Origin of the sequence: Silvibacterium dinghuense (assembly GCF_004123295.1) — a bacterium.
GTDB classification, from domain to species: domain Bacteria; phylum Acidobacteriota; class Terriglobia; order Terriglobales; family Acidobacteriaceae; genus Silvibacterium; species Silvibacterium dinghuense.
Map to the genome: position 1 here is coordinate 1 of NZ_SDMK01000006.1, position 57,671 is coordinate 57,671.

Here is a 57,671-nt window from a genome sequence, read left to right on the forward strand (position 1 = left end):
CAGGGACTGCTTCCTCCGCTTCCGTTAGGTTCTACGTAGCCGAAGTTCGCGGCCCCATCGGTGACTGTGGTGTCTGGTCCGCAGACTTGCATGCGATTCAGGACATTGAAGAACTCCATGCGCAACTCCATGTTGATCTTGGTGCCTGCATAGAATTTCTTAGCCAGAGCAAGATTTTCGTTGGAGCTGAAGGGGTCGCGCAGTTGTTCGACGTTACGCGGCGAATTGCCGGGAGCAAAACCGGGATCAGAGAAAGCTGTCGTAGTAAAGACTGGCTTACCCTTGTAATAGTTCTTGTAGTTCACATGCAGCGCTACGGAGGAGTTAAAATTTGCACGGTTGAAGCCGTTCAGCATTGGATCAGCACTTCCGCTATAGACCGTCATCGGGTTGCCGGTGCCGTATTGGAAGGCGCCGCTGATCTGCCAGCCTCCCCACAGGTTCTTGCCGAGGTAGCCTCCCGAGTGCAGCCACGGTTTACTTGGGCCGAAAGGCAGTTCATAGACTGTCGCCAGGTTGATCATGTGAGTTTGGTCCGAGGTTGCCACCGTCCATTCCGATTTCTGGTTGAACTTGTTCAGCGATCCGTAGTTTGCATAGGCAAAGCCGCTATCGGTATTCGACATACTGCGTGAGAGCGTGTAGTTGAATAGGACTGAGAGGCCGTCCTTGAAGCGCTTGAGTAATTGCGTCTGCATTCCGTTGTACTCTGAAGCCCCGTTCATATCGAAGGGATTACAGATGCCTCCGCAGGATTCTGAAGGGTTGTATTGTGGATATGGCAGCAGTGCCTGTGCGATGCCGGCATTGGCGCCATAGTCCTGCATGAAGTTGCAATAGGGAGCATAGTAGCCCGCAGTCGAGGTGCCGCCCGGGCACACTTGCATGCCGGCAGTTCTCAAATCGGCCTGTGCCACGGCAGTAGTCCATGCGTAGTTCGGTGAGGCTGGAGACATGACGCAGTTCGCATCATTCACTCCCGCGCTAGGGCAGAACTGGGCAAGATACTTCGGGTAAGTCTGGTTAATCGGGTTCACCATCGACCCCAGGTGGAGGCCGTGGTTGCCCACATAGGCGATCGACATCATCATGTCGTAGGGCAGCTCACGCTGCACGCCGATGTTCCAATATTCGCCATACGGATACTCACCAGGGTTCTTTGTGAACTGGTGCAGAGCGCCCGTTCCATTGAATTCGGTCGGCGAAAAAGGCGTTGCGCCAGGCATAGGGAGGGGGTTGGCATCCCAACTGCCCACGCCGGGGATATTTGAGCCGTTCGAGTTGGTAGTGTGGATACCATCGAGCAGCGTGCCGTATTGCAGGCTCAGCTTGTTATTGCCGAAATCGTATGGACCGCCGTTCAGATGGTTGATCGAAAAGCCTGCTGAGATCACCGTCTTCGGGTTCAAGCTGTAGGCCATGCCAAAGCGCGGGTCCACATGCTTAAAGGAGATCGGGGCCCGGTTATAGCCGGAGACGCCGAACTTGTTGGCTGCACCCATCAGCTGAGAACCGCTTGCTGTTACAGCATCAGCATTCGAGACGGTTGGGTCGAAGTAGACGACGTTATTGCGTTCTTCGATGAAAGGAACCATCACGTCCCAGCGCAGGCCGGCGTTTATTGTCAAGCGCGGTGTGACCTTAAAGTCGTCCTGGATATATGAGCCTACATAGAAGTTACGCAGCCGGTTTTCCGAAGTTAGGCGACGGTAGTCGGAGTCGGCATCGCCGAGCAGGAAGCTGGCAAATGCATTACCCGTGGTAGCGATGTTATTCGGGTCGGCGGTGGTGCGATTGCTGAAGACGAATTGACCGCCGCAGGTTGGGCACTCGTCGTCATCCTGCGAAGCACGACGTAACTCCCAGCCAATGTTGAGGGTGTGGCGTCCCGCCGTCAGAAGCCAGTTGTTATCGAAGCTAAGACCCAGCTTTCGGTTTACAGCGATGGTGCTTCCGGCTGTGCTGTTGCCCCAGTTTGTCGGAGCGTAGGGTAGTCCATTCTGGTTAAACTCGATTGTCGGCAGTACAGTGCTATCGACTACTGAGGACAGGTTTACACCCATGAACTTGTTAAAGCCATTGTTGATTTCGCCCATACCTCCGAAGCCCGCAGTCATGACGAGATTCGGAGTGAAAACCTTCGAGTAGGTGATGAAAAGACCGGTGCCCAGGCGTGGTTCTGTGGTCTGGCCGCCAAGCGCATTATTGAAGTGCGCGTTATTGCTGCAGCAGAAGGTGTAGTTGTACTTATCGCGCCAAAAGCTCAGATGCAGCTTCTGCGTGTCGTTGAGATTGTGGTCGATCGAAAATCCCCAGTTCGATTGGCGTGTCGGTAGCGATCCCACCGACGAGCTGACGTTATTGGAGAGCCCGGGCACGCTCGGCGCCGGTATCAGCGAAAGCAGGCTGGTTGACGCGGCGCTAAAGCAGGCTTTCGGAATCACGTTGCCAGGCCATTGCTGCCCTGGCGCCGGCGCCGTACATCCGCTCGGCGCTACGAATCCTTGAGGCACGTAGATCGGCTCCGGCGTGGAAAGCCCGAGCAGCGAGCTAAAGTCGCCACCAACCTCAGCCGTGGATGGGACGGTCATCGTGCCCGTGTCTTCCTGGTTCAGGCGAAACCAATCGGCACTGAAGTGGAAGAAGGTCTTCTTGTGTCCGTCATAGAGCCTGGGAAGGAACACTGGACCGCCCAGTGAGAAGCCATAGTTATCTTCGTTGAGCGTTGGTGTCGGTTTCTTCACGCCTTCAGCATTGAATCCGGGATTCGCACCTGGAGCGTTGAAGATAGTATTGCGGAGCACCTCGAAGCCGTCGCCGTGCAGGGTATCTGTACCGGAAGCGAACTGGTACGACGCAACGCCCTGTCCCAATCCATATTGCGCGCTGAAGCTGCTGGTCAGCACACGAATCTCGTTCACCATCTCAAAAGGCGGGTTGATGTTTGATTGGTAACCTTGGGTTTCGGACTGCACGGCAACTACTCCGTTGAACATCACCGTGTCTTCATAGTCGGTACCGCCATCGATGCGGTGGCTCCACTCGCCGCCGACGACACCCGGCGCGAGAAACAGGTAATCGTCGATCTGGCGATCGTGGGGTCCTTCATTCCCCGGGCCACCGCCGATCAGAATCGGAATCTCCTGGGTGATCTTACTTTCGAGCGTCGTCGCTAACTGAGGCTGCGTCGTGTCCATGGCAATCGCCGGCGGCATTACCTCGACGGTAGATGTAACCGAGCCCGGAATAAGATGCGCATCAGCACGAGTGGCTTGGCTGTTATCGACATGCACCGGTGCGATGACGCGCTTTTCGAAGCCGTTCTTTTCCACGGTGACGGCATAAATGCCGGGGCCGAGGTCGGCAACGATATAAGAACCGGCACTGTTGCTTACTGTGTGGGCAATCACATGAGTGGCTTCATTTTCCACCGTCACCTGGGCACCCGGAACTACAGCTCCCGAAGGATCGATCACCGTGCCCGTCACGCTGCCTATGGTCTGCGCTCCCGCAGGAATGGCAAGAAAAAATAGAAAACAGAATGCCAGCAATGCGTGGCAGCCTTTGGGAATAAACCACCTTGATGGTTCGCGTCGGTTGAGCTTCAAGGGAAGCATGGATTTACCTTTCGGTGCGTTGTGTACCTGTTTGTTTGAGGTCATAGCCGCAGCTCTTCCGTGCCAGGAATGCCGCCGCAAGTAGCCCGATGTCCTGAAATATCTCGCTAGCTGGTGTGGTCGGCCGCCCGCCATGGATAGGTCACATAGGAAGTGAACACTTCACCCCCGCGTACCTGGCACAGGGTGTAGCCCTCGGAGCTGCCATCCTCCATCTTGCCCTTCCACCATTCGCCGCAAACAGCTCCGCCAATGATGTAGTCTGTCCCGGCATAATGCGACCGTTCCCAGACGTGGAGATGGCCCTGCAGCACCAGCTTCACGTTGTGACCAGCCAGCAGTCGATGCACTTCATAGGCATTGGAGACGATTGGACCTGGTCCGTCCTCCGAGGACAGCGATCCGAGCACGCTGGCGATGGGCACATGCGTCACCACGATCACAGGTGTGGTGGCAGGCGTGGTGGCGAGATCATCCTTGAGCCAACCCAACTGTGCGCCATCGAAATGTGGATGGAAGATCTTGTAGTACTCGATACCGATTGAGTCGAGCACAATGAAGTGCCAGCCCTTGTAATCGAACGAGTAGTACCGCTTGCCGAAATTGTCCTCGTACAGCTTCTTGCCGTACTCCAGATCTCCGGGTTCGACCGGGCTCCGTTGATTGATGCCCACCACGTCATGATTGCCGACCACGTGGTAAACCTTGCCGTTCAGCTCCGATTCGGTCTGCTTATAAAGCTTGAAGAGCCTGTGAGCGCGGTCCAGGCCCTGCTCACAGACATCGAAGACCTGGTCTCCACCTGCGATGCAGAACTCTGGGTGAGCTTCGTTAATCTGGTGGAAACACTTGGCGCAGCCTTGAGCTGCGCCAAGCTCAGGCTGCAGGTGAGTATCAGTGAAATAGACGAAATCGAAATCGCGCGTCGTATCTGTTTTGGGCAGGATGTCCTGTTGCAGATAGGGAACACCAATGAGCTTGCCCGCTGGTGCCAATGAGAGTGCGAATGCGCTCTGCAGAAAATTACGTCGAAGCATGGAGGGGCCTCTGAGTGTTACAGGGTCGTGAAAGGGAGCGTCAGCACACAGTTTGCGAGTGCTGTCATCCGGCTCTTCACGATGCCGACTGTAAAGTTGGTGCTCCTCCCTGCGCATAAAGGAGCTCTAAAAAACCTCCAAATAAAATCCAAATGTTTGTTTGTGGACGCGAAAGTGCTTTGCTGTGAGCGAGCGTGACAGGTGCTGTCTTCTTGTTAACAACGCTTTCACCGGGAATTCTTATGCTCACAGAAAGGCCACTTCGGGCTTCGGGTAGTTGCAATGTCGAATCAGACCGTAGAGGCTCGATCGCCTGAGGCGACGAAAAGAGAAATCTACTTTTTCGGAGGACATCGCCTTGAGGTGAAAGAGCGGCGGCTGTGGCAGGGAGATGTACCTGTTCCGCTCTCACCGAAGGCTTTTGACCTGCTTGTAGTCATGCTCCAGTCTGCCGGCAGACTGCTGGAGAAGGACTATCTGATTCGGACGGTATGGCCGGATAGTTATGTGCAGGATGCCAATCTAAGTGTGCATATTGCCAGCATACGCAAGGCGCTTGGTAGCACCTCTGCTACCGCCCAGTTCATAGAGACCATTCCTAAGGTTGGTTACCGGTTTGTTGCTCCGGTGTCGAGTGCATGCGATGCTCACAGGGCGCTTGCGCCAGCGCCTGCATCGTCAGAGCATGCCGTGGCGGAGTACCCCAGACTTCCACAGTTATGGATGGCAGTCCAGTCTCATGGACATTGGACCTCGACCGCACTTGTCCTCATTGCAATGCTGGCTCTTGCCTGTCTGGTTATGCTGCATTGGGCTAAGCGGGAAAAGAAGGTGGCCGAAACGAATACCACCACAAGGCCGTTGATCGGTCCTCCTGGCCTCTTTCTTCAGCCCGCGTTTTCTCCTGACGGACAGCAACTGGCCTACACCTGGCGCTCCAACCGGGATTCTCATCAGAGTGTTTATGTGCAGCGTGTCTCCAGTGGTGATCGTCGCCTGTTGGCCGATACTGGCCAGGATGATTATTCGCCTGCATGGTCACCGCGCGGCTCAGAGATAGCCTTCCTTCACTCGCTTGGGGATAATCTACCGCTCCAAATCCTCGCAGTGGATGCGAAGAACCCCGCCCTGCGCCGAATCATCGGTACGATCTGCGGAGCCAATGATGCTTTCCGCTATCCTCCAGCATTATCGTGGTCGCCAGATGCTGCTATGCTCGTTACCACTGACTGCGACAATGCTGCCGGCGGTCCATCGCTTGCACGGATCTCTGTAGCTACCGGAAAAAAGCAGGAACTTACTCACGCGCCTCCACGCACCGTCGATGACCAGGCTGAGTTCTCTCCCGATGGCCGATGGATAGCCTTTCGGCGCTCGCAAGGCGACTCTTCCGATGCTATCTATCTGATTGCTTCAACTGGTGGGCAGGAGCGCCGGCTTACCTCGGATTCCAATCCCATTGACGGCCTTGCATGGTCGCCCGATGGGACTCGTATTTTTTTCTCATCCGGTCGCGCCACCAGCCTCGGCAGTATTTGGAGCCTTCCTGTTGGCGGCGGTTCGCCCACTGCTGTGACTACTCCTCTCACTCACACCTCTTCGCCCGCAGTCTCTCCAGTCGGTCGTCTCATGGCTTATGTCGATTCGCCCAACAACGCTTCAGTCTGGCGCCTCAGCCTGAATGCGCAGCATGATCTCGAGCCTTTTATTAGTTCAACTTTTTTTGACGCCAGTGCGGTGTATTCGCCAGACGGCAAGCGTATCGCTTTTCGCAGCGATCGTTCTGGTGCCAACGAGTTATGGGTATGCAATAGCGATGGCAGTCAACCGCAGGAAATCACGCACTTCGATGGACCGATGACAGGTTCGCCGCGCTGGTCACCGGACGGCCGCTCCATAGCCTTCGATTCCCGCGCGCGAGGTCGCTCGGATATCTTCGTAATCAGTGTAAGTGGCGGTCAGCCTACTCGCCTCACAGATTCAAGTGCCACGGGTTCTGACAACGTGGTGCCCGCCTGGTCTCACGATGGAAGAACTCTCTACTTCAGCTCAAATCGCTCTGGCGCATGGCAGGTCTGGCGTCACAACCTGAGAAGCGGAGCTGAGTCCCAGATAACGATGCATGGCGGCTTCGACGCAATGGAGACGGGAGATGGGTGCGCGCTCATTTACGTCGGAGATATGAACCAGAATATCTTGCATCGTCTTTCCTTATCGTCCGCAGGAAGGGATGTAGAGATCGCTTCACTGGGGCCTGGCTTATGGCATCCCTGGACGATTACCCGGGATTATCTTTATTACGTGAAGCGTGCTCCTTTTTCGAACGGAACCACACTCGTTCGCATGGAACTAGGCTCGCATAAATCGCAGATCATCGATGTTCTCCCACAGGCTATTAATGACAGCATTTCTGTGTCGCCGGATGAGCATCAGCTCCTCTTTGCCCGTCGCTCCACTACAAACAGCAGCATTATGATTCTCGACGGCTGGAATTGATCCAAGCACTTTTGCAAGCGAGCTGCGCCAAGATGAGATTGTTGGTACTGTTACTCGCGCGCATTTCGCCAATCGCAGCACGTTATCCTTAGCCCGCGTAAAGGTACAGGCTAGCCGCAAATTTCAGGCTCTGCGGGGTCATGCAGGAAGCAGATAATGCTGAATAAGCCAATCATCAGCATGATGATAAAAAGCGATGCCGCGCGCCAGCCTGCGAAGCTGTGTAGGATGCCGGCCAGATAGCTCACGAGGAAGATCCCGAGGTTGCTCATCATCCAGTAAATCCCGATGGCGAAGCTCATGTGCTCCTCGGATACGGATTGATCCAGCACATAGAACGTCATGGCCAGGGTGGGAAACTGGAAGAAGCCGATGAGGCTTCCCGCGATATATCCGTGCAATGGGCTATCCGCAAAGAGACAGGGATAGATCAGGCATGTGGCGGGGAGAATGCAGGCGAAGAATGCGCTGCGCATGCCGAGGAGCCGGTCAAGTATGGGCGGCAGCAGCAGAGAACCTGCGATCCCGGCAAAGATAGTCAGACTGCTGGCCAACCCTGCCGCCTGTGCAGGGAAGCCGCGCCCCTGCCAGAGAGCCGCGATCCACGTGAGGATGGCGTTGAAGCAGCCTTGCCCGAGGAAGCCTCCGACGCAGAGAAGCACCAGGTTGCGGTTGCGCAGAAGGTGAATGGTCGAAGATGGGCGAGGCGTGGCGATCTGTACAGTTGGAGATGCGCCGGAGACAGAGAAGGAAAAGAGTATGCAGAGGAGAATCGCCGTGACTGCGAGCATGGGCATCGTTCCGCGATAGCCCACGTTCTGCATGAGCCACGGCGCGGCGAAGAAGGAAAGGCCGATTCCTGCGAAGAGAAAGACGGTGCACAGATCGGTGAGCCGCTTCCTGTCCTCTTCGGCGCAGTGCGCAGCTAGAAAGCTGGACATGGGTGCGAGGACGAACGGAATGCTGAGGCCGATGCTGAACTGGCAGGTGATCAGCAGCGCGAAGTTGTCGTGAAAGACGCGCAGCAGCGAGAAAAATGCAATGGATGTGAGCCCGGATCGAATGCTGCGAGCAAAACCGATGCGGTCGGCAATCGCGCCTGCGGCTCCGGAGATGAGCGCGCTGGACAATGGGAAGATGAGAACCGTCCAGGCTGCGGTATTCAGCGTGACATGGTATCGCTGCGCGAGAACAGGTAGCAGCGGTGCGAAGAAATAACTGAGGAACTGCGTAAGCGCAATCGCCAACAGATAGCCTGCCATCGCCGGTCCGCGGCCTGTCGAGCGAAATGTCCTGGCTGCAGGCATATCTTTCACTGCGGATGGATGGAGACGCTCTCAGTGTAGCTGCTGCCATGCAAAATACGATGAATCAAGCGTCAGGGCTTTTTCTGCGTGCAGGCACGGCCTGTTTTTTCGCAGAGACTTCCATATCCTTATCGAACAACGCCGTGACGTGTGCGACGAGCATCTTCTGCAGCTCCTCGATGACAGCATCGCCTTCCGCGGGCTTCAGAGACACGGCGAGATTTGCGATGCTGCCGATGGTGTCGACGCAGACGAGGAAGCAGGGGAGCGCACGCTGCCTCTGCCGCGGAGTCAGAAACGGCTTGGAAGCGTGATAAAGAATCTCGGCGGTGCGGCGGCTGTCGGCGATGCTGAGCTCGGTCAGGGATTTGTTGTAGAGCGATCCCGTCCACAGGTTGATCAGCGAGGGGGAGCTGCGGAGAAATTTGTAGTAATCGTTCACAATGCTGCCGATTAAGGCGATCAGCTCCCGTGTGCTCTTCACCTGCGCCACACGTGCGGAGAGATCTGTTTCGATCAGCGTGGAGTAGCGTTCCACGATGGTGCGGATGATGGCTTCGCGATTAGGAAAATACATGTAGAGCGAGCCGATAGGCACTTCAGCCTGCTCGGCGATCTCGCGCATCTTGAGCGCGCCGGTGCCATTTCTGGCGATCAGGGCTTCGGCGGCGAGGAGAATCTGGTTGACGGTCGCTTTGCTGCGATCCTGCGAGGGCAGCCTCCTCGGCTTCACTGTGGTGGTCATAGTCTCGATTCAGTATCCATGAACGGGGGCTCCCTCGTATCTTTGGCGCCCACAACATCTGGCGCATAACCGTGGTAGGCGGGAGGATTCAAGAAGAATTCATCCTGAGGAGAAAGTATGAAACCGGTGCGCGTCTAGAATAATCCGAGTGTTGCTCATGTTGTTGTGGAAATGAGCCTGGTGACATGAAGAGCTTGTCCACGCGTGTTCCATCGATGATGCTGGCTGCTGTTTTCGCAGCTCTGTCTGCGCAGGCTGTGATGGCTCAGGCTGGCGACACTCCAGTGCGTATCAACCAAATTCAGGTCATCGGTTCGCACAACAGCTATCATGCGGGGCTGCTGCCGGGGATTGCGAAGCTGCTCGAGGCGAAGAATCCCGAGGTATTTCGTACACTCGATTACTCGCATCCACCGCTCGAAGTACAGCTCGATCACGGCATCCGGCAGATCGAGCTGGATATTTATGCCGACAGCAAGGGCGGCCTGTACGCGCATCCATTCGGGCCGAAGCTGGTTGCAGAAGCTGGTCTGCCGGCTGATCCCGATCCATATCCGCATGGTGAGATGCTGCAGCCGGGCTTCAAGGTCATGCACGTGCAGGATATCGATTACGCCAGCAACTGCCAGCCGTTCATTACCTGCCTGCGCATCGTTAAACAGTGGTCTGAAGCACATCCCGCGCATGTGCCGATCTTCATCTTGGTGGAGACGGTGCAGGAGGTCCCCGACGACAAGCTGCCATGGACGAAGCCCGAGGCTTTCACGCCGGCGCTCTTCGATGCGTTGGATGCGGAGATCCGCTCTGTCTTCCACGACAGCGAAATGATTACGCCTGACCAGGTACGCGGGCGCTCTGCCACGCTCAATGCGTCCATTTTGCATCACGGCTGGCCGACGCTCAAGCAGGCGCGCGGCAAGGTGATCTTCCTCATGGATCAGAAGCCGGTTGGGCCCATTTATCTGCAGGGGCATCCTGGACTGCGCGGCCGCGTACTCTTCACAAATGCAACCCCGGGCGATCCGGATGCTGCGTTTGTCGAGCAGAATGACGACAGCGCGAAGCAGATCAATGCGCTGGTGCGCCAGGGATATCTGGTTCGCGCGCGCGCGGACGAGGACACCGTGCAGGCGCGCACGAACGACACGCGCCGGCGCGACGAGGTCATGCGCAGCGGCGCGCAGATGATCAGCACCGACTATCCAGCTGCCGAGCCCTCGCGCTGGACCAAGTATTCCGTGGCTCTTCCCGGGGATGCTGCTGCGCGTTGCAATCCAGTAAATGCGCCGGCGCATTGCGTGGATGCGCAGATGGAAGCGCCTCGGTAGACGTAACAGGCTCTCGAGTAGCGAGGAACGATTGGTGGCTAACTTTTTGTTGTTTCGATATTCACATCGCGTTTAAGTAAAAATGCGAGCATTGTTCAGATTCATATTTGCTTTGCTGTTCTGCTTGTTTCCTGGAGGAAGATGATGCGTTCGCTTTTGCGCCATAGCCTTGGCTGCGTGGCAGCCCTGTGCCTGTTGTTTGCCGCGCCGGTTCTCTTTGCGCAGTCTACGCAGTCCACCATTCTTGGCACGGTCACCGATCCGAGCGGCGCGGTGGTACCGGGCGTTCGGATTCGGATCACCAACACGGACCAGGGCACAAGCGCGAGCTATGCCACAAATCGCGCTGGTGCTTTCCAGGTACAGAATCTTCTCCCGGGCAAGTACACCCTGGAGGCGAGCAGGGACGGCTTCGAAACGAAGCTGGTGGAAGATCTGCAGCTGACTGCGCGCCAACAGCTTCGCGTGGATGTGAACCTGGTGGTTGGTTCGGCGCACCAGGAAGTGATCGTGGACGCCAGCTCCGCAGGCGCAATCGAAACTGAATCACCATCCATTGCCGCGACACTCAGCACGCAGAGCGTGATGAGCCTGCCGGCGAACTACCGCGCCAGCGGCAGCACCAGTCCGCTCAACCTGATCCAGGCGCTGCCGGGCGTGCAGCCCGATACGGCGACTGGAACCACGAGCCCGACGGCAAATGGAACGCCGACGGTCAGCTTTTCGGTGCAGGGCGGTCAGCCTTTCCAGACGGAGACCTCGGTCGACGGTATCTCGACGCAGAGCATGCGGAACAACACGCCGCTCTCCGATGCGTTTCCTTCGGCGGAGTCGGTGTCTGAAATTCGTGTCGACGGCGTGGATAACAATGCGGAGTTCGGCCAGGCGGGCGAGGTCACGACGGTGACGAAGAGCGGCACGAATCAGTATCACGGCTCGTTCTTCTGGTACCACCAGAACCGTGCTCTTGACGCGGTGGCTTACGGTACGCCGACGGATGCGGCGGGGCAGCCGGAGAAGCCGCAGAAGATCGGCAATGACTTCGGCGCGAGTGTCGGCGGACCGCTGGTGTTGCCCCGCCTGTACGACGGTCATGACAAAACCTTTTTCTTCGGTACGTACGAGGGTTTCCGCTTTCCGCGGCAGTCGACGATTCAGGATCTCGTGCCCACGCAGCTGATGCAGGAAGGCAACTTCAGCGAGGAGGTTCCGAACGGCTCGCTCTACGATGCCTACACCGGCGGCGTCTACGCGAATAACATCGTTACGCCGATTAATGCTTCGGCGAATCCGTTCCTGAAGTTCTTTCCGCTGCCGAACGTCGGGAACTATCAGACCGTCGAGGCGGCGGAGGCTGGTCCTGGTTACAACTACGCAGCGAACCGAGACAGCGGCTATAACTCGAACCAGGGAGACGCACGCATCGATCATCGCTTCGGCGACAGGCTGCAGGCCTTCGCGCGTTATACCTATAAGGACATCACGCTGCTCGATCCGCAGGATCTGAATGTCACTTCCGTGACGGATTTCGATAACTATCGCATTCTGGCCAGCTCATTTATCTACACCATTACGCCGAGCCTGGTGGATGAATTCCGCTTCGGCTTTACCTACGAGCGCAACGGCCTGAAGAATGCGTTGGACGGAGCTCCGTATACGAATGCGGCCGGCTTTGATTCGGTGGGATCGAATTACCCGGTTGACGGCATGACGGAGATCTATTTCCCCAATCTCACCATGCTCGCAGCCGGCAACATTAACCAGACATCTCGCAGCCATTTATTCCAGTACACGGATAACCTGACGTGGAACAAGGGATCGCACACGGCGAAGTTTGGATTCGACATTCGCACGCTGCAATCGCTGACGACGCTGGGTACGGCGGATCTCAATAACGTTTCTGTCTTTATCTTCACCGGTAACTTCACAGGAGCGCTGATTGGTAATGATTATCCGAATGCGCAGTATGCGGACTTTCTTGCCGGTATCCCTGCGGAGACACAGTATTACGGACTGACTCCGCAGAATGACGGCAGGTCGACTTACTACGCGGGTTATGTGCAGGATCAGTGGAAAGCGTTGCCGACCTTGACCTTCTCATATGGCATCCGCTACGAATTTCACCCGGCGTATCACGATGCGGATGGGGCGATCGGCAATTTCGATCCGGCGAATGCCCAGACTGGTGCGGTGATTTATCCCGACGGCTACAAGAGCCTTCTCGATCCGACCTTTCTGGCCAGCTTCGATGCCTGTGGTTATGGCCCCGCGACGACGGACTTTGCCGCCTGTACGCCGGTGCTTTCGAACAGCCAGGCGCATCTGCCGAACAGCCTGAGGAAGTCGGTGAAGGATCGCTTCCTGCCGCGCTTCGGCTTTGCGTGGCGGCCCTTCAACGACGATAAGACTGCGGTACGCGGCGGCTTCGGTGTATATAACACTACGCTGCTTGGCAGCATCTTCTTCTCGATGACGGACACGCTGCAGGCCGCGACCCTGGTGTATCAGAACGGCATCAACTCCAGCACCGGCGCGCTCGATTATGCGTGGCCGCAGACCAGCCCGGTGTCGGCGACGAACACGCCGGACTACGGCACGGCGAGCTTCGGTACGGCGAACGAGATCAACTGGAAGGATCCGTACTCGATGCAGTGGAACCTTTCGATCGATCACGAGTTCAAGGGCGATATCGGAACGCGCATCTCCTACATCGCGATGAAGACCGATGACCTAGTGTGGGCGCCGGATCTGAATGACATGTCGTATTCGAAGACGACGCCTGCTGCGCAGCGTCCGCTGACCGATCGTCCCTTTCCTAACTGGGGCGAGGTGAACGACAGGCAGACCGGAGCGCAGGCGACGTATGAATCGCTGCAAATGGAGGCCAACCATCGTTTTGTGCATGGCTTCACTTTCGACTCAACGTATACGTGGGCGAAGAACCTTGCTGATAACCAGGGCCCGGTATCGACGGGCTTTGCCGCGGAAAACGGCAGCAATGTCGGTGGCGTCTCCACATACCTGTATGACCGCGGGCTCGATTTGGGCAATGTCTACGGCACGCGGCGTCATCGCTGGGTGACGACCGGAGTGTATGAGCTGCCCTTCGGACGCGGCAAGCAGTTCGGAGCGCGCATGAATAAGGCGGAGGATGCAGTCCTCGGCGGATGGCAGCTGAGCAGCATCTTCCTGTGGCAGACCGGACCTTATCTAACGGCGTACATTCCGAGCAACGATGCCGATCCTTCGGGCACCGGATCCGGCATTCTTTATGGACGCGACCAGCATCCGGATGTGATCGGCAAGATCACCCCGGTGCACCGGAGCCGCAACGAGTGGGTGAATCCGCAGTCGTTCGCCTGCCCGAGCATCACGGGATACACGGCCACATCTTATGCCGGCAACGCGTGCAGCGTTGGCGTGGACTCAAACCCCATCGGACGCTTCGGCAATGAATCAGTCGGCGACATCGAAGGCCCTGGCTCGGTGAACTGGTCGGCGGGTCTCAGCAAGCGGATCGCGATCACGGAGAGAGTACATCTGCGCGCGGAGACCACCTTCACCAACGTGCTCAATCACACCAACCTCAACGACCCGGAGCTGGATATCACGAATGCCAACTTTGGCAAGATCACTTCGTCACGCGGGTCGGATTTCGGCGGCAATCGTACCGGGCAGGTCTCCATGCGGCTTGAGTTCTAAGTGTTAGATCCCGACAGGATTTGCCGTGTTGTTTTTCACGAAATCTTAAACGATCACGCAGCTCATTGGCTTTGAAGGCCTTCGTCGCCGTTCAGTATTGTCCCCATACACAAACCTTGCTTGCATGGAGGCTGTTCTTACCTTTGAGTAAAGGTAAGAACAGCCTCTTGTCGCTATAAGCATTTTCAGTATTAGATTCTGGGAGCTCGCGCTTACCCGCACTCGATCAATACCTTGCGTAACTGGCGTCCATGGCGTATTGGGTTGCGGTCGATGCAGCCGTCAATCTAGCGAAGATTCATAGCACTGCCCACCTGTATTAACCCAGCGTTGAACCGGCGTGAGTATACATGCGGCCAGCCCGGAAGATGGCTTCGATTTGCGCTATCTCGAACCAGACAGACATTCTGAAGGAGGATTCATGAGAAAGCTTCTCGTCGCGCTCGTGGGTACTGTGGCCGCCAGTTGTTTTTTTTGCCAACCAGCCCTTAGTCAAACGGACATCCCGCTTCAGGGAGGGTCGGAGTGGAATCACAACCGTAATTCACCTATCGCGCCCATCGCGGCGATAGGTGTTCCCGGAACTTCGGAAGCGAATCCTTTTGTTAATTTCGACCAGGCCCGTGTTGATCCTCGCTTGCAGCTGCTCTTCATTTCAAGCCGCTCGTCGAAAGCCGTCGCCATTATCGATGCACTCACGCACAAGGAGGTCGGAGAGACGCCGGCTATTTTCGCGGGCGTTGGCATTGACAGTCCCCACTCTGGTCCGGATGGGAACGTAGTCGCCGGTCGCTACCTCTTTGCCGGGGACTATCCCAGCCTAGTAAGAGTGTTTGATCTTGGGGTAAGTGTTTCTTCGCCGACCGAGGTCGCCGAAATCTCAACAGGCGGAGCGTACCGAGCAGATGAGATGGACTATGATCCGGAGCATCAAGTCGTTATCGTTTCTAATGGCGATTCGACTCCCGCCTTTGTGACTCTGATTAGTACCACAACGCTTAAGATCGTGAAGCAGGTGGTCTTCGATGGCACGAATGGCACGCCCGACACGTCGCAGGGCGGCATCGGGAGTGTCATGTATAACTCTCGCACCCGCAAGTTTTTTATCAGCATTCCGGAGGTCGGATCGGATGTGACTGCCGGCGCGGTCGCGGTGATGGAGCCGACAACCGGAGAGGTGACGCAGGTGTTTTCGGGACTGGACAACTGCATGCCGTCGGGGATGGCGCAGGGGCCTGGCGAAAATGTTTTGGTCACCTGTGACCCAGGGTTCCCGGCGCCTGATCCGGTGCAGTTCGCACCTCGTACCTATGTGATTAACGGAAGAACAGGAGCAATTCTGGCCAATCTCACGCAGGTCGGTGGTGTGGACTACGGAGCGTATAACCCTGCCGATCATAAGTATTACCTGGGCGCGCGCGACTATTTCACAAGCCCAAGCGCAACGATCGCGTCTCCGGTGTTGGGGGTCATAGATGCCGATACGAATGAATGGATCGAAAACTTTCCTACGGGAACCGACGCCCATTCTGTGACGGTCAATCCCTTCAATAACCAGATCTTTGTGCCGATCGAAGATCCGAATTCGCTGTGCGGAACTTTGCCGGGATGTGTTGCGGTGTTCACGGACGCCCATCAAGGAGAGCGATGGTAGTGAAATTCAGATAGCGAGGCAGACTATCTCTGCTTCGCAGAGCAAAAGGTATTTCAGGGCTATGTGTTTCTGCGCATTTCATGCGGAACGCACATAGCCCTGGCACATTGAGGGCAGGGCTCCGCAATGGCGATTGCAGGCCAAGTGCACTCATCCAAATTTTCCCGATAAGCGTATTGGCGATTTATCGCCTACGAAGCAAAGAGCTGCCAACTCTACTTTGCCGACGCCCCGCTAGAGTGAACACACTTTTAGCACTTGTAGGCATTTCTCCATAGAAGGACCAGGATCATCTGCATTCAGGACTGGCATGCACGATGAGACGGCTGGAGATTCATGGTCTGAGATTATTCACCCTCAATAAGCGGCAATTCCAACTTCACAATGAGACCCCCAGCCGGAGCATTCACTGCGCTCACTTTTCCGCCATGCATTCGTATCACACGCTCGGTAATTGCGAGGCCGAGTCCCGCACCTCCTGTCGCATCGTTCTTGCCCGCCGGGATCCGATAGAAAGGAAAAAATATCTTTTCAAGGTGGTCGCTGGATACACCTGGACCGTGATCGCGTACATGAATTTCGGCTTTGGAAAGAGCGCTTTGCTTATGTAATGCGATTTGCACGTCCGTGCCAGGCTGCGTGTGCCTGATGGCGTTACGCACAACGTTCTCGATCGCTCGACGGAGTTGCTCCCTTACGCACGAGGTCATGCATATGTCCATGAAATCGACTTTGACAGAGCAACGTTTCGCCTGGGCCTCAAAGTTTCCATCCACGGCAACTTCCTGGATCAGGCTGCTCAATTCAAGCGTTTCGGTACGGCTTGAGTCTGCACCACTGTCGATTCGAGCCAACGTGAGGAGTTGGCCGATCAAATGATCGATGTGATCCACTTCAAGTGCGATGCGGTCGAGATATTCCACCTGCTCCTCGGGAGGGGCTTGCCGCAGCAGACCCTCTGCGACGCTCAGGCGGGCGAGAGGAGAGCGCAATTCATGAGAAACATCTCCGAATAAGCGCTGCTGTCCGTGAACCAGGGATTCAATACGCTCAGCCATACGATCGAAGCTTGCACTCAAGCGTCCAATCTCATCCCGCCGCAACCGGATGCTTTGGCCGCTTCGCGTGTCAAGACTACCATCCGCAATTTGGCCAGCGGCCTCGCTCAATTTTACGATTGGCTGGGTGATATGACGGGCGAACCAAAAGCAGGAGAATGTGCCAACCGCATAAATCACAAGCAGTCCGAGCAACGTTCTATAGTCCAGGTCGCTGACTAAGCCGACAATAGGAGGGCGCTCAATGATTACCAGGATGGTGTATTTGCGCCCGCTGTCTCCAACGATTTGTTGAGCGGCAATGACCTTCCATCCGTGGAATTTGTCGACCAGCGGTGTATCTCTCCTTGCAGACTTACCGAATTCGACAGCTTTCATCGGAAGCCGGCGGCCCAACACATCCTTCCAGTCTTCGTCCAAGAGATAAGGCTCGGCAAATCCTTCTTCCGCGAGATGGTCGAAGTGATGCTGCAGGGCAGGTTTGCCTTCACGCTCGTACATGTCGACGGCCTGTCGAGCTTCAAAAGGCAGATAAATCGACACGGCAGCCTGCATTCTTGTGTTGGAGCGAGTGATTGTCACGATGACAACAAGCGCCATCGCGACGATCGCAAATGCCGTCCAGAACCACAGGAATATTTTCAGAAACAGACTTTTCATTCCACTTCGCCGCTCTCGGACTGATCGAATCCGAACCGATCGGGCAGCGCATAAAGGTATCCCACTCCGCGGATGCTCTTGATTCTTTCGCTGCCATCAGGAGCGTTTCCTACTTTTCTACGAAGGTTCCAGACGTGAGTGTCAATGCTTCGGTCAAATGGCGAGAACTCTCTCCCCAGTACATCTTTTGTCAGCTCTTCGCGTCCTACAACCGATCCAGCAGATCGTAACAATCTCTGAAGCAAATCGAACTCAACGGTGGTTAGATTCAGCAATTCGTCTCCACATCGTATCGTTCTGGATCCGACGTTCAACTCCAGATCGCCGATCCGAACTGAAGAAGCCTCTGGGAGAATAATGCTGGCAGTGTTTGCCCTGCGCAAGATAGCGCGGACACGAGCGGAAAGCTCACGAGTATTGAATGGTTTGGGAAGGTAATCGTCGGCTCCCATCTCCAAACCTAGGATCCGATCGAGATCGTCGCCGCGTGCCGTGAGCATCAGGACAGGTGTTCTGGATTTCGTGCGGATTCGCCGGAGCACTTCAAAGCCATCCATCTCCGGCAACATCACATCCAGGACAACCAGATCGTAGTCTCCTGATACGGCACGTTCAATGCCTACTCCGCTCGCTTGGACAGTCTGTACTGAATATCCCTCCGCTCCTAGAAAGCGCGATACCAGCCTACATAGCTCGGCATCGTCGTCGATGACCAGGATACGTCCGGCGGCCGACTCTAATTTGCGATCCATCCCAACGCTCGTGTCCACCAACTGCCCACCTCAGATACTTCTTGGCCAAAGATTCATTGTAGGTCGCTGCGATTGCGAGTGGTGTCAAGGATTGTCAAACCAGTCGTGCTTTGTCTTGACAATCCTTGACGGTCGCTTGACCGAACTTGACGCAAATTTAGCTGCCGCGCGAGTCAAACCAGAAAGCGGAATACCACTTCATAAATCGAGGGCAGAATGGCACAGGCTGCTGTTAGTTTGACGAAATTTTATTGGAGCCGATCCTGCAATGCAGTATTTATGCTGCTTCTCTTTTTGCAGAAGGCATTTGCTTTCGGTGTAATGTTGTTGATCCCATTGTCCGTTCTTGCGGCAGGATCGGCTTTGCAAGCGCAGGCTCAGACGGCTTCTGCATCCGCTTCCTCCTCGGCGCCTGTAGATCCGGACTTGCCCGATGCTCCGTCACCTTTGCCAGCTCCTCAAAAAAACTCCCAGCCGAACATCCCATTCCTTCCGCCACAATTTAGCCTGCCCCTCCAGCCGATGGATCTTGGAAGTAAGTTCAAATACTTTGTGGAGCCCGCGTTTGGCCCACGCAGTTTCGTTACTAACGCTTTCGGTGCAGGGATACGCATGGCAAATCCTCCCAGCCAATACCCTCATGAATGGCGCGCTGGAGGTGAGGCATTCGGGCGGCTCTACGGAGACAGCTTCGCTCGCACCGGAGCAGAAAGCCTTGGACGCTTCTCCGCTTCTGCTCTGCTACATGAAGATCCTCGTTATCGGCGTTCTGAAAGCACCTTCTTTCCGTCGCGCCTGGGCCACGCCTTAGCGTTTACCTTTATCGATAGAACCGACAGCGGCCATACCACAGTTGCCATATCAAACTTCACCGGGGCCGCAGCTGGGGGATTTATTGGCAACGCATACCTTCCGTCCGGCTTCGATAACTTGACCCATGCCGGCCAGAGATCCGCAATCGCTTTCGGCGGCATTGCGGCCCAGAATGTAATGCAAGAATTTTCTCCAGAACTCGGCCAATTCCTGAAGAAGATACATCTACCCCATATACCGCTGCCTCCTGTTTGGTGGACAGGGAACAACCAATGACACACGGACAACGCCTTTTTCAGGAGATGTAATGCACAGCGATCAGTCAGACTCGTCGTGTGTGCCCAAAGCCCCCAAACTATTTAAGCAGGCGCTCTTGGAGGAAACGGATCTCCAGCGATGCATAGAGTCTCTTCAGTGCATCATCTGTGATTTGCTTATCGAGAATGAAAAGCTGCGACAGCTCGTGGTTGCAGACAAGTTCTAATTTTCGATACAGGGCATATGCGTGGAAATTCGGCTTGCTTTGTAAACCGAAGCTTGAAGATCTCAGATGACGCTATTAGGCCAAGTCACCCATCGACGGAGACTGAATAAGTGACTTGGCAATTTATTTCCTGCTGAGAGTAAATCTCAGTAAAGCGAAGCCCGTTTGGAGAGATACATCCCCTGCCGCCTGGTATTTGGGTAAATCATTCGGAGTGAAGTGTAGTGATTGGATCGAGGTGCATGGCGCGCAGTGCCGGGATATAGCTGGCAGCAAGTGCGACGGCAGAAAGCACAATTGTGACGCCAGCGAAGGTGGATGGATCGGTGGGCGAGACGCCGTAGAGTAGCCCAGCCATGAGGTGAGAGACGATAAGCGCACCCGCGACACCCAGTCCGGCCCCAACCGCTGCCAGACTGAGTCCCTGACGTAGAACCATCCTGAGTACATCGCCTCTTTGAGCTCCCAGCGCCAGGCGAATGGCTATCTCGCCTCTTTGCTCATTGACCAGATAGGAAATCGTTCCGTAGATGCCAAGTCCGGCTAACAGCAACGCAGTCGCTGCAAACAGCGCAACCATTTCCATTGAGAATCGCCTCACGGAAAGCGAGGTAGAGAGTATGTTATCCAGGGTCTGAGCATGGAAGACCGGAAGTTGTGGATCGACGGACTGGATCTGCGTGCGCATCTGCGAGGATATGACACTGGGATCAAGCTGTCCGCGGAGAAATACGGCCAGATCTTTAGCGGGATGCTGGTACACGCTGCGGTACAACTGCGGAATCGCCGTGTCCGCCAACGATTCCGTGCGGGCATCCGCAATGACTCCAACGATCGTAGTCCAGGCTGGCTTGGCGGAGCTCAACGGTTCGCGGGGATCCAAGTGCAAGCGGACGCGTTTACCAAGCGGGTCCTGGTTTGGCCAGTAGGCGTGAGCGGCGGCCTGATTGATGACCGCAACCTGCGGCATCTTCTCAAGGTCCTGATCATTGAAAAGGCGTCCGCGTAATAAGGGCATGCCCAGCAGGTGGAAGTATTCGGGAGAAATGATGGGACTATCGATCCTTGGAGCCTGATTGTCCATTGTTTCGACGCCTTCGCGGATCAATGGCAGCTGGTCGGGATGGCTATGGCCGAGGGGAAGAGCGGCCACGTCTCCGACGGCCGCTTCTTCTACGCCCGGTAAGGATCGGCTGCGGCGAAGAATCTCGCGCAGCAAGACCGACTCCTGGGTGGCAGTTTGGTAGATATCCGCGCTGGGATTGTTCGGTCCCGGCAGCCAGGTTTGAACAGCCATGACGCGGTCAGGATTGAAACCGGGTTCCGCCTTGTACAAGCCCCAAAAACTGCGCAGAAGCAGGCTCGCTGCGACCATGAGCACCAGGGAAAGCGCCAATTCACTGATGACCAGAAGCTGGCGGGCACGCGAGCGTCCCCGAGAACCCTTGGAGCCGCGTCCTTCCTGCCGAAGCGTACCGATCAAATCGACACGGCTCATAAGCCACGCAGGAGCAAGTCCGAAGACAATTCCAGCTGCGGCGGAGAGGAGCACAGCAAAAAACAGCACACCCCATCCAACCGCAATATTGCTGAGGTGCGGCAGGCTCTCCGGAACAAACCGCAGCAGAAAATGCTGGGTGCAGAAGAGAATGACAAAGCCGGCGATTCCACCAAGCAGGAAGAGCAATAGTATCTCGGTGAGAAGCTGGCGGATAAGGCGCGTTCTTTGCGCTCCCAAGGCCTGGCGAACTGCAATCTCACGGCCTCGCCCACTGGCTCTGGCGAGCAGGAGATTAGCGACGTTGACGCAACTGATCAGCAGGACTGATCCTACCGCGGCGAACAGTAGAATGAGAGATTGGCGAACATTGCCGACCACACTTTCACTGAGCGGAGTAAGACGCACGGTCCATTTGGTCTGTGGGGGATAGTCCGCCGGATATTGCTTTTGCAGCGATTCCACCAGCGCATCGATGCGCTCTTGTGCGGCCGCAATTGAGAGACCTGGGTTCAGACGCGCGACCACCCGACTCTCCAGACGCGTACCGCGCATCGCGGGCGGAAACGGCAAGCCGGACATGCCAGCTGCCAACCACACTTCTGTATTCAGCTCCTCGTTCGTTGAGCCTAGGTCGCGAAAACCGCTCGGCATGATGCCCACAACGTGATAAACGTCGTTGTCCAGGAGCAGGGCCTTGCCGATAATGTGCGGGTCGGCCCCGAACTCCCTCCTCCAGAGCCCGTCGCTGATCACGGCCTCCAGGTTGAAGCCGGGAGTGGCATCGTGCGGATCGAAGGTGTGGCCCAACTGCGCGTTTACGCCAAAGACCGCAAAATAATTCGGTGTGACATGCTTATAACTGAGACGCTCGGGCTGCGCACTGCCGATGAGGTTCACATCTGCGCCGTGACCGGAAACAGATACGGACTGGAATATTCCGGAGCTCTCGAGGTCTCTCCACTCAGGAACGGAGATGCCGACGTCATGTGCTCCTACCCCAGGAAGGTCGTCCTGAATGCGCACTAATTGAGCAGGGCTTGAATACGGCAGAGGGTGCAACAGCGTCGCATCGATCACGCTATAGATGGCGGTGGTGGCTCCGACGCCCAGCGCTATCGTGGCGATCGCAACGACAGAGAATCCAGGCGCTCTCACAAGCATGCGGACCGCGTATCGCAGGTCGAAGTACAGATTCTCAATGAAAGGCAAACTTTGTTCGGCGTGATGGCTCTCCCTGATCGCTTGTGCTGCGCCGAACTTGAGTATGGCCTGTCGATGCGCTTCAGCAGGGGTCATGCCAGCGCGCAGGTTATCCTCCATCTGGAATGCGAGATGTTCAGCGATCTCTTCCTGCAGACGCTGGTCGGCGCTCCGCCGAGTTGCAAAATTAGAAAAACGAATCAGGAATCGTCGCAGGAATTTCACGTTAAATCCTCCGCCTTGACTTTGAAAAAGCGCGCGATAATAGCCGTGGTTTGCTCCCACTCGAATGTCTCCACCTGGAGTTGCCTGCGGCCAAATCTGGTAAGTCGATAGAAGCGTGCGCGGCAATTGTTCTCTGATATGCCCCACTCAGAGGCAATCGAGCCTTCATGCTCCAGCTTGAGTAGCAAGGGATAAAGCGTGCCTTGGTTAACTGCCAGCAGGTCTCCACTGACCTGCTCAATGCGACGGGCAATTCCCCAGCCGTGCTGCGGCTCCAGGATATCGAGTGTCCTAAGGACCATCAGCGCGAGTGTTCCCTGCGGGACGTCGGACTTTTCGAGCATTGGGAAGACACCTCTTGGTTTCCAACAGAACTATGCCACATATACCTTTTGGAAAGCAACAGGAGTCTGCCATAATCCATTTTAGAAAGCAATCAGGCTAAGCCAACGCACAATGAGGCGGAGATCCGGCCTCAGTATCGGAAGCAACGAAGGGTGTCGACAAGGTGTTTCTGTTCATTGGCAGAGAGGGTATCCCTGTCGAGTTGACGCAGGCTGTCACTGTTTATGGCCTGGCAAAGAAGTCTGGCCTAAAGCACGTAACGTTCGTCTTAGTCTTCATCGCTACAGAGGAAGGTCATAGTGGAAAGACGTACGATCTGGTTTCGTCAGAGATAGTGCGTGGTCCGGGTGCGGCAGCAGCCTGGTCGAGGTTGCTAGGCAAACAAATCGTCTACCCGGGACACGCAGATTTCGACGGGTTTGAATTGCAGTTGCGCGAAAAAGTAGTCCAGGTTGGCTGGCCTATGATCTTCGCGCCATGTTCCAGGGCTTCATCGAGTGTGGATTCAGCAATACGGAAGACCAGGCGGCGCGCTTTACTGCCTTATTTGGGCATCAGCGATGTAGCCGTGTGGGAAAGATCACACACCGGCAACAGCGGCGGTGTCGTCCGAATGCCCGGGACACCACTTGCGGCCTCGATCTGCGGATTCGAGAAAACCTTACCCATGATGGATCGCGCCAAAATCAGAATCCTACACTTCAAATATCGCCGCCATTCACACACGGCTTCGGTTTTGATAACTACGCTTGAGATATTCGCCAGGGTTAGCCCCGACAACTCGCTTGAACGCTTTACTGAACGCAGCGTCGGATTCGTAACCGACCGACCGTGCAACGTCGATGAGCTTCTTGTCACGCTGCTGGAGCAGCTGCATCGCCTTCTGCATCCGCCACTCGATTACATATTCCAGTGGTGTTTGTCCGAGTAGTTCTTTAAAACGGACTGCGAATGCAGAGCGAGACATACCTGCTGCGGCAGCCAGGGATTCGACTGTCCAGGGTTTACTCACATTGTCGTGAACAGCACTCAGGGCAGCGCCTACCTGAGGATCGAAGATGGCGCGAAGCCACCCTTTCTTACGTTCTGGTCCCCACGCAATATGAGCACGGAGTATTTGGATAAACAGAACCTCGGCCAGCCGAGTCGCCACAACTTCCGCTCCCGGTGCCTGTTGTGCCATTTCTGACGCCAGTGCCTGCAGTGTGATGTGAAGAGCAAGCGTGCGTGCCTGATCGGCCTTGATCAGAATGAAGTGCGGCAATAGCTGGGTGATAGGCTTCAGCCGCGCGCGATCGAAACTGAGAGACCCGCATACGATGGTCGTCGGTGTGCCCCCACCTCCGTAATGCGCAACATGGTTGTTGGCGCGAGCCCCGATCTCGCGGAAGGTTCCTTTTGGACGGGTTCGTGGGCTGTCGCGCAAAACAATCGAAGTCCCCTTAGCCAGCAAAAAACAATCACCACCGGTAAGCGGAATCGGCTCTGGAATGCCTTCGACACTGAGCCAGCAGTTACCGCACGAAAGCATGGCGAAGTGCGCCAAATCTGTGGGTGGCATTTTAGGGGAAGGCGTGACCTTTTCTACGGCCTGGTTTTCCTGTTTTATGCCCCATGGAGCTGTGGCCTCAAGCCTGTGCAGACCGAAAGCGGTTACTTGCATCGTTCTGAAGATGTCCGTTATCGGGTCCACAGCAGCCTCCTTATTTGGACGAATAGACAAAACATTCGGACTTACAAGCAGTTCTCGTCCAACACAAAAGAAATCTACTCCTCTGTAGTGAATGCTACATATCGATTCGATGCACATCGCGAAGGGAGTAATTATGGGAAAGCTAGAGGGTAAGGTCGCAGTCGTCACAGGTGGATCAAGCGGTATGGCGTTGGCAAGCGCTAAGCTGTTCGTGGAAGAAGGTGCCTACGTTTTCATCATGGGCCGCAGGCAGGAGGTACTCGATGAGGCCGTGGAGCTGATTGGGCGGAATGTGACCGGCGTGCGCGGTGACGCCGCCAATCTCGATGATCTCGACCGCCTGTTCGACACGGTCAAGCGGGAAAAGGGCAAGATCGACGTCCTGTACGCGAGTGCCGGCTGGGGTGAATCCGTCCCACTGGGCGAGATTACCGAGCAGCACTTCGATGCGATCTTCGACCTGAATACGCGCGGCACGTTGTTTACGGTTCAGAAGGCGCTACCGCTGTTTAACGATGGTGGATCGATCTTCATGACCGGGTCCGTTGCTTCGGTGAAGGGTTTTCCCGGTTACGGCGTGTATGCGGCGAGCAAGGCGGCGTTGCGCTCCTTCGCACGCACGTGGCTCAAGGAACTAAAGGGCAGGCATATCCGGGTGAACGTACTGAGCCCGGGGCCCATAGCCACGCCGATGCAAGATCAGGTTCTCACCGAGGAGGCAAAGCAGATGTTCGAATCCCTGATTCCGCGCGGAACGATGGGGCAACCGGAGGAAATCGCGACGGTCGCGTTGTTTCTTGCTTCCGGCGATTCGAGCTTCGTGAATGGGGTGGAGTTGTCCGTCGACGGCGGCTTCTCGGCCATCTGATATCAGCTGATCTCGATGAGTGCATAAATCGCCAATGCACTCATCGAGCCCAGATTGGTCTCGATAATTCACCTTCCGTTTACCCACTCTAGGCTCAACTGTCGACTTCAGGCCTTACCGCTCATCGAACTACCGCGCGGTAGAAACAAGATTTTGATGGGCGGCTGCACCGAATTCTCGGAGCAAATTTGCCCCAGAACCGAGGTCGTTCGCTTGTGTACTACGTAGTTCGGGCACTTCCGTGAGCATTGCGGGTACGAATCTGGGTACTGAGGCTAACCTGGCTTGTAAGCCTCCTAGGATGTTTGCTTATGGCTTCCTGGGGCAATCGATAGTTTAGCTGCCATTTCTAAATGGGTTGCACTTCCACTGTGCCGTGGCGCAGTTTGAGGATGCTCTGCATTCTGGAATGCCCGGCTTGATTTGTACCAGTGATTAAGAGACACACTGGACAAGGAGAGCAAGATGGCACGAGGTAAGAGCGGTATCAGCCGAAGCAGGTAGTAAACCTTCTTCGGCTGATCGAGGTGGCGATCGCGGACGGGAAGACGACAGCGCAGGCGTGCAAGGAGGCGGAGATCGTAGAGCAGACGTACTTCCGGTGGCGCAAGGAGTACGGAAGGTTGTAGGTCGACCGGGCGAAGCGATTGAAGGCGTTGGGGCAGGGAAACGCGAAGCCAAAACGTCTAGTGGCGAACCTGAGCCTGTATGACCTGGCGCTGAAGGACATCGCCTCGGGGGACTTCTAAGCCATGAGCGACAGCGCAGAGCAGTGAACCACGTCTGGAGTTACGGCTTCGTCAGCGAATGGATGCGCGAAGGGCGCAGTGTGCGCATCCTCAACCTGATCGACGAGTTCCCCCGTGAGTGCCTTCTGATCCGCGCAGAGCGGCGCTGGTCAAGCGCAAAGATCATCGGAGCTCCGGCCGATGTCGATGTCATGGTGCTGAAGGGTGTTCCGCAACAGATGAGCTCGGATAATTGCCCTGAGTTCGTCGTCAAAAACTGCGCGAATGGCTCGCCGATACTGGGGCAAAGACTCTGTACATCGAACCCGGTTCTCCATGGGAAACGGCTACTGCGGATCATTCAACTCGAAGCTTAGAGATGAGTTATTCAACCCGAAGATCTTCCACTCGATCAAAGAACTGCGTGTACTGGCCGAATGCCGGCGTATCCACTACAACAACTTCAGGCCGTACTCTTCGCTTGGGTATAAACCTCCAGCACCAGAGGCATGACTGACAAAGAACAAGGGGCATGAAGAAGTGGAAATCGCTATGGACTCCCCACTTCTCCGCCCCCGACGACGGCTATCTGAACTTAGAAGTAAACGCGCTACACACTCCTCACTGGTACAAAAATTGGGCACACCAACTCATCGAGTGCTCAGGCAGTATGGACAAACCAAGTACCGAAAACGCGCATAGCGGAATTGGCTAATTTACTGCCGAGAAGCGGAATTTCCCTGACTTGTTGTTTTGCATAGTTCTGAGACTCTCGAGCATCAGAATTTGTACTTCAGAGCGAACTCCAGAATACGGGGATCGGAGGCTGAGGTAACTTCGCCGAAGGTCGAGCTGCCGTAGGTGCTCGAAACGCCGGAGAAGTTCGTGTGGTTGAAGACATTGAACGCCTCGGCACGGAACTCAAAGTCATTGCCATGCGCGACGTGGAAGGTCTTGTAAAGGCTCATGTCAAAGTCAACGAGGCCGGGACCACGGATGGTACCGATGCCCGCGTTGCCCAAGTATCCAGCTGCGGGTGCGCTGAAGGCCGCAGTGTTGAACCACTCCTTTACCGTCTTGTCTCCATTGGTGCTCACACCGGCAGCGCGGTTGGGACGCACAGCATTGCCTTGATCGGAGACGCTGAGGCCGGGAGAGATCGAAGTACCACTGCGAATGGTGGTGATATCCGAGTACTGCCACCCGCCAAACACGGCGCGGCGCCAGCTGCGGTCGCTCTTGAGCCACGGCACCGAGTAGATGCCGGTAAGCGCGAGCGAGTGCGGGTAGTTCAGGCCTTCGGCGTTGCCGTAATAGCGCTGCGGGTTGTAGGGATCGATGACGTTGTACGTGCCGACCGAGGTGTAGTTCGTAAGGTCGTGGGAATACGTATACGACACGGTCGCAAATAGCGAATCGCTAACCGGATGTTTGACGCTGACCTCCAGGGCATTCCAGTTCTGGTCGAGGTGCGTGCGGTAATCGCCGATAGCTGCGTAGCCCTGATAGGGTGCGTAGAGATATGGCGTGACGGTGCCGGCGTTGATAACGGGGTTGAAGTCATACACGCCGTCATGCGCGGGTGCGTTGAGGTTCCAGGTGCCAACGACGTGGCGCGCCTGGCTGGCAGCGCCGGTTACGCCAGCTGTCCAGCTGCGAGGGAACTCATGCTCGAGGCTCGCCGAGTAGGTGTGTACCTGCGTGGCCTGAATGTCCTGATCGGCAGCGCTAAGGCTCGAGATGGTTGCGGCCTTCGTAGTGCCCGTGCCTGCGGGATCAGAGAAGTCCGGATTCTGCAGATTCGATGTCGAAAGCGCAGGCGGGTTCAGTGCGCAGTGGTAAGAGCAGTCCTGGTTGGTAAAGACGCGTGTGTAGGTGAGTCCGTAGCCCCCGCGGAAACTCGTCTTGCCGTCGCCGAAGACATCCCAGGCGAAGCCGATCTCAGGCCCAAGGTACCAGTTGTGCTCGTTGGAGAAGTTCTTCGGCAGCTGGCCCTTTTCGCCATTGTTATAGAGCAGGCCATTTAACGCATTGTAGTTTGAGGTGGTGGTGATGGTGCCGCTGGCATTCACGATCGGCGCTTCCGCAGGCGAGTAGGCCGAGGGCACGAAGTTCGTCTCGGTACCCGGAGGGCCATAAGGCAGTGGCATGAAGTAGGCACGCAGGCCTACGGTGGCGGTGAGGTTGCGCGTGAGCTTCACTCGGTCTTCGAGATACGGCGAGAAGGTGAAGCCATGCACGGCGACACGGATCTCGTTGCTGGTCTGCGTGAAAGTGCTGGCGTCGCCGAGCAGGAAGTCTGCGATAGCATCGTCCTCGGTGACCGCACCGCTTGTGGGCTTCGTAAATGTGCCGGTGAAGGTGAACTGTCCATTCGAGGCGCTGGGCGGATCCTGCCGCTTGGTGTTGAAGACGATAGTAGCGCCGGCCTGCAGATAATGGTTGCCCTTGAGCCAGCTCCAGTCATCGCTCACAGTATTGTCGAGGTCGGCTGCGTGCTGCTGCGGCAGGTTCGCAGGGATGCCCTGCGGCGCGATGCCTCCGGAGATCGTGACCAGCGGTAGACGGTCGGATAGGTTGCCGTCATAAGGCAGCGTCTGGTTGAAGCCCGAGACCTGGCTGTTATACGTGGTGCCCTCGAGATCGAGGTCAAGATCGAAGATATTCATTGCGATGCTGGTGGTGTTCACCATGCTGGGCGAGAGTACCTGTGTGAGCGAAAGTTGCGCGAGCTTGTTATGCGTGTAGTCGGTTTCACTGTTGGTCGAGTAGATTTCACCGCTCTCCACACTGGAGAGATTGTTCTGCTGGTACTCCTGGTACTCGTCCAGATACTCGCCGAGCAGGTGCAGGCGCGGGCTGAAGTTGTGATCGATCTTGATTTCATCATCGCGCTGCGCGGTCTTCTGCGGCTTGGTATTAATGTAGTTATTGCCCGATCCATTGGAGTAATTCGGCAGCGGATAGAGCGCGGCAAGATAGGCCGCGGCATTCGCATCAATACCACTCAGCACATACTGCCCCGATGCGTTCTGAACAAAGTTTGCGCCGGTCGAGGGGTCCTTAATCGGCGAGCTGAATAGACCGTCACGCTGATCCTGCGTCGGTGTAAGTCCGGTGAGCGTGCCCGTAGGCGTCTGCGTGAGACGCACAAACTGCTCGGAGAAGAAGAAGAAGGTCTTCTGCTTATCGGTGTTATAGAGATGCGGAATAAAGATCGGTCCACCGAGGTTGTAGCCGAAGATGTTCTGCTTGTACGGCAGGATCGAAGTCGCAAAATAGTTCTTTGCATTCAAATCGTCATTGCGCAAAAATTCCCATGCCGCACCGTGAAAGCTCGAGGTACCGCTCTTGGTCTGCAGAAGCACGACCGACGATCCCATCAGCGAGTAGCGGGCGGAGAAATTGTTCTGAAGCACGCGGACTTCTTCGAGCGAATCGGGATTCGGTACAACCGTGGTCTGCGTCATGTTGCCAGTATTTTCATTCCAGATGCCGTCGAGCGCGTAGAAGGTCTTGTTGGTCTGCAGACCGTTCACTGAGAGCACATTGCTGGTAGCGCGGCCGCCGGTAGTGAGCGCCGTGCCGGCTGAGGTGTTCTGCACGCCCGGCATGAGCGTGGCGAGTCCCTGGTAGTTGCGGCCGTTGAGCGGCAGCGTGGTTACCTGCATGCTGGGCACGGAAGCCGATGTCTCTGGCGTCGCAGTTTCGACTGCGGCTTCGCTCGACGTAACGTTGACTGTCTGCGTGGATGAGCCGACCTTGAGCGCCGCGTTCACGGTCGTGGTCACCGCGGGATGAAGATCGATGGCATGCACGTCATAGGTGTTGAAGCCATCTTTTGCAACCGATACTGAATAACGTGCCACACTCAGGCCGGGGAGAACATACTGGCCCTGGCTGTTTGACTGTGTATGCGTGACAACGCGGGTCGCTTCGTTCGTGGCGCTCACATCCGCGCCGGGTACGACACTGCCGCTCGTGTCAGTGACGAGGCCGGTGATGGTTGCGGTGGTGGAGAGCTGTGCGTGCAGTGCATGCGGCGTACTGGCAAGGAACAGTAGCGCTGACAACGTCAGCAGAATGCTTCGAAGCTTCGACATATATATCTCTCTCTGCATGCATCACGGAATGCACAGGGATGAACTGGATAGAGTCTGGGTGCGAAAAGGCGCGGAGCGGTACCGTAACGGGATCATTTCACGCTCTTATTGTTGCGTCGGCAGGAACTAAGCTACGGACGGACAACAGGCCAGGAGCGCGGTGCGATAACAGCGACAACAAGTCCGCTGAAATGCGTTCCACTGGCGCGTCACTTCCCGGCGGAAGCTGGCGATGCACACGGCGGCGAGCGGCGAGCGGAGCTCCGGCATGCGAGTAGGAGCGGTTGCTCCCTCATCGATTCGGGGCCCGTTCATTCGCGCACTATTTGTGTAAGCGTGCATTTCCTAAATGATAACCGAAAGATCGCGAAAGCGATTTATTGCGCATGCTTTTTGCAGTATGAGCGGTTCTCTGTCGACGCAATGTTTCATCGGATTTCCGGTTGAAATAGAGAAAGGGAGCGTGTTGCTCCATGCTCCTCCGTCCGCGCTCGATTCCTCTTTCCGCTTGCTTCTTATGCTGGCACCATTGTTTGTCTTCACATGGTGCAGTAGAGCAGGGGCTTAGAAGAAAGCATAAGTCCAAGGTGGCCCCAAGCAAGATCAGCTTGGCAGGCCACCTTTACTACCCTCTGGCAAATTCATATGTGCGGCATTACGGTTGACCGGAGGGTGTCGGCTCGAGTGTGCCGGGATACTCCGGCGAGGCGTGATGCGATGCACGCGTGTAGTCGTCGAGGCGCTTCACGATGTCCGGATATTCGCTTGCGATGTTATGTTCTTCCGACGGATCGACGGAGAGGTCATACAACTCGAGCGGCGCATCACGCTTGAGGCGCACGGCTTTCCACTTACCCCAGCGCGCGGCCTGCCGGTAGACCGGCTCATAAAACTCCCAGTACATCAGGCGATCGTCGAGTGCGGTGCTCTTTGGATTGCGCAGGATAGGCAGGATGCTCAGACCATCGGTGGCCTCAGGGGGCGCATCTGCAAGCTCAAGCGCAGTGGGCAAGAAGTCTGGGAAGTACGTTGGGCTGACGGTTGTGCTGCCAGCACGAATGTTTCCGGGCCAGCGAACGATGAGCGGATCGCGGATGCCGCCTTCGTACATGTCGCGCTTGTAGCCCTGCAGGATGCCGTGCGAATCGAAGAAGTTCACCACCTTCGTCTGTTCCGGCGTTGGCTCGGAGCGCGGGCCATTGTCGGAGGCGAAGAAGACGACGGTGTCCTCTTCGAGTCCCTGCTCCTTGAGCGCGCTCACCAGCTTGCCCACGCCCTGGTCGAGATACTCAATCATTGCGGCATAGGTCTTTTCATCGTCATCCCACGGTTCGTTCGCATAGGAACCGAAGTCAGGCGCCTGGTAGGGGCTGTGCGGTGCGGAATACGCGACATAGAGAAAGAAAGGCTTATCATCCTTCGCGCCTTCGCGAAGGAAGTCGAGCGAATCGTCGGTGACAAGAAAAGTCTCATAGCGGCCACGCTTGTTGTCCGCATTCTCGGGCAGGTCTATGAGTTCTTCGTTGTGGTACCACTGCGTGGGATAGTAGCCCTGTGTGGTCTCAGTCTGCGTAAGCCATCCGCGGAACCAGTCAAATCCGTGGCGGTTCGGCGCGGCTCCGGGATCGTAACCGTCAAGGTGCCATTTTCCGGCGAGACCGGTGCGATAGTCAGCGGCCTTCAGATAATCGGCGACGGTCTTGTCTTCGGCCGTGAGACTGGCGCGGCGAATCTCCTGCTTGCCCTTGTGCCCAACATGGCCTGCGGCGAGTGCGAAGTTATCGCGGACGCGCGTATGGCCGGTATTCTGGCCAGTCATCAACGCGCTGCGTGAGGGCGCGCAGACAGGTGCTCCGGCATAGGCATCGGTGAAGCGCAGGCCTTCGGCGGCAAGTTTATCTATATTCGGCGTGCGGAACTTTTTCTGGCCGTAGACGCTGGTGTCGGCGTAGCCCATGTCGTCTGCAAGGATAAAGACGATGTTTGGTCTCTTCTTCCTGTTGCTCGTCTTAGCCTGCGCAATGCTGGCAATACATGCGGCAAAGGAAGAGGCCATGAAGGACCGTCGTGTGACCCGAGTGTGCTCGTGATGCAAATCCATTATCAATTCCAGGTATCTATGTGATTTTCTTAAGAATTTCGATTAGCTTCAGATAAATGGGAGATTGCTCGGAAGGTAGAAGGCTCACCTCCAAAGCCGCTCTAAAGCCCCCTGCGCTTTTCTGTTTTCTTCGGGTAGACCAATCGTAATTCTCGCCCAGTTGGTGTAGGGAGGGAAGGTTCGTCCTATCTCGATGCCTTGCTTGCGTAGATAAGCTGCCAGCTCAACCTGTGGCAGTCCTGCGTCGAAGAAGACAAAGTTTGTAACCGTGTCCGATCTTTTCCTCCCTTGCCGGTCGAGGAAACTTGTCCACTTGGCGCGCTCTTCGCTCACGATGTTGCGTACGCGCGCTCCATGCGCTGTGTCGCCTAGCGCTGCTGAGGCTGCGGTGATGTTCAGACGGCCAAGAGATTCAGCGTTCCCGTAGCCCTGCTGGCGCAGTGCGCTGACCACCGATGCGGGCGCGAGAGTGTAGCCGATGGGAAGGCCAGCGAGACCGTGAATCTTGTCAAAAGTGCGGAAGACGAGCACGTTTGCTCCTTCGCGTACGAGTTGCACGGCAGAGCGGCGCTCGAAGTCAGGCGTGTATTCGAGGTAGGCCTCATCCACAATGACTGGAGCCTTCTGAGAGATTTCGCGCAGGAAGCGCAGAAATGTATCCGTCTCAGTTACAGTCCCCGTTGGGTTGTGAGGGTTGATGAGATAGATGGCACGAGTCTTCGGCGTAAGTTTCTCGCGGAAGGCGTCGAGATCATTTTCATAGCGCGCATTGAGCGGGATGGGTACGGCTTCGCCTCCGACATGGGCGGCAGCATCGACCAGCGCGGTATAGCCGGGTGCGGAGTAGAGGAATTCGCCACCGTGGCCGCCGCGGCTGCCGAGCCAGAGACCGAGGCCGCCAAGGATTTCGCCGGGGATGACCTGCTCCACGGGGAGATGCTCATAAGTGGCAACCTGCTCGAGAAACGGTTGCGCGAGTGCATCGCTTGCGTAGCGTGAGAGCCTGCCGAACTCACGGGTGAGCGCGGGAGCAACCGCTTCTGAAGGCCCGAAGGCATTTTCGTTTAGGTTGAGGTAGATAGGCGCAGACGGCGCGGTATCTGCGTCTGCGAGGGCTGCGAAGGCGCGTGGAGATGCGCCTGAGGTGATGGCCGCCCCCGCGGCGGTGAGTCCGGTAACTTTTAGCAGAGCGCGGCGGCTCCATTCGGTACGCACGATAATCTTTTCCTTTCGCGGTTGCTGATGGCCGGGCAGTGCGATGGGGCATGTCCACCGCACCGGTTGCTGCTAGTAAGTGATGTGCAGACCCATCTGCAGGTAGCGGGGAAAGTTGGCCTCGGAGGTGATCTGTCCAAAGGTAGAGCTGCCGTAGGCCGTGTTAGGGCCGCCGAAGAGCGGAGTATTGAACGTGTTAAATGTTTCGGCACGATACTGGATGTTGAGCCGTTCGCGGACCACGACGTTTTTGAAGAGCGAGATATCCCAGTTCTCGTAGCCGGGGCCGCGCAGCGAGAGCGTGCGAGGGGCATCGCCAAAGGTGTATGCGGAGGAGGCGGTAAAGGCCGCGCTGTTGATATAGCCGTTCAAGCGGTCATAGAGGCTGCCCTTGGTGCCGAGGCTTACACCCTTCTGGATGTTGGGCCGCTGCACGCTATTACCGGCAATGGTGCTATTGGGATTGCTGCTCTGGGTGACTGTGACCGGGAAGCCGGAGCGGAAAGTGGGCAGTACGTTCAATTGCCAGTGCGAGACAGTCTCATCGAGCCAGTGATGGCCGGTACGCAGTTGTCCCTGGCCGAAGGGCAGATCCCACAGCACGCCAGCGACGAAGCGGAAAGGTGTATCGCTAACGGAGTGTGAGTACTCGGCTTCGAGGTCGTAGACGTTTTGCGGAGCACTTGCGCCGACCGACTGGATGCTGTTGGCGGTAGCGAAGGAGGAATCCATGTTGCGAGACCAGGTGAACGAAGCAAGCAGGTTGACGCCGTGCGAAGCGCGTTTCTCGGCCTTGACGAGCAACGCGTTGTAGTCGGCGTGCGCGGAGCTGAGGAAGAGGTTAACCGAGGTGAACTGCGGGAAGGGACGCAGCGTCTGCGAGCGAGAAACAGAGGTTTCGCCGATGATGCCTGAGCCGCCCGCAACATAGAGAGGGTTGGACACTTGATTGTTGAGGGCCGAGCCCTGCGTGAAGTTCGACGGATTGAGCTGGTTGATGTTGACCGCTGTGCTGCTGGTAGGCGAGGGCGACAGGTTGACCGAGCGCGAACCGATGTAGGCAACGTCCACGGCTACATTCTGCGGCAGCTCACGCTCCACGTCGACCGAGAACTGTTGCACGCGCGGTGCTTTGTAATCCTGGTCATAGGAACTGACGGAGTTGCCCACGCCGGTGAGCAGGCCGGCTGAATTGCCAGCGGGTTTGGTAAGACCGTTGGGGAAGGGATTGCTCAGCGTGCCTGCGGGTGTCTGGTCATTATCATTGCTGGCCACGTATTGGTTGGCCTGTGTGTATCCCGGCGCAAGAGAGGCGGTGGGGTCATAGCGGATGGGCGCATACAGGATGCCGTAGCCGCCGCGCACTACCGTCTTCGGCGTGAGCTGGTAGGAAGCACCGATGCGCGGTGCGAACTTGAGGCGCGAAAGGTTACCGATGTCCGAAGGATGGCCATCCACGCCGGCGAAGAGTACGCCGCCAGTGACGGAGGTGCTGCCCGAAAGCAACGCCGTTGCCGTGCGATCGAAGCCGACGGCAAGCTGGTTGTGGTCTTCTTTGAGGCCGGTCTCGGACTCCCAGCGCAGGCCGAGATTCAGCGTAAGCTTGGGCGTCACGCGCCAGTCGTCCTGCGCGAAGACAGCGGAGTAATCGAGGTAAGTGTGCAGCAGGGTGGAGAGGTCGATCTCGCCGGAGACGGGAAGGCCAGTGAGCAGGTCGGCAATGTCATCGCCGGAGAGGCCGTCGGTCTCGCTCGGGCTCTGCTGCGTGAAGGCTCCGCTGAAGGTGTAGGTGCCGGGCGCGTTGCTGTAGTCCTGAAAGTCGAGGCGCAGGCGACGATACTCCGCGCCGACTGTGACGTTGTGCTTGCCAAGTGTTTTCGCGAGCGTGCCGTTCACGATCTGCGACTTCCAGTTGTCGAGCTGGTCGGTGTTCTGGCCGAGCTGTGAGTAGTTGGCGAAGAAGATCGTCGGGAAAAACTTGGCCTGCATCTGACTGCTGAGCGAAGTGGGAAAGCCGAGGTTCGCGGGGTCGAAGCCGTTGCTCACTTCCGCGATGAGGTTGGGGAAGCGGTTATTGCCGTAGCGCACGGTCAGTACGGTGGTGGGGTTCAGTATCCATGTGCTGTTGGCCTGCACCGCGTCCACCTGGCGGTGATAGGTATACGAGTAGCTGCCGGGCAGCGTGTGCAGCGGGTTGCCGAGCGGTTGCAGTGCTTCATAGAAGATGTACGAACCGTTTACGGTCCACCACGGGCGAATCTGCTGATCGAGCTTGAGTGTGACTTCCTGTGCGTGGTCGCGAACGTTGTCGGTGCCGGTGTAGGTATTGGCGCCGGAGTTGGGATTGGGGAAGTAGGAGGCGATGTTCTTGCCGACTGTGTTGATGTTGCTAATCACATTGCCCGCGTAAGGGCGGCGCTGCACGGTGCCGCTGGCGTCGGTGTATGTGTCGTACGGGTTGTAGATGGTGTGCAGGGTGCCGTCTGCGTTGTAGTCACCGGAGAAGTCGCCAGTCTTTTCCGCAGCGGTGGGTACGACGAAGGTCTCCGTATAGGGTGAGGTCTGAATATAGCCTTCCGCGCCGATCCAGAAGAAAGTCTTGTTTTGGCCGTCGTAAACATGCGGAATGACCAGCGGTCCGCCGAGCGATGCACCCCAGTTGTAGTACGGACTATCGGGGCGAGCAATGCCTTCGCGGTTGGCGAAGAAGTCGTTGGCGAGCCACGCCGTCTGGCGGGTTTCGCCAAAGACGGAGCCATGCAGTTGATTCGAACCGGAGCGCAGTAGCGTGTTGAAGACACCGCCGCCGGTGCGGCCCACCTGCGCGTCATAGGTGAGCGCCTGCACCTTTACGTCCTGGATGGACTCGATGGTGGGGATAGCGATGGGGCGGTTGTTGGTATCGGTGATGGGCACGCCGTCGACGAGATAGAGATTCGAGGCGACAGGGCCACCGGCGATCGAGGTGGCCGAGGTGCCGTTCTGATCGGCAAAGCGGATGAACTGCGGGTTGCCGGTGTTGACGAAGACGCCGGAGAGTCCGGCGGCGATGTACGGATTGCGGCCCAGCACGGGTACGTCTTCCAGACGCTTCTGGTCGAGGTTGGTGCTGATGGAGGCGGTCGAGTTATCGACCAGCGGCGCTTCGGCCGAGACCTGCACGACGTTGCTCGCGGTACCGAGGCTCAGCGGCACGTCGAGGGTGAGGAAGTCCTGCGTAGCAAGCGCAATATGCGTGCGCTCGGCGGGCGCAAAGCCGGGGGCGCTGATCTTGAGCGTGTAGACCGAGGGCTGGAGAGCGTTGAAAACGTAAGCTCCGGCGCCGTCTGTATCGGTGGAGCGGACCTGCGCGGTGTGTTCGTCGGTCAGAGTGATAGATGCACTCTTAATGGTTGCGCCGCTTGGGTCGGTGACGGTGCCGCGCAGCTGGCCGTTGTAGGTCTGCGCCCGGACTGGGGCGATGGCTACGATCCACACGAGGAACAGCGCAGATAGGAAGAGAGATGGACGGTAATTCCGCCGATGCGACATAGAGCTCTCCTGAAGTGAAGCAAAAAGAAAAAGGCGGGGAGCGTCTGCCAGGGGGAATCCACGACGCTTGCTCGCGCCAGGTTCGGTCCGGAGGGAAGAAAGGGATTCGCGGTGAGGCTACAGACAACAGACGGACACGCGGTCACTCGACCCGACAGGACAGGCCTGCGAGGAATGACAACAACACGTGCTGGTTTGGAACACCATGCTCTGAGGATATGCAGAGTCGCCTCTATCGTCAACGCATCCACGGTTTTTCTGCGAGCCGGGATGCATTATCAGATTGAAGAGGCCGAATTATCTGCGATCCATTCCATTAAAAATAGAACCTGTCCAGAACGGCGTAGCAATTTTGTTTTGCACGATCGATGCAGGACATCGAGTGGGCCAGAGAAGTGATCTCGAGGCGAGCGCACCTCCAGGCCCCTTACTGCCGAGGGTGCAGCCGCAAGTCTGCGACTGCGAGCAGCGCAGATTCAAACTGAATCAGCACCGGCAAACGAAAATCTAGGAAGCTGGTCCAGCGTTTCTGAAAAGCCGGCGCCTGGTTACCTATCAGATTTCGGTGAGTGCATTGGCGATCTTGCGTAATTCCATGGGACATTGTGGGCCGAACCGCAGGTTCTTCGCGCGTTTATCATTACTGGACAATTTGCAACAACCAGTTCACCACGTCTTTGATCGCACCGGGATCGCTATGTGTACTGTGCCGAAGACTCCCTGTGCTGTTCGGCAAAATTTGCCGAACAGACCATGTCCCGATTGGAGTTGTCTCAACTCCCACATCGGCAAACGGAAGTATCAAAGCACCGCCGACACCAAGAGGCAATGCAGAAACGCAAATCAACGTCAGAAGGACGGGAAGAGCGCCGATGGCTAGAATCACAAGAGCGAGCAACGCAACCATTGCCGCGAGTTGTATCCAGATCCAATAGATCGGTAACCACAAAGCTATGTGAAGCAATGTGTCAACCAAAGACCCCTCGGGCGCAAAAGCTTTAGCTATTAGTAGAGGAATGAAAAGCACCGTCCAAAGACCGGCCCACCATTCAAGCCTGCTGCGATGCCGTATTACAAAATTAAAGCACCATTCGTAAAGTAACGGCCCAGAGACAAGCAATTGTATATACCGAAGTGCTACTTGAGAGGCAAGCCAAGAAGCGAATTGGAACATGCTTATCGCACCCGTAGCTTCATCGCCGATGCACCGCAGAATTAGCAGCTTAGTATCTGGGGGGATATGTACCATCAGCTTTTCTGCCACGTCTTCTGCATAAGCTCTCCAAAACAGAGTCAGGGCAAATAAGGCCAAAGCAAAGACGATCCCTCCTCCAAATACAGCAAATCCGTATATCGGTGAGTCATGAGCTGACTGCCAAAGCAGGCGATCGAAGAAATATACCCAAGAGAAAAAACCTAAGAGCAAGACCGCTGCCGAAAGCAAGATAGTTCCGGTAGAGCCATAGTGTCGCACTTGAGCACTGAAAAATGGGGTCGATAAACAGACGACATTTACGGTCGGAGCCAATTTGCCGATCTCAACAGCTCGTAACGCAACATTGCCACCGTGGCTGTGAGCAATGACGAAATGGACGGCCTCAGGGCGTTCACGACATCGAGCGTTCAGCTCTATTGCGAGTATTTGGGCGGCATTTTCCCGATTAGCGACCGAGTTTTTTCCTCTCCAACTACGCTGAAAGAAGGTGCAGTTTGGAATGGCGGTCTCAATTGCCATTCTAATAGCAGAACCGTCTTTCATCCATGCGGCTCTGGATGCCCACGTGCCGTTGACTAGGGTTACGACGATTGCTCTCTCTGGCTGCATGAACTTGGGCTGACCTTTTCCGGTTGCTTTCCTGTCCGAGCATATCCCAGCGATTGGTTGATGTGCTTTCTATTGGATCAGAAAGCTCAACGCTAGTGTCTCGACCAGTCCTTAGAAAGCGACGAGTGTCCAGAAACGAGGCCGGGGCTGGTCTCTCAACTGACGAAAACAGGCCTATGCGCTCATTGAGACACTTCAGCGGCCGACAAAAATTCGTAATAGGAGCTCCAAACCGCGTTCTCGAGCGATCCGGCAGTTAAAGCTCCTTCTATCGGTTTGCGCCTGCCGCTTCGTGACTGCACTGAGGCTGTGACAAAGTGTGACAATCTTTGACCGATTGTGACTTTTAAGCCTAAACAAGAATGCCGATTCGGGTGTCTTCTATAGAGACCGAATCGCATCGCAGAAGAACGCCAATTGGCAATTATCGTGGACTCTTCGATCCGCTCCGAAGAGCGTCTTGATTGAGGATTCTATTGTTTTCACGGTATTCGGCGAAGGTATCGAGGTTGGATTGCTTCCTGGGAGAGGGGTAGATGAAGCGTTGCTTTGTACTTCTGATCGCTGCATTCGCTTTCACCGCCGTCGATCAATCGGCCCATGCTGCTGTCTTCAAGGCTGGGGCCGGGAAAGCCGACATTCAGATTTCGAGCGAAATGCTGCCCGTCGAAGGTTACACCGGCCAACACGATGCCATTTCGACGCGTGTGCTTCTTCTCGATGAGGACAAGACGCGCATCGCGCTCCTGGTGGTGGATACGCCTTCCGTCCAGGACGCGCTCGTCGCGCACTGGAAAGCCATATTGAGCAAGGTCACGGGCGTGACGGCAGAAAACACGCTGGTGATCGCGAGTCATGACACCTCGGCGCCGCACATATCTTTTGGCGAAGCTATCCGCTCAAACTCAACGGCTGGGGCTGTAAAAACAAATGATCCATCCAGCGGTCAGCCTTCAGGCCAGGGACAAAGGAGACAGCAGACTCCCGAGGAGATCGCTCATGCGAAATCCTATGCGGACGCGGTCGATGCCTCGGTACAGGCAGCTGCGGAGAAGGCCGTTGCGACGCTGCAACCGGCAAAGATTGGGTATGGGCGCGGCACAAGCCGCATCAACGTTTATCGCAACGTCCGGACGCCGAAGGGCTGGACGATAGGTTATGACGATAGTGGATTTACCGATCCTTCACTTGCTCTGATTCGATTGGAATCCACGGACGGTAAGCCACTGGCGTGGCTGATGAACTATGCCGTGCGTCCCGCTGTGATGGAGCAGTCCACGACGGCACAGGGTGGAAAGCTGATCTCCGGCGATCTCATCGGCAAGGCCGAACGCTATCTCGAATCCGAGTCCGGCTCCGATGCGGTCGCCATGTTCGTTATGGGAGCGGCCGTCGATCAGTCTCCATATCTGATGTCCAATCGCTTCGTCATCGACAAGGACGGAAACTCCTCGCGTGTTGATATTCACGAGGCGGGTTTCTATCTCGTGGACCTTCTCGGGGAGCGTCTGGGCAGCGATGCCGTGCGTGTGAACGCAGGGGTCATGTCGGAGGTGCCGAAAGGTCTTCATCTAACGCGAGAGCGCGTCGACGTTGCCTCGCAAAGCAGCGGGCACGAGATCTCTCCTGGCGGAGGAGCGGCGGAGAATCCGCTGCCGGTACCCTTTTCTATTCTCCGCATCGGAGACATTGTGCTTGTGGGCGTGGTGCCGGAACTCAACGCGGATATCGGCACCCAGATCAAGGCGGAATCACCCTTTCCGCAAACAGTCGTGGTGACGATGGTGGATGGTTCCGCGAAATATCTGCCGGATGTTACAAATTACGATCGCAAGACGCCAGAGGCGGTTGGTTCCCGATTTGCCCGAGGATCAGCCGAACATGTGGTGGAGAAGATCGAAGCCGTGTTGAAAGCGCAGCAGAATGATGTGCCATGAAGTGCCGCGGATGATGGCTGAGCCTAAAGAACACGAACTGGAAAGACTCGGAGGAAGAAAGACGATGGGTTTTGGCAAGGATCACGGAAGAGCGAAGAGGTTCACCTGGAGACGGCACAGCTTTGCCTTCTCTCTTGCCACGATGGCGTTCATCCTGATGGGAGAGGCGAAGCAGGGAACTGCTCAGCAGTCGGGCAGCGAGGCCAGTTGCGCGAATCTGGCAAAGCTGACCATCCCCGAAGCAACGATCACGATGGCGAAGGTCGTCCTGCCAATGGAGTTCCAGTTTCCCCAGTCACGCAGTAATCGCGCGCCCGGCGGTCCGGGTGGTGCTGTTAGGCCAGGTGCGCCAGAGGGAGGTCCGGGCGGACCACCCTCTGGCGGTCTGGGAGCTGGGCCGGGTGGAAACAATATGTCTCTGGCGCCGTTCTATCCCAAGGACACGACGAACCATGTGTCGTTCTGCCGTATCGCCGCGACACTGAAGCCGAGCGGAGACTCGAATATCAAGGTCGAGGTGTGGATGCCGGTTACCGGCTGGAACGGCAAGATGATGGGCGCCGGTGATTTCGGCTGGGCCGGACACATCATGTATGCTGGCCTGCTCGTGGCTCTCGAGCACGGATACGCAGCTGTGAGCACAGATACCGGGCATGATGAGTCGCTCGACAACGGGGCCTTCGCGCTCGACCATCCAGACAAGATGATTGACTACGGCTATCGCGCGGCGCACAACATGACCGTCTACGCGAAGCAGGTTATCCAGGCCTTCTACGGCAGGCCCGCGGCGCACGCCTATTGGTTTGGATGTTCGCTGGGCGGCCAGATGGGCATGACGGAGATTCAGCGTTTTCCCGAGGACTACGACGGAGCCATCATCGGCGCACCTGCGAATCCCATCGTTGATCTGAACTTCTACCAGATCTGGCCGTCGCTGCTCATCGCGCAGAATCCTGCCCGACAGCTTGGCCGCGACAAGGCCAACATGCTTGCGGCTGCGGTCATGGCCAAATGCGATGCGCTTGACGGCGCTAAGGATGGAGAGATCGAGAATCCCCTCGCCTGCGACTTCGACCCTGCCACGCTGCTGTGCAAGGGCGCGGACGACGGCAAGTGTCTTACCGCCCCGCAGCTTGAGTTTGTGCAGATGCTCTACGCAGGCCCAGTCGACTCGAAGGGGCGCAAGCGGCACACCGGCGCGGCCAAGGGCACCGAGGCATCCTTCGGCGGCTATACAGCCGACAGCGCCATGGGAGTCGCTACGGCGCTCTTCAAGTACATGATCTTTCAGAATCCGAACTGGGATTGGAAGACGCTCAACATCGATCACGATATCGACTACGGCAACGCCGTGTTGAAGACCGTGAATGTGGCAGATAATCCAGACCTCAAGCCCTTCTTCGACCGCGGTGGCAAGCTGCTCATGTATCACGGCTGGAGTGACGGCAACAGTCCGTTGACAAACATCGAGTACCTGGATGAGGTCAAGAAGACAGTCGGCGTGGAGCAGACAGAAGACTCCATGCGGCTGTTTGCGATTCCTGCCATGGGGCATTGCTCCGGTGGATCGGGCTGCGACACCTTCGACAAGCTGGCCGTACTCGATGCATGGAAGGAGACCGGCAAGGCTCCGGAGAAGATCATTGCCTCAAAGATTCAGAATGGCAAAGTAATCCGTACGCATCCGATCTGCGCGTGGCCCATGGTGGCCAGTTATCAAGGCAGCGGCGACCTCAACGCTGCGGCAAACTTCGCATGCGTCAAGAAGTAACTCATCCAGCCATGGCTTGATACAGATAAGCGGTTGCATCAGGCCGTACAGGGAGAAATGTATCGCATGAGAAAGAGCTTGGTATTTGCCGGAACACTGGTCCTTGCCGCAGGCGCTTCTTATCTTGGCGTCAAGATGGTTAAGGTCCATGCCATGGAAGCGCCACGTGCCAATCGACAGACAGAAGCCGTCGTGGATGCAACTAACGCGTTTCTCAAAAGCCTGAGCGCCGAACAGCGTCAAAAGGTTATGTTCGCGTTCACTCCAGGGAAGAGCGCAACGATAGCCCACTTTCATCGCACGCAGGACGGAGGAGTCGCGCCCGGTGTGCCTGCCGGCAACGGGCGCCTACAGGGACCACCGCCGCAGGGTGACCATCCGATGCACGACCAACATGCCGGTCCGCCTCCCGATGGCAAAGGTCCGGGTGGTCCCGGTGGTTCTGGCGGTCCGGGCTTTGGCATGGGCCCGGCCGGTGGCTTTGTCGGAGAGCAATACGGGCAGGCTGTCTGGTCGAACTATCCGGTGAGTGACGTTCTGCGGCCAGGCCTGCGCCTCGGAACACTGTCCGCAGCGCAGCGGGCAGCTGCCATGCATCTGCTGCAAACAGTTCTCAGTCCCATGGGATATCAGAAAGTCCTCGACATTATGGGATCGGACCAGGCGCTGACCGATGCAGGCACCAACTTCGCTTCAGGTGAAGCCGTATACACCATCGGGATTTTTGGTGAACCGAGCACCGGCAAGCCGTGGATGCTTGAGTTTGGCGGACATCATCTGGGACTGAATATTGTGATCGCCGGCCCAAGTGGCATCATGACGCCGACTCTCACCGGGGCACAGCCATCTATATATAAGCACGGAGAGCAAACCGTCCGCGTCCTCGCAAAGGAGAACGACACCGCCTTTGCTTTGCTCGACGCGCTCGATGCGGGGCAGAAGAAAAAAGCCATCCTCAATTACGAAGTAAACGATCTCGTGCTCGGCCCCGGTCATGCCGGAGAAACGATTCAGCCCGAGGGCATCAAGGGCTCGGACTTGAATGACAGGCAGCGCGCCATGCTGCTGGACGTTATCGCGCAGTGGGCCGGGATCGTCAATGATGCCTATGCAAAGCCCCGCCTGGGCGAGATTCAGGCGGACCTGAATGATACCTACTTCGCGTGGAGTGGACCGACGACGCATGAACCGGGAAAGAACGGCGGTTCGTATTACCGCATTCAGGGACCGAAGGTCATCGTCGAGTTCTCACCTCAGGGGGTAGGTGGCGATCCGACAATGCACGTTCACACCATCTATCGCGATCCCACCAATGACTACGGTGTGAAGATCACCGGTGCGGAATGAAACGCTTCGTCATTCTCCTCATGCTGATCGGCCTCTCGACCGCATCGGCATGGGCGCATCGTCTGGATGAATACCTGCAGGCCACGATTCTTTCCCTCGAACCCGGAACCATCCACGCAACGATGCGCATGGTCCCGGGCGTGGCCGTCGCGGAGCAAATCATCGCGCAGATCGATACCAATCGAGATGGCCAACTTTCACAGACCGAGCAAGAGGCGTATGCAAAGCGCGTCCTGAACGACCTTTCCCTGAGAGAGGACGGAAGTCCGCTCACGCTTCGGCTGACTGCGTTCGAACTTCCATCTCTGGAGTCGATGAGGCGAGGTACAGGTGAAATCGTTCTTGAATTTGCAGCCGATTTCTCGAAGAGGGGCAGCAGACATGAACTCATTTTTGAGAACCACCACCTGCCGAACCTCTCCGTCTACCTGGTAAATACGCTGGTCCCGGGCGATAAGCATATCCGGATCGGAAGCCAGTTCCGCAATCACAATCAATCCTCCTACTGCCTTTACTTTGAAACTGCAGGCAGTACACCCGCGTCGGGACCGTCCTTGACTTTCAGCGGACTCAACGCCGCCATTCGGCTGGGCATGCACCATATCGCCGAAGGAACCGATCATCTTCTCTTCCTTTTGACTCTCCTCTTGCCAGCACCTCTGGCCGTGTCTGCCCATCGTTGGGCGGGCCGGACGAGCGCCCGTAAAAGCCTTCTGAAGATACTGCGCATCGTAACCGCATTCACGCTCGGCCATTCTCTTACGCTGACGCTCGCAGGCTTTGGCCTGGTCAAAGTTCCCAGTCAACCCATCGAGGTGCTGATTGCAGTCTCCATCTTCGTCTCTGCGATTCACGCACTGCGTCCGCTCTTTCCTGGGCGCGAAGCAATCATCGCAGCATCCTTCGGCCTGATTCATGGGCTGGCATTCGCCTCAGCGCTAAGCGAGCTCGGTTTCACCGGCTGGTATCGCCTCATCAGCGTCTTCGGATTCAACCTTGGCATCGAGACGATGCAGTTGATCATCGTTGCCGTCACCATGCCTTCCTTACTTCTGCTGAGCCGTACTTCTTTCTACAAACCGTTTCGCGTGATGGGCGCGCTCTTTGCGCTCGTCGCCTCCTCAGCCTGGATGATCGAGCGTGTTTCCGGAAACCCGAACAGAATTGCGCAAGACATCGCACAGTTCGCTCAGCACGGCGCTGTGGTTTTCGGAGCATTGTTTGTTCTGAGCCTTTTAGCGTATGTCATGAGAGAACACTGTGCAGACAGGATGGAGTTACAAGCAGAACCGCAAGCAAGGATTGATACGAGTCACTTGGAGACGTCTTAACCTTCCAGCCTTATTCGACACAGGCCATGGAATCTAACAGCGAAGCCGATCGGGTTTCAAGCCGTATCTACTGATAATCGACTTCCACCTATTCGTTCGGCCTGACACTCCTCTCTTTCAGAGACTCGTAGTCTTTTTCGCTGACAGGCTCTAACCAAATTGTTTTTCCTTTTTGCGTCGGCGTAACAGCGATATAGGCAAAGCCGCTATTGGGTGCTGCACCGTGCCAATGCTCCACGCCAGGAGCGCACTTGATGACGTCTCCCTTGTGCACGATGCGGACTGGCTTTCCTCTTTCCTGGTAATAGCCCGTGCCTTCGGTGATGAGCAGAACCTGGCCGCCGGGATGAATGTGCCAATCCAGTTTGGCGCCGGCGTCATAGGTTGCCATAGCGACACTGGGATCGAAGGTACTGTCTCCTTCACTGAGCTCGTTAAGCCAGATCTTCCCCGTGTGATTCTTTGCGGCGGACAAATCTCCTTTCGGAAAAATCTGCTCGGTTGTTTGCGCGCGGCCTTGCACAAGAAGTACAAGGCCCACTGCGAAGGTGGTGATTGGGAGTTTTGCTCTCATGCCTGCGATTTCTCCTTTTGTGCTGGACAGCTGCTTCAACGTCCGGTCATCTTTAACGCGGCTTCTGGAAGGCGCTCGCCTTCCAGATTCAGCTTCAAAGTCGCTTCGTCAATCTGCTCCAGATCGTCGGCGGTCAGGTCGACGTTCACCGCGCCAAGATTCTCCTTCAACCGATGGAGCTTGGTGGTTCCAGGGATTGGCACAATCCACGGCTTCTGTGCGAGCAGCCATGCGAGTGCGACTTGTGCCGGCGTCTCACCCTTGCGCGTCGCGACAGCTTTGACCAAATCGACCAGGACCATGTTGGCCTTTCGCGCCTCGGGTGAAAAGCGAGGTACAAGATTGCGGAAGTCGGTGGGGTCGAACTTTGTGTTTTCGTCGATCTGGCCTGTCAGGAATCCTGCTCCCAGAGGACTGAAGGGCACGAAGCCGATGCCAAGCTCCTCCAGTGCCGGCAGCAACTCGGCTTCCGGACCACGCCAGAAGAGCGAGTATTCACTCTGCACTGCTGTGACCGGCTGGACAGCGTGAGCCCGGCGAATCGTCTGTATTCCAGCTTCTGACATGCCGAAGTGTTTGACCTTGCCCTGGGTCATTAAATCCTTGACCGCTCCTGCTACCTCTTCGATCGGCACATCGGGATCGACGCGGTGTTGATAGAAGAGATCAATCGAATCGGTCCGCAGACGCTTCAGGCTTGCGTCAGCAACAGCCTTAATGTGTTCCGGCTTGCTGTTCGTTCCGGCTCCGCGCTTGCCCGTTGCGGGATCGATCTCGAAGCCGAATTTGGTAGCAATCGTCACCGAGTTCCGGATCGGCTGGAGCGCTTCTCCCACCAACTCTTCGTTCAGGAACGGGCCATAGGCTTCGGCCGTGTCGAAATGTGTGACGCCAAGGTCATAGGCGTCGCGGATGAGCTGAATCATCTCGTCCCTATCGGACGCCGGGCCATAGGCCGAAGTCATGCTCATGCAGCCGAGGCCAAGGGCTGAAATTTCAAGGCCGGAGTTTCCCAGTTTGCGCTTCTGCATCGTTTCCACTCCCCATGCAGTCTAGGGAGAAACGAACGCGGACCGTTATCCTGATCCTGCCGATCTTTTGCCTGATTCTCTTGATGGTCAGCCGTTCTACTGGCATTGTGAGAGCCAACGTAGCTATGCTTGAGAGGGAAAGAGACGCAAGAATGAAGAGAAATGGCAGGCATTCCGTCGCTCCTCCAGTCGCACGGCTGATCCAGGATTTAAGAGCCGAGCTGGCGAAGAAAATTGCCTGGTTCATCGGCTCTTCAGAGAGAAAGGTCACGCAGATTCCGGGCATGGTGCTGGTTCGCAGAACCGCGCCGACTGCACCCTGTTCAGGAACGTATACGCCGAGCGTGATCGTCGTTGCTCAGGGCAGCAAGCGCGTCGATCTCGGACAGACAACATTTACCTATGATCCATCGCAATTTCTTTTGACTTCCATTGAGCTGCCGACCATCAGCCAGGTAGTGGAGGCAAGTGAGGCTAAGCCTCTTCTCGCAGTGGCGATCCAGCTGGAAATGCCAATGGTCCGCGAGCTTCTTAATCGGGAAGATGTTCATGTGAGCGAGTCATCGCCTGCCACATCGGCAATGGTGACGGGCGAGATCACTGCGGAGTTGCTGGATGCATGCTGCCGCCTAATCGATCTATTGGCGAATCCGCAGGATATTTCTTTTCTGAGTGGCCACATCCAACGCGAGATTGTTTATCGGCTCCTGTGCGGCCCCGAGGGCGCCCGCTTGCGAGCGATTGCAACCTCAGGAGATCAGAGTCATCGCACTGCAAAGGCAATCTCGTGGATCAGGGACAACTATGCGAAACCGGTACGCGTGGACGACTTGGCTCAGATTGCGGGCATGGGCGTATCGACGCTGCACCATCACTTCCGCGTGCTGACTCGTATGAGCCCTCTGCAATATCAAAAGCAGTTGCGGTTGCAGGCGGCGCGCGGGCGCATGCTCATCGATGGCATGGATGCCTCAACGGTGGCCTTTGAGGTTGGATACGAAAGCGTCAGCCAGTTCAATCGGGAATACAGTCGCTTCTACGGTCAGCCGCCGATGCGCGATATTAAAGCTCTCCGCGAAGGTAAAGTCGTAGCGATGAGTGTCGCCTGATGGCGACCGTCTGAGTTTTGAGAAGCCTTTACTGTGAGACACGGAGCGCGGCAATCAGCGCGGCCAAGGCGGCGGGCTGATTGCGACGGCTAGGGTAGTAGAGGAAATATCCTGGGAATGATGGACACCAGTCTCTCAGCACTTGAACAAGGCGCCCCCTGGAGATCAGTTCTGTCAGCGTATCTTCCATTGCTGTGCCGATGCCAACTCCATCCAGCACGGCCTGGATGACCAGGTCAGGATCATCGAACTGGGCTGGCCCTTGCGGGCTGACCGTGAGCACCTTCCTCCCCTTTTCAAATTCCCACCGGTAAAGACCGTTGTGAAAGCGGAAGCCGATGCAGGAGTGGTCTTTTAAGTCCTGCGGGTGTCGAGGGATGGCATTCGATTTGAAGTATGCGGGGGAGCCCACGACCGCAAGGCGCATCTCTCGAGTTACGGGGACGGCGATCATGTCCCGTTGGATGAACTCTCCCAACTGCACGCCTGCGTCGTACTCGCCAGCAATCAGATCGACGGGATCGTTGGAGGAGGTGACCTCCAATACGATCTCCGGGTATTTGCGGGCAAACTTTGCGAGTTTCGGAAGAAGTACCATCTCTGTGGCTGTGCGCGGAATGATAAGGCGGATTCGGCCGGCGGGACGCTCTCGTTGCTTCATGGTTTCGGCGACAGCATTTCCAATTCGTTCCAGTGCGGGTGCGAGTTCCTGAAGCAGCGCCGTTCCCGCGGCAGTCGCGGAGACACTTCGGGTAGTACGGGCCAGCAACTGAACGCCCAGCCTCTTTTCCAGGCCACGCATCGAGTGACTAAGAGAGGACTGGGATACTCCGAGTTTCGCGGCGGCCCGAGTGAAGCTGCGTTCCTCCGCGATCATGACAAATGCTGACAGCTCTGCAAGATCGTTTCTCGTCATTTATGAATACTATTCATAACTCTATGCAATATGAAACAAGATTTTTGATAAGAACCTGACATCTAATCGAAGTGTGTGGGGCAAAAAACGCCGATTCTAGGCGTTAGCCAGCCTCAAGGGAGACGAAGCATCATGGTTATTTCGTTTGAGAACAAGGTAGCGCTCGTTACGGGCGCGGCTTCGGGGTTGGGGCTTGCAACGGCGAAGGCATTTGCCGAGGCAGGAGCTGCCGTGGCGCTGGTGGACTGGAACGAGAGGGAAGTACAGACCGCTGCAAAGGAACTCGCCGACAAGGGGCACAGGACGCTTGCGATCCAATGCGATGTCTCCGATGATGCTCAGGTGGAAGCGATGGTGAAGAAGACAGTGGCGGAATTTGGGCGTCTTGATGCCGCTTATAACAATGCAGGCATCCAAAACATGCTCGCAGAGACTGCCGACGTTCCTCGTGACGACTATGACCGGGTGATGGCCATCAACCTTCGTGGAGTGTGGAGTTCGATGAAGTTCGAGTTGCAGGTGATGCGCAAACAAGGCAGCGGCGTCATTGTTAACTGTTCTTCACTTGGTGGTCTGGTGGGCGGCAATCAGCGTGGCACGTATCACGCGGCGAAGCATGGCGTGATTGGTTTCACCAAGAGCGCGGCTCTGGAGTATGCAACGTGTGGCATCCGCGTGAATGCTGTCTGCCCCGGATTGATCCGTACGCCGATGAGCGACAAGATGGAAGCGGAGGGCCAGGGCGAAGCATTGAAGATAATGCGCGAGACTTTTGTGCCGATGCAGCGCGAAGGCATGCCTGAGGAGATTGCCAACACTGTGCTCTTCCTGTGCAGCGATCTTGCCAGCTACATCACCGGTCAATCGATTTCGGTCGATGGCGGTTATGTGATGCGGTAAGGCGGGATGAGAAGCGATGGAGCGCCGGAATTTCATCCAGGCGAGCACGCTATTTCTCGCGAACATGCTGTGGAGCGATGGCCTCGCTCTGGCTAAGGAGATGAAGATGTCTGATGCAAAGAAGATCGTCCCGCCCACAGGGCCTCTGACGTATGACGATGTAAGTTCTGTTTCGCCAGCACTTGAGCTTTACACCAAAAAAACGCTGCTTGGCGGCCTTTGGAAGCGTCCCGAGCTTTCTTCACGTGATCGGAGCATTGTTACCGTTGCTGCGATTATCGCCCGTATGCAGATGTATGAGATGTCTATTCATTTTGCGCTGGCGCTGGATAACGATGTAAAGCCTGCGGAACTCTCCGAGGTCATCACACATCTTGCGTTCTATGCGGGCTGGGGTAATGCGATGGCGGCCATTTCTGTTGCGAAGGATCTCTTCCGCCAGCGTGGCATAGGCATCGACCAGCTTCCGCCGGCCAAGGGTGAGCTGTTGCCTCTGAATGAAGAAGCGGAGAAGCAGCGCGCGACGCAGGTTGGCAACAACTTTGGCACAGTCTCTCCGGGCCTGGTGCAGAACACGACCGACTTGCTCTTCCGTGATCTGTGGCTTCGTCCTGCACTTGCGCCGCGTGATCGAAGCCTCGTTACGGTGAGTGCATTGATCGCCAACGGACAGACGGCACAGATTCCCTATCATCTCAATCGCGCAATGGATTGTGGCCTGAGGCAGGAAGAGGCTGGAGAGGTGTTGACGCACGTAGCGTTTTACGCCGGATGGCCGTGTGCGTTCTCCGCGTTGCCCGTCGTAAAAGATATTTTTGAAAAGCGGACGAAGTAAGCAGGCTTACGATTTGTAACGGAAAAGGATACCTTGAAAATCACACGAGTAGGAACTACACCTTCAATGGTCGGATCGGCCGACTGGTTCACCGGAAACGTTCGCGTCGATTCTCTCTTTCCTCCCGATGGCGGACGACACTCGAATGGAGGTGTTGTCACCTTTGAGCCAGGTGCACGCACCCGTTGGCACACGCACCCGGCAGGCCAGACGATCATTGTCGTGCAGGGCCTCGGCCTGGTTCAGCGCGAAGGCGGTTTTATCGAAGAGGTGAGGCCGGGCGATGTTGTCTTCTTTGAAGTTGGTGAGAAGCATTGGCATGGGGCCTCCGCACAGGTAGGCATGGCGCACATTGCTATCACGGAGGTGCTGGATGGCAAGGCTGTCGATTGGCTTGAGCCGGTCACGGACGAACAATATGCCGGGTAAAGGAGCAACGATGAGCGACTGGAGCGAAGCAGAGCTGAAGCAAATTGCCGCAGCAGATGATCTCCACATCTCCCCATTTCGGGAGGATGGAATGACCTATGGAACGCCTACGTGGATATGGTCGGTTGTGGTTGACGGTGGACTCTATGTGCGCGGCTATAACGGACAGAATTCAAGCTGGTACAAGGCGGCAGTGATGCAAAAGGCCGGACGCATCCGGGTCGTAGGCCTGGAGCATGAAGTCGCGTTTGAACCGGTTGTGGACGAAATCAATGATCGTATCGATGAAGCGTACCGGGCGAAATACAGCACCAGTCCCTACCTGGCTCCCATGATCGGAAAGCGGGCCCGCGCGGCAACGGTAAAGATCAGTCCGCGATAGCAAAGCCCTGTCCTAACGGAGACGATGATGAAGAAGCGATTGCTCGGCAGTGGAAGGCTTGAGGTGTCGGAGATCGGACTCGGCTGCATGGGAATGAGCTGGTCCTATGGGCCGCCGAAAGACAGGCGGGAGATGATTGCGTTGATCCACGCAGCCGTAGACCGGGGCGTCACATTCTTCGATACCGCCGAGGTCTACGGTCCATTGTTGAATGAGGAACTGCTGGGAGAGGCACTCGAGCCGTATCGAGCTTCTGTCGTAATCGCAACTAAATTCGGTTGGCAGCCGAATCCCGGCGACAGCGATCGATCGAGTGCGTTGAATAGTCGGCCAGAGCACATCAAACAGGTAGCGGAGGCTTCGCTGAAGCGCTTGAGAGTAGAGGCAATCGATCTCTTCTACCAGCATCGCGTTGATCTGGAAGTGCCGATCGAAGATGTAGCCGGAGCAGTGAAAGATCTCATTCAGGAGGGCAAGGTGAAGCACTTCGGTATGTCCGAAGCAAGCGCAAATACGATCCGTCGTGCGCACGCAGTGCAGCCGGTTACAGCCTTGCAGAGTGAATACTCGTTGTTCTTCCGCGAACCGGAAGGGAGCGTGATCTCAACTCTTGAGGAACTGGGGATTGGGTTCGTGCCCTTCAGCCCTCTGGGCAAAGGGTTCCTGACCGGAAAGATCGACGCCAATACGAAGTTTGACAGTACCGACTTCAGGAACACGGTTCCGAAATTCAGTGAAGAGAACCGCAAGCATAATCAGGCTCTGGTCGAGGTGATTGCGAACTTCGCGCACGCAAAGGGCGCTACTCCGGCGCAGGTCGCGCTTGCATGGTTACTGGCAAAGAAGCCGTGGATTGTACCGATCCCCGGGACCACGAAGCTCGACCGTCTGGAAGAGAATCTTGGCGCTGTGAACGTTCAACTTAGCGAAGCGGATGTCGCTGCACTGGAAGACGCATCTTCAAAGATCAAGATTGAAGGCGCACGCTATTCCGAGTTTCACCAGCAGCTGGTAGGTCGCTAAAACACACTTCCGGAGGTGCGCACATGAAATGTTCCGCGCGGAGATTTCTTACATCGCTTCCCAGTAGCATCATCGCCACCGGTGCGCATGCACAGTCGCGTTCGCAGCAACCGAGTATTATTGGGACCTGGCACCTGGTGCGCATCGAATTGCCGGGGCAGAATGACAAGCCCTCCGAAATGCCACAGCCTGCAGGAATGCTGATCTATACAAAGGACGGTCACGCTGCCGTCCAACTCATGTATCCGCAAACCTCTCTATCGAACGAGTTCGTTCATGATGGCTATGAAGCGACATTCGGCACCTATGATCTCGAACCGGAAAAGCACCAGTTGGTCTATCACGTTCAAGGATCGGCTACCCGGGAGAAGCTTGTCGGGACAAGCGAAACGTTGCATTACGACCTCCCGGACAGTCTGCACATGATTATCCGTCCCACCCATGCCGATCAGCATTGGTCAGTTACTTGGGAGCGCTACTGAGCCATACCGTTCATTCACGGCCCATCAAGTCTTCTTATGCCGAGAGTTATTCATTGCTTATATGTGTTAAAAGTTGAGATAGATCGGATTGCCTAGCAATAGCAGTCTGCCGTTTGTGGATCGAATATTTGCTCGAATCCAATGGCGGTTGCCGTCGCTGACATATTCGAAGTCCTGCAAGAAGCCGTGGCCGGTTTCCCAGGAATCCCCGGTTGGTGTTGTTACTTTCCCATCCACAATCCATTCAGGATAGGAACCTGGCACAGACTTTGCACTTAGATGCAACGCGATGTGCGCTCCCTGAGCGGCGTTGAGCGTGTCTCCCATCATGGCTTTTTGTCCCCCAAGTTCTGCTGTGAGCGCCATCGCCCTATCATCCGATCCGTCCGCATCGACGAAGACGTGACCAGCACGGACGCCATCAAGAATGGCACGCTCGGATAGATTTTGTGCGAAGACGACGGTCGTGGGATGGCCAACCCCGGAAGATGATCTGACAGGATTTGCCGCATCATGATTATCGCTGCCGCCAATCGCCGTGATTCGAAAGCCATGGTTTAATTTGTCCTGCCAGAACGGAATACCGGAGTCAGGCCCATCGGCCGATGCACCGTTGATCGCTTCTATGGCCTCTACGAGGCGATAGTTCGTATTCGGCACACTCCATCCGCAACCCATGCATGCAGCTCCTGTAGGAGCATTGGGGTGATTGATGGAGAAGAGTCCGTGAAGATCATGGACTTCGCGCAATATATGGCCGATGTCAGGGACCTGAGATGTCGTTAGGCGGAAGTCTACGAAGTCGGTTGTCCCGAAGACATTTGCATGGCCTTCAAACGTGGTGATCTCGCGGCTTGGAATCAGGAGCAGCTGGTCGAAATAAGGTTGCAGCTCTCGTTCGTCGTTGTATTGAGAGATGGTATTGTGATCGCTGATCGCGATGAAGTCGAGTTTGTGCGCTGCTGCAGCCTCCACTGTCTTATAAAGCGGACACGGAACCTTTTTGCCAGACTGGCTCAGGCAAGAACCATCGCTGTGTGCGTCATGCATGTGGAAATCGCCGCGGAACCATGATGGCCCCTCTCGCAGCGGTGCGCGGCTGAAAGTCGAGATGGCGGGGACATCGCCTCTGTGTCCAAGTGTGACTTTTGCCTCGTAGTGCGATTCGACGCCATGCTCGATATTCGGAACCCCTATCAGCAGTGTCCATCTTCCGGCGGGTATGAGGCCTGGCAGATAAGAAGGTGTCGCATCTGTCTCTGAAATGGTGAAAAAGCTTTTATTGCCACCGCTCCAGCCACGAAAGCGTTGAGGATCGAGAATCCCGAGATCGAGATGGGTGTGCTTATCATGCTCTGTATAGGAGAACTCGACAGAGACTCGAGTGATGTCAGGCGGAACAAGGAAAGGAACTTCTTTGTATGTCTGCCTGTTGGCGTAAGTAATGTTGCCCTGCAGGATGATATCCGGTCTGGTGATGCGTGAGACAGGAGGAGCACTGCTGCTTTGTGCCTCTACATTGCAGCTGACCCCGATGAGGAAACATGCCAAAAGGCATGCTACGAACGATGTGGCTTTGAAATGTATGGCCCTGATAACTGTAATCTCTTCCGGTGATGAGGATGTGTGTTGTGCGGACAAAGAAACGCCGCCCCGATTGTGAGGTTCGGGGCGGCGCCATGATTAGAAAAGTAGCTTCAAGGCTACCTGTAGCTCACGCGGTGAGTTTCGCAACGAGGTGATCGAGCTGAAGGTACTTGGGCTCTCGTAGTTAAGGCTGCCGGGTTGCGCAAACTGAGGGTTATTGAAGGTGTTGAATGCCTCTGCTCGGAATTGCAGGCGCGTACTGTCGGTAAAAAGGAACTCCTTGAAAAGCGAAGAGTCGATGTTGTACCAGTTAGGGCCTCGCGCTTGCTGAGGGCCGCCGCCAAGAACCGCGTAGTCCGTCTGTCCGACTGCGGTCGCGGCTGCCGGCTGGGCAAAGGCCGAGGGGTTCAGCCATTGCTTCGTGTTGTGTGTGCCAGCATAGATATTCTGATTGGCGACGACTGGAGCGAAACAACCGAAGTCGGCTGTCGTTGAGGTCGCGCAGCTGATAGTCAAGGGTTGTCCGCTCTGGAAGGTGTAGATGTAATTGACCGACCATCCTCCGATGACAGCATCGACAAGCCGACCTGAATGGTTGAGGAACTCGCGGCCGCGTCCGAATGGCAGCGCATACGAACCCGAAATATGTACGACGTTCGTTGCATCTGTATCGCACAGGCCATAGTCGCCCGAGATGCCGAAGTTAGGCAGCCATTGAGCGCGGTAAGCCGAGGTCGCCGTGCCCTGCGTCCTCTGGTTTGAGAAGCAGCGGCTGTAAGTGTAATTGCCGAGAAGCGTCAGGCCGTAATTGAGCTGATGCTCGTACGTAAGCTGCATGGAGTTATATGAGCTGCCGCCATTTGTCGATTCATAGGTGGCATTGGGGGCGAAATTCGGATATGGAATGTACTGTGTATTGTTATTTGCTTCTGTCGGCAGTTGCGAGATATTGGTGCCGACAGGAAGAATCTCCGACGGAGAGTTGCTTGCGCCGAGGTTGTCGAGATGACGTCCAAGTGTGCCAACGTAACCGAGTTGAACAGCGTCGTGCTTGGAGAACTGCTCCTGCACGGTTAGGTTGAAGGTCTGCACGGCAGGCGTCTTGTATTGATAGACGCGGCCATACAGATTCACGCCGGTGCCTGTAACTTCAGCCGGATTGGACAAGTCGATCGTAGAGAAGGTGTTCTCCATGGTCGCGGTTTCGCCATTGGAGAGCACGAGGGGCGACTGAGAGTTCGGTGCATTTTGCGTGATGGTGTAGATGAACGGATAGTTCGTGCCGAGTGTGCCACCATAGCCGAGGTTGCCCAGCGCACCGTAAGAGATACCGTAGCCACCGCGAACGACAAACTGATCGGTCACGCGGTAGGCAAAGCCGAAGCGTGGACCGAAGTTGCTCGCCTGTGCATGGCCCAGGGCCGCATTGGATGTGCAGTTGACGCTGATGTTGCTCTCGGCGAGCAAGCTATTGAATGAGGCGGAACGCGGCACTTCACAGCCTTTATTTGGAATGTAAACTGTGCCGGTGGGGCCATTCCCGTTCACTGCGACGAAGTTTGCCTGGCGTCCATTGATTTCCGTGTAAGGCGTGAAGTAGTCGTAACGCAGGCCGAGATTCAGGGTGAGAGCTGGAGTGACACGCCAGTTGTCCTGGAAATAGCTGCCCGTATACCAGCGGTGATACTGGGTCCCAGCAAAGTTCGAACCGCTGAAGCTGGCGAGACCGCCTACGTTATCTACGGGGGTGACGTTCTGGCTTGCAGCAATGGAAGAGGCAGTCGGCGTCAGCAGCAGATCCGCAATGCCGTTCAGCTTCTGGTTGGAGTTAGGAATATCCGTGAATTCGCCACTATAGGTGAAGAGGCCGCGCGGAGCGGGTGGCTGCATGATATTACCCTGCAGATCGTCCACTTGTACGCCGGCCTTGAAGGTGTGGTTGCGGTAAACCTTCGTGACGTTGTCGGAATACTCGGCATCCCAGACTGTCTGGATAGTGGGACGGTCGTCAGTCGGGCCGATACTGGTCAGCCCGTCAATGGTAAAGCTGGATAGCCCGCCATTGCCTGCAACCTGGGGAATGCCTTCGATGCCATATTCCGCCGGGATACCGGTTTCGTTTGCGTTAAAGAGAATCTGTTCCTTGGTGCTGTGGCCAAAGCCGAAGTGAAATTCATTGGAGAGCGAAGGCGTGAAGACATGGTTATAGCCGATCGCGACCTCGTAAGAAGGGAAGAATTCGTTCTGATCGTTTTGTCCGGGCAATGCGCCTGGGGCAAATTCATTCCAGAGGCTCTGGTCCCAGACACCGAACAAGGTATCCCGGTCGCCGAAGCTCTGATCGATGCGAAGGTCGTACTGGTTAATGTTTTGCGTCTGGAGCGGGTTATAGATGTAGTTGTTGGAGAGGACGGTGGTTCCGGTGCGGTTCGGGAGCGGGTACTGATTGAGAAGCTTGACGGCGTTCGCGTCAAGGCGAGACGCAGGAACCAGGTTGAGCTGCGAGGTCAGCCCGGTGAAGTTCGTTACGCCGGCGAGGGAGAGGCTTGCTGCGTGAAAAGGGTCGCGAACATATACGGATGAGGCCGAATGGTTGACCAGCCCGGTGACCGGATCGGTGGCTCCAGCAGCAATTTCGCGGGTTGTGGCCGGGTCCAGAACGGTGCCATGCGAGAAGGTACGGCCCAGCGCATCCGTGCTGCTGCCGCTATTGCCGTTGATCAGATCCTGCAGGTTGGTAAAGCCGCTGTTGGCCATTGCGGCCGTAGGTACGGAGCTGATCGACTGCGAGGGAGTTGCGATTCGGGTGCCCTGGTAGTCGCCAAAAAAGAATGTCTTGTTGCGGCCGTTGTAGAGATGCGGGAAGACAACCGGGCCGCCGATCGTGGCACCGTACTGATTCTGACGGTACTCGGTCCGGGGCTCGCCGGACTGCTTCGAGAAGTAGTTATTTGCGTTGAGGTCTTCGTTGCGCAGGTATTCCCAGACATCGCCATGCACGTAATTTGTGCCAGAGCGGATCACGGCAT

General features: G+C 56.3%; 37 protein-coding genes and 1 pseudogene (1 of these 38 running past the window's edge). 18 read left to right on the forward strand and 20 right to left on the reverse strand.

All coding sequences use genetic code 11. The features are described from left to right. Both ESZ00_RS19285 and ESZ00_RS19290 read right to left on the reverse strand, forming a co-directional pair. Window positions 1–3,551, reverse strand: a 3,551-nt coding sequence (locus ESZ00_RS19285) for an outer membrane beta-barrel protein (RefSeq protein WP_164981633.1), incomplete at its 3' end; no start/stop codon positions are given. A gap of 173 nt (window positions 3,552–3,724) precedes the next feature. Further along, window positions 3,725–4,654: a metallophosphoesterase family protein gene (locus ESZ00_RS19290; RefSeq protein WP_164981634.1), complete on the reverse strand. Its 930-nt coding sequence runs from the start codon at window positions 4,652–4,654 to the stop codon at window positions 3,725–3,727. 282 nt (window positions 4,655–4,936) lie between these two features. Here ESZ00_RS19290 and ESZ00_RS19295 point away from each other — a divergent pair, with 282 nt between their 5' ends. Further along, window positions 4,937–7,150, forward strand: a complete 2,214-nt coding sequence (locus ESZ00_RS19295; protein WP_129210055.1) for a winged helix-turn-helix domain-containing protein — start codon at window positions 4,937–4,939, stop codon at window positions 7,148–7,150. Window positions 7,151–7,260: 110 nt separating this feature from the next. Here the strand turns inward: ESZ00_RS19295 and ESZ00_RS19300 are convergent, their stop codons facing one another. Together ESZ00_RS19300 and ESZ00_RS19305 are read right to left on the reverse strand one after the other, a co-directional pair. Further along, window positions 7,261–8,457 carry an MFS transporter gene (locus tag ESZ00_RS19300; protein WP_129210056.1) on the reverse strand — a complete coding sequence of 399 codons (1,197 nt, stop codon included), beginning with the start codon at window positions 8,455–8,457 and terminating at the stop codon, window positions 7,261–7,263. Between the two features lie 64 nt (window positions 8,458–8,521). Further along, complete coding sequence (locus ESZ00_RS19305) at window positions 8,522–9,202, reverse strand: TetR/AcrR family transcriptional regulator (RefSeq protein ID WP_129210057.1); 681 nt, start codon at window positions 9,200–9,202, stop codon at window positions 8,522–8,524. 185 nt (window positions 9,203–9,387) lie between these two features. Here ESZ00_RS19305 and ESZ00_RS19310 point away from each other — a divergent pair, with 185 nt between their 5' ends. The 3 genes from ESZ00_RS19310 (at window position 9,388) to ESZ00_RS19320 (ending at window position 15,886) form a co-directional block, all read left to right on the forward strand. Beyond that, the gene (locus ESZ00_RS19310; protein WP_129210058.1) at window positions 9,388–10,530 is read left to right on the forward strand and encodes a phosphatidylinositol-specific phospholipase C1-like protein; all 1,143 of its coding nucleotides are present in this window, start codon (window positions 9,388–9,390) and stop codon (window positions 10,528–10,530) included. 141 nt (window positions 10,531–10,671) lie between these two features. After that, on the forward strand, window positions 10,672–14,232 hold the full coding sequence (locus tag ESZ00_RS19315; RefSeq protein WP_229740845.1) for a TonB-dependent receptor: 3,561 nt from the start codon (window positions 10,672–10,674) through the stop codon (window positions 14,230–14,232). Between the two features lie 421 nt (window positions 14,233–14,653). Then, complete coding sequence (locus ESZ00_RS19320) at window positions 14,654–15,886, forward strand: YncE family protein (RefSeq protein ID WP_129210059.1); 1,233 nt, start codon at window positions 14,654–14,656, stop codon at window positions 15,884–15,886. A 347-nt stretch (window positions 15,887–16,233) separates the two neighbouring features. On the opposite strand, the gene ESZ00_RS19325 is transcribed toward ESZ00_RS19320, so the two are convergent. Together ESZ00_RS19325 and ESZ00_RS19330 are read right to left on the reverse strand one after the other, a co-directional pair. Further along, the gene (locus ESZ00_RS19325; RefSeq protein WP_129210060.1) at window positions 16,234–17,604 is read right to left on the reverse strand and encodes an ATP-binding protein; all 1,371 of its coding nucleotides are present in this window, start codon (window positions 17,602–17,604) and stop codon (window positions 16,234–16,236) included. Beyond that, window positions 17,601–18,356 (reverse strand): response regulator transcription factor, encoded by a 756-nt coding sequence (locus ESZ00_RS19330; protein ID WP_129210061.1) that lies wholly within the window; start codon window positions 18,354–18,356, stop codon window positions 17,601–17,603. Before ESZ00_RS19330 ends, ESZ00_RS19325 begins: the two co-directional genes overlap by 4 nt. A gap of 216 nt (window positions 18,357–18,572) precedes the next feature. On the opposite strand from ESZ00_RS19330, the gene ESZ00_RS19335 reads away from it, so the two are divergent. Then, window positions 18,573–19,445 (forward strand): hypothetical protein, encoded by an 873-nt coding sequence (locus tag ESZ00_RS19335; protein WP_129210062.1) that lies wholly within the window; start codon window positions 18,573–18,575, stop codon window positions 19,443–19,445. 413 nt (window positions 19,446–19,858) lie between these two features. Here ESZ00_RS19335 and ESZ00_RS19340 read toward each other — a convergent pair whose 3' ends face one another. The 4 genes from ESZ00_RS19340 to ESZ00_RS19350 all read right to left on the reverse strand — a co-directional run bounded on the left by ESZ00_RS19340 (window position 19,859) and on the right by ESZ00_RS19350 (window position 24,617). After that, window positions 19,859–22,579, reverse strand: a complete 2,721-nt coding sequence (locus ESZ00_RS19340; RefSeq protein WP_129210063.1) for an ABC transporter permease — start codon at window positions 22,577–22,579, stop codon at window positions 19,859–19,861. Further along, window positions 22,576–22,923 carry a PadR family transcriptional regulator gene (locus ESZ00_RS19345; RefSeq protein ID WP_129210064.1) on the reverse strand — a complete coding sequence of 116 codons (348 nt, stop codon included), beginning with the start codon at window positions 22,921–22,923 and terminating at the stop codon, window positions 22,576–22,578. The genes ESZ00_RS19340 and ESZ00_RS19345 overlap by 4 nt, the downstream gene beginning before the upstream one ends. A gap of 544 nt (window positions 22,924–23,467) precedes the next feature. After that, window positions 23,468–23,608 (reverse strand): hypothetical protein, encoded by a 141-nt coding sequence (locus ESZ00_RS20190; protein ID WP_164981635.1) that lies wholly within the window; start codon window positions 23,606–23,608, stop codon window positions 23,468–23,470. Between the two features lie 34 nt (window positions 23,609–23,642). Next, window positions 23,643–24,617: an AraC family transcriptional regulator gene (locus tag ESZ00_RS19350; protein WP_204520242.1), complete on the reverse strand. Its 975-nt coding sequence runs from the start codon at window positions 24,615–24,617 to the stop codon at window positions 23,643–23,645. Between the two features lie 133 nt (window positions 24,618–24,750). On the opposite strand from ESZ00_RS19350, the gene ESZ00_RS19355 reads away from it, so the two are divergent. Together ESZ00_RS19355 and ESZ00_RS19360 are read left to right on the forward strand one after the other, a co-directional pair. Beyond that, complete coding sequence (locus ESZ00_RS19355) at window positions 24,751–25,485, forward strand: SDR family NAD(P)-dependent oxidoreductase (protein WP_129210065.1); 735 nt, start codon at window positions 24,751–24,753, stop codon at window positions 25,483–25,485. 518 nt (window positions 25,486–26,003) lie between these two features. After that, window positions 26,004–26,717: pseudogene (locus tag ESZ00_RS19360) on the forward strand (integrase core domain-containing protein); the annotation flags it as partial. Window positions 26,718–26,992: 275 nt separating this feature from the next. Here ESZ00_RS19360 and ESZ00_RS19365 read toward each other — a convergent pair. The 5 genes from ESZ00_RS19365 to ESZ00_RS19385 form a co-directional block, all read right to left on the reverse strand. Beyond that, complete coding sequence (locus tag ESZ00_RS19365) at window positions 26,993–30,316, reverse strand: TonB-dependent receptor (protein ID WP_129210066.1); 3,324 nt, start codon at window positions 30,314–30,316, stop codon at window positions 26,993–26,995. Between the two features lie 655 nt (window positions 30,317–30,971). Then, a complete protein-coding gene (locus tag ESZ00_RS19370) occupies window positions 30,972–32,372 on the reverse strand; it encodes an arylsulfatase (RefSeq protein WP_229740844.1) in 1,401 nt (466 codons plus the stop codon). A 129-nt stretch (window positions 32,373–32,501) separates the two neighbouring features. After that, on the reverse strand, window positions 32,502–33,632 hold the full coding sequence (locus tag ESZ00_RS19375; protein WP_204520243.1) for a pyridoxal phosphate-dependent aminotransferase: 1,131 nt from the start codon (window positions 33,630–33,632) through the stop codon (window positions 32,502–32,504). A 72-nt stretch (window positions 33,633–33,704) separates the two neighbouring features. After that, window positions 33,705–37,163 carry an outer membrane beta-barrel protein gene (locus tag ESZ00_RS19380; RefSeq protein ID WP_129210068.1) on the reverse strand — a complete coding sequence of 1,153 codons (3,459 nt, stop codon included), beginning with the start codon at window positions 37,161–37,163 and terminating at the stop codon, window positions 33,705–33,707. Between the two features lie 640 nt (window positions 37,164–37,803). Then, a complete protein-coding gene (locus tag ESZ00_RS19385) occupies window positions 37,804–38,922 on the reverse strand; it encodes a hypothetical protein (protein ID WP_129210069.1) in 1,119 nt (372 codons plus the stop codon). 602 nt (window positions 38,923–39,524) lie between these two features. Here ESZ00_RS19385 and ESZ00_RS19390 point away from each other — a divergent pair. The 4 genes from ESZ00_RS19390 (at window position 39,525) to ESZ00_RS19410 (ending at window position 45,374) form a co-directional block, all read left to right on the forward strand. Continuing rightward, a complete protein-coding gene (locus tag ESZ00_RS19390; protein WP_129210070.1) occupies window positions 39,525–40,925 on the forward strand; it encodes a hypothetical protein in 1,401 nt (466 codons plus the stop codon). Between the two features lie 64 nt (window positions 40,926–40,989). Next, the gene (locus ESZ00_RS19400; protein WP_164981636.1) at window positions 40,990–42,696 is read left to right on the forward strand and encodes a tannase/feruloyl esterase family alpha/beta hydrolase; all 1,707 of its coding nucleotides are present in this window, start codon (window positions 40,990–40,992) and stop codon (window positions 42,694–42,696) included. Between the two features lie 66 nt (window positions 42,697–42,762). After that, on the forward strand, window positions 42,763–44,043 hold the full coding sequence (locus tag ESZ00_RS19405) for a DUF3500 domain-containing protein (RefSeq protein ID WP_129210073.1): 1,281 nt from the start codon (window positions 42,763–42,765) through the stop codon (window positions 44,041–44,043). Next, on the forward strand, window positions 44,040–45,374 hold the full coding sequence (locus tag ESZ00_RS19410; protein ID WP_129210074.1) for a HupE/UreJ family protein: 1,335 nt from the start codon (window positions 44,040–44,042) through the stop codon (window positions 45,372–45,374). Before ESZ00_RS19405 ends, ESZ00_RS19410 begins: the two co-directional genes overlap by 4 nt. Window positions 45,375–45,462: 88 nt before the next feature. Here ESZ00_RS19410 and ESZ00_RS19415 read toward each other — a convergent pair whose 3' ends face one another. Both ESZ00_RS19415 and ESZ00_RS19420 read right to left on the reverse strand, forming a co-directional pair. After that, window positions 45,463–45,948 carry a cupin domain-containing protein gene (locus ESZ00_RS19415; protein ID WP_129210075.1) on the reverse strand — a complete coding sequence of 162 codons (486 nt, stop codon included), beginning with the start codon at window positions 45,946–45,948 and terminating at the stop codon, window positions 45,463–45,465. A gap of 35 nt (window positions 45,949–45,983) precedes the next feature. Continuing rightward, a complete protein-coding gene (locus ESZ00_RS19420) occupies window positions 45,984–46,979 on the reverse strand; it encodes an aldo/keto reductase (protein WP_129210076.1) in 996 nt (331 codons plus the stop codon). A gap of 152 nt (window positions 46,980–47,131) precedes the next feature. Between ESZ00_RS19420 and ESZ00_RS19425 the strand changes: the two genes are divergently transcribed. After that, entirely contained in the window at window positions 47,132–48,088 is a 957-nt protein-coding gene (locus ESZ00_RS19425; protein ID WP_129210077.1) for an AraC family transcriptional regulator, read from the forward strand. Window positions 48,089–48,116: 28 nt separating this feature from the next. On the opposite strand, the gene ESZ00_RS19430 is transcribed toward ESZ00_RS19425, so the two are convergent. Then, a complete protein-coding gene (locus ESZ00_RS19430) occupies window positions 48,117–49,004 on the reverse strand; it encodes a LysR family transcriptional regulator (RefSeq protein WP_129210078.1) in 888 nt (295 codons plus the stop codon). 132 nt (window positions 49,005–49,136) lie between these two features. On the opposite strand from ESZ00_RS19430, the gene ESZ00_RS19435 reads away from it, so the two are divergent. The 6 genes from ESZ00_RS19435 to ESZ00_RS19460 are packed head-to-tail and all read left to right on the forward strand — an operon-like array spanning window position 49,137 to window position 53,055. Then, window positions 49,137–49,904: an SDR family NAD(P)-dependent oxidoreductase gene (locus ESZ00_RS19435; protein ID WP_129210079.1), complete on the forward strand. Its 768-nt coding sequence runs from the start codon at window positions 49,137–49,139 to the stop codon at window positions 49,902–49,904. A 16-nt stretch (window positions 49,905–49,920) separates the two neighbouring features. Next, window positions 49,921–50,739 carry a carboxymuconolactone decarboxylase family protein gene (locus tag ESZ00_RS19440; protein ID WP_129210080.1) on the forward strand — a complete coding sequence of 273 codons (819 nt, stop codon included), beginning with the start codon at window positions 49,921–49,923 and terminating at the stop codon, window positions 50,737–50,739. A gap of 33 nt (window positions 50,740–50,772) precedes the next feature. Further along, window positions 50,773–51,168 (forward strand): (R)-mandelonitrile lyase, encoded by a 396-nt coding sequence (locus ESZ00_RS19445; protein WP_129210081.1) that lies wholly within the window; start codon window positions 50,773–50,775, stop codon window positions 51,166–51,168. A gap of 10 nt (window positions 51,169–51,178) precedes the next feature. Then, window positions 51,179–51,550 carry a DUF2255 family protein gene (locus tag ESZ00_RS19450; protein WP_129210082.1) on the forward strand — a complete coding sequence of 124 codons (372 nt, stop codon included), beginning with the start codon at window positions 51,179–51,181 and terminating at the stop codon, window positions 51,548–51,550. Window positions 51,551–51,577: 27 nt separating this feature from the next. Then, the gene (locus tag ESZ00_RS19455) at window positions 51,578–52,573 is read left to right on the forward strand and encodes an aldo/keto reductase (RefSeq protein ID WP_129210144.1); all 996 of its coding nucleotides are present in this window, start codon (window positions 51,578–51,580) and stop codon (window positions 52,571–52,573) included. 23 nt (window positions 52,574–52,596) lie between these two features. Beyond that, window positions 52,597–53,055, forward strand: a complete 459-nt coding sequence (locus ESZ00_RS19460) for a lipocalin-like domain-containing protein (protein WP_129210083.1) — start codon at window positions 52,597–52,599, stop codon at window positions 53,053–53,055. 66 nt (window positions 53,056–53,121) lie between these two features. Here the strand turns inward: ESZ00_RS19460 and ESZ00_RS19465 are convergent, their stop codons facing one another. Both ESZ00_RS19465 and ESZ00_RS19470 read right to left on the reverse strand, forming a co-directional pair. Then, a complete protein-coding gene (locus ESZ00_RS19465; protein ID WP_229740842.1) occupies window positions 53,122–54,606 on the reverse strand; it encodes a CehA/McbA family metallohydrolase in 1,485 nt (494 codons plus the stop codon). Window positions 54,607–54,738: 132 nt separating this feature from the next. Beyond that, window positions 54,739–57,671: the 3' portion of a carboxypeptidase-like regulatory domain-containing protein gene (locus tag ESZ00_RS19470; protein ID WP_164981637.1), read on the reverse strand. 751 nt of this gene lie beyond the right edge of the window; only the last 2,933 of its 3,684 coding nucleotides appear in the window; its start codon lies off the right edge, out of view; the stop codon is at window positions 54,739–54,741.

Bases quoted from the DNA above. Each gene is read 5' to 3' on its own strand.
- ESZ00_RS19290 (WP_164981634.1), bottom strand. From the start codon at position 4,654: ATGCTTCGACGTAATTTTCTGCAGAGCGCATTCGCACTCTCATTGGCA.
- ESZ00_RS19295 (WP_129210055.1), top strand. From the start codon at position 4,937: ATGTCGAATCAGACCGTAGAGGCTCGATCGCCTGAGGCGACGAAAAGA.
- ESZ00_RS19300 (WP_129210056.1), bottom strand. From the start codon at position 8,457: ATGCCTGCAGCCAGGACATTTCGCTCGACAGGCCGCGGACCGGCGATG.
- ESZ00_RS19305 (WP_129210057.1), bottom strand. From the start codon at position 9,202: ATGACCACCACAGTGAAGCCGAGGAGGCTGCCCTCGCAGGATCGCAGC.
- ESZ00_RS19310 (WP_129210058.1), top strand. From the start codon at position 9,388: ATGAAGAGCTTGTCCACGCGTGTTCCATCGATGATGCTGGCTGCTGTT.
- ESZ00_RS19315 (WP_229740845.1), top strand. From the start codon at position 10,672: ATGATGCGTTCGCTTTTGCGCCATAGCCTTGGCTGCGTGGCAGCCCTG.
- ESZ00_RS19320 (WP_129210059.1), top strand. From the start codon at position 14,654: ATGAGAAAGCTTCTCGTCGCGCTCGTGGGTACTGTGGCCGCCAGTTGT.
- ESZ00_RS19325 (WP_129210060.1), bottom strand. From the start codon at position 17,604: ATGAAAAGTCTGTTTCTGAAAATATTCCTGTGGTTCTGGACGGCATTT.
- ESZ00_RS19330 (WP_129210061.1), bottom strand. From the start codon at position 18,356: ATGGATCGCAAATTAGAGTCGGCCGCCGGACGTATCCTGGTCATCGAC.
- ESZ00_RS19335 (WP_129210062.1), top strand. From the start codon at position 18,573: ATGGCACAGGCTGCTGTTAGTTTGACGAAATTTTATTGGAGCCGATCC.
- ESZ00_RS19345 (WP_129210064.1), bottom strand. From the start codon at position 22,923: ATGCTCGAAAAGTCCGACGTCCCGCAGGGAACACTCGCGCTGATGGTC.
- ESZ00_RS19355 (WP_129210065.1), top strand. From the start codon at position 24,751: ATGGGAAAGCTAGAGGGTAAGGTCGCAGTCGTCACAGGTGGATCAAGC.
- ESZ00_RS19365 (WP_129210066.1), bottom strand. From the start codon at position 30,316: ATGTCGAAGCTTCGAAGCATTCTGCTGACGTTGTCAGCGCTACTGTTC.
- ESZ00_RS19370 (WP_229740844.1), bottom strand. From the start codon at position 32,372: ATGGCCTCTTCCTTTGCCGCATGTATTGCCAGCATTGCGCAGGCTAAG.
- ESZ00_RS19380 (WP_129210068.1), bottom strand. From the start codon at position 37,163: ATGTCGCATCGGCGGAATTACCGTCCATCTCTCTTCCTATCTGCGCTG.
- ESZ00_RS19385 (WP_129210069.1), bottom strand. From the start codon at position 38,922: ATGAAAGACGGTTCTGCTATTAGAATGGCAATTGAGACCGCCATTCCA.
- ESZ00_RS19390 (WP_129210070.1), top strand. From the start codon at position 39,525: ATGAAGCGTTGCTTTGTACTTCTGATCGCTGCATTCGCTTTCACCGCC.
- ESZ00_RS19400 (WP_164981636.1), top strand. From the start codon at position 40,990: ATGGGTTTTGGCAAGGATCACGGAAGAGCGAAGAGGTTCACCTGGAGA.
- ESZ00_RS19405 (WP_129210073.1), top strand. From the start codon at position 42,763: ATGAGAAAGAGCTTGGTATTTGCCGGAACACTGGTCCTTGCCGCAGGC.
- ESZ00_RS19410 (WP_129210074.1), top strand. From the start codon at position 44,040: ATGAAACGCTTCGTCATTCTCCTCATGCTGATCGGCCTCTCGACCGCA.
- ESZ00_RS19415 (WP_129210075.1), bottom strand. From the start codon at position 45,948: ATGAGAGCAAAACTCCCAATCACCACCTTCGCAGTGGGCCTTGTACTT.
- ESZ00_RS19420 (WP_129210076.1), bottom strand. From the start codon at position 46,979: ATGCAGAAGCGCAAACTGGGAAACTCCGGCCTTGAAATTTCAGCCCTT.
- ESZ00_RS19425 (WP_129210077.1), top strand. From the start codon at position 47,132: ATGAAGAGAAATGGCAGGCATTCCGTCGCTCCTCCAGTCGCACGGCTG.
- ESZ00_RS19430 (WP_129210078.1), bottom strand. From the start codon at position 49,004: ATGACGAGAAACGATCTTGCAGAGCTGTCAGCATTTGTCATGATCGCG.
- ESZ00_RS19435 (WP_129210079.1), top strand. From the start codon at position 49,137: ATGGTTATTTCGTTTGAGAACAAGGTAGCGCTCGTTACGGGCGCGGCT.
- ESZ00_RS19440 (WP_129210080.1), top strand. From the start codon at position 49,921: ATGGAGCGCCGGAATTTCATCCAGGCGAGCACGCTATTTCTCGCGAAC.
- ESZ00_RS19450 (WP_129210082.1), top strand. From the start codon at position 51,179: ATGAGCGACTGGAGCGAAGCAGAGCTGAAGCAAATTGCCGCAGCAGAT.
- ESZ00_RS19455 (WP_129210144.1), top strand. From the start codon at position 51,578: ATGAAGAAGCGATTGCTCGGCAGTGGAAGGCTTGAGGTGTCGGAGATC.
- ESZ00_RS19460 (WP_129210083.1), top strand. From the start codon at position 52,597: ATGAAATGTTCCGCGCGGAGATTTCTTACATCGCTTCCCAGTAGCATC.